Here is a 57,671-nt window from a genome sequence, read left to right as displayed (position 1 = left end):
AAGGCGTGTCGCCGATGCGGCCGACGCTGCGGCAGAAGAGCCGGCCCCGTAGTCCACAGAGGCCACGCTTGCCGTGGCCAGCCTGTGTGAGGTGCGTCAGAGCCCGACGGGCGAGCGCCCGGCCGCCGCGCAATCACGGCACCACCAGCCGGTGAAGCGTTCGAGCATCACCAGCTCGCGCGGCGCACCGCAGGTGGGACAGGGCGGGCTGGCCTCGACACCGTCGGCGTGCTCGGCTGCGCGGGGAGCGGTGTCATCCATGAGTGGAGTCTATGCAGCAATCCCGCGGTGACAGCTACAGATGCAGACAGGGGGTACCGGTGTACCGGTACCCCCTGTCTGCTGTGGTGACTAGTGCGTTCGGCGGCGACGCAACCAGAACGCCAGTCCCCCGGCGACGAGCAGCGCGAGCGCTCCGAGGCCGGCGTACAGCGCGCCCGATCCGGTGAGCGCGAGCGGTCCGCCCGACGTGCCGCCGGCATCCACCGACGAACCGGATGCCGGACCGGTCGGCTCGCCCCCGCCCGGCTGACCCGGCTGCCCGGGCTCCGTCGGCTGGCCCGGATCGACCGGCGGCGTCACCTCGTCATCGGCCACGACCACATCGAGCGTGACGGTCGGTGATGCGAGCTCCTCCTCCGGCTCCATGTCGAAGACGGGCAGCCCTTCGGCCGACCAGTGCACCCGTCGCACGAACATGTCGCGCCCGCTCAGGTTGTTGTTGTCGGTGCGGGCGTGGAAGACGTATATCATGTTGCCGTCCTCGTCCTCCGACCACATGCCGTGGCCCGTTCCCAACTGCCAGGCGCCGTCGAAGAGGCCCGACTTCTGGATCGGATAGTTCAGCTTCGACCAGGCGGCTTCGGTGAGCAGATCGGTCTCTCCAGACGCGTCCGCGGTGGCGAGCCCCGTCGTGTAGGTGTCGCCGACCGTCGAGCCCGAGTAGATCAACTGCAGCCTGCCGTCGCGGGTGATCACGTTCGGCCCCTCTGCGATCGTGTTGTCCCACGCGTACTCGGGCGCGAGGATGCGCACGGGTTCCGACGTCAGTCGCGTCGGATCCGTCGGGTCGACCGTGGCGATGAACAGCGAGCCGAGCTGCTGCCAGACGTAGTAGGCCTGGCCCTTCTCGTCTTGGAAGTACGTCATGTCGAGCGAGATGCCGGCAATCTGGTTGAGGTCCGATCCGTCGGCCCGCAGGACTTTGGATGGCTTCGTCCAGTTCGCGGGAACGGCCGGGTCGAGATCCGCACCCGAGGCGTCCTGCTCCAGCTGCATGATCGACGCGCGGCCCGACCACATGTCGGGGTTGTTGCCGTAGCAGGGCATGAACAGGATCGAGAGCCTGCCGTCGATCTCGTGATACTCGGGTGCCCAGAAGCATCCGGTCATCACATTGCCGAGCGCATCCGTGTCGCCGCGCTTCAGCAGGTCGATCTCCTCGGCGCCCGCCGCATCCGACAACCCCGAGATGGAGTCCGCGACGCGGATCGGCATCATGGCCGCGCCCTGCTGCTCGACGTTCGAGCCATAGAGGTCGTTCGTCGCGATCATCAGGTACTTCGTCGTTCCGTTGAAGTCGTACTTGTACACCGAGGGATCGGCGCGCTCGTCGGCGAACGGACGCGGGTACTCGGTCTGCTTCACGGTGCCCGTCACGGTGTAGGTGCCCGGCTTCGAGGTGTCGACGCCGCTGGTGTCCCAGGTCGCGACGGGCAACGAGCCCGTCGATCCGTCGGAGTAGGCGAGCTCGACCTCGGTCGGCAGCTCGAGCGCCGATGCATCGTCGCCCACCGAGGCCGCGATGTCGTCGAAGGGCGCGTAGCCGGTGTTCGTGATGCGTCCGAACCGCTCCTCGAGGGCCGTGATCGTGGCCCCGTCGACCGGCACGGTGCGCCCGGCCACGTAGTCGTCGATTCCGGATGCGGCCGCGACCGCGCCCCGGTCGGCGATCGTGCCGGCCACGATCTCGCCGCGCGTGCTCGCATCGGCGAGGTCGCCGATGGTGGTGTACTTCGGCGTTCCTGAGTCGTCCGTCCAGGCGATGACGTACACGTCTGTCGCCGAGTCGTACACGGCGTGCGGGCCGTTCACGCCGTTGGTCTCGCCGAGATCGAGCATGCCGACCTCCGTGTACGAGAGCAGATCGGTCGAGGTCGCGATGAGAACGCTCGTCTTCTGCGTGCCGTCGGATGCGCCCTCGCGGGCGGTGCGCGTGGAGACGACCCCGTAGCCGCCGTCCTCGAGCGCGAACACCTGCGGGTTGACCAGGCTGCGGATGATGTCGTCAGACGTTCCGCCGGCCGCCGGCGTCACCGACGTCTTGGGAAAGAAGATGCCGTAGTTCTCGTTCAGCGGCGTCCACGCGGAGCCGTCGTCAGACGGCAGGGCGAGGTGCATGCTCAGGGCGACGTCGGCGTTGTTGGCCGTGTTCGCGCTGGTCGGAGTGCGGTGGTAACTCAGCAGCTCCTGCGAGGAACCGGCGGGCAGCACCCGCACGGTGAAGGTCTTCGTCACCGTGACCGCGGGGGTGTCGGTGCGGGAGATGACCGCGTCGACCGTGCCGGTGACATCACCGGCGGCGGCCGCGCCCGCGGCATCCGGTGCCGTGATCGTGCCGTCGGCCGCAACCGCGACCCCCTGCGCGTTCTGCAGCACGACGCTCGTACCGTCGGCCGGGGCGGGCAGGATCGTTCCCGAGATGACGACCGGGGGCAGCACATAGCCGGCCGCTGCCGCATCGACGCGCTCCTGATCGCTGGTCGGCAGCACGGTGAGGGTGATGCTGTCGGATGCGCTGACGCCCCGAACCGTGCTCGTCGCCGTGGCGGTCACCGTCGCCGGGCCGTCCTCCTCCGAGGGCTGACTGACGCGACCATCGGGAGCCACGACGGTCTCGTCCGAGGTGGTCCACGTGACCGCGCCTCCGGCGGTCGGCAGGGCGACGTAACCCGAGTCGACCGTCTGATCGGCGAGGCCCAGACCGTCGAGAATCGACTGCGCCCGCGCGGCCATCTCCGCTTCGTGGATGGTCGCGTCCTGATCCGAGATCGCCGCGACCTCGCTGTCGGCGATCGCGCGGTCGTAGACGCGGAACGCCGAGACCTCGCCGGCGAAGAAACCGTCGGGCCAGGGCGAGCGACCGATCGCGTTGAGCGACTGGTCGGTGATCGAGGCGGGCGTGAGGGCGGTGTTCGCCTGTCCCGTCTTCACTCCGTCGACGTAGAACGAGATCGTTCCCGCGGTTCCGTCGATCACCGAGGTGAGGTTGTACCAGCGGTCGGCCTCGAGCGCGTTCGTCGCCCGGGCGTTGACCTCGCCGCCGTTCGACGCCGTGGTGATGGCGGTGCGCGGCACGTCTCTCACCGAGGTGAAGAAGTACGAGGTGGGTGAGTCGTTGCCGACGTTCCAGAGGAAGTTGAAGGCGGATTTCATCGAGGCGTCGATCTTGACCTCGGTGCTGATCGTCGCCGCCGTCTTGCCCGCGAGGATGTCGTTCGGAAGCCGAACCCAGTTCGCCGAGCTGTTCTTGGCGCCGCCCGTGAACTGCAGCGAGTCGCCGGTCCACCGGTCATCACTACCGTTCACGACCGTGGCGGCCGCGAGCGTGCCGGCGCCCGTGGCGGAGTTCGGCACGGATGCCCCGGCGGTCTGCGAGAAGACATATTCGCCTATGAGGCCATCGGTCGGGGCTGCCGCAGAGGCGATGCCGGCAGCGGAGAGGCCCGTGCCGATGACGGCGAGCGACACCACGGCCGCCGCGCCCCTCTTGATAATTCTGGAGATCACGTGTTCACCTTCGGTTGGAGGTCAGACAAGAGGGACTACGCGGAGCGGCGGCGCCGGCGCACGACGACCGCGATGCCGGCTGCGAGCAGCAGGGCCGCGAGCGACACGATTCCGGATGCGCCGAACCCCGTGGCGGCGAGCTTGTCGCCGGCGGCCGTCGACCCGGGGGTGGATGCCTCCGGTCCGGCCGTTCCGGGCTGGCCGGTTCCGGGATCCACGGGCACGACGACCTCGCCCGCGGCGACGCGCACGGTAGACGTGACCTCGATCGCGGTCGAGCTGAAGAGCTGCTTGTCGGCCGCGTTCCACGCGGTCGATCCGGCGGCTCCGGCCCAGTCGTTGAGATTGGAGCCGAGCGAGCGCACCACTCCGGTGACCGTGTAGTCGCCGGCGGTCGACGTGTCCACGCCGGAGAGATCCCAGTCGACGGCCAGCTCAGCCGTTCCTCGCGCATAGGCCAGGTTCACCGCGGCCGTCGCCGGCAGCGCGGCGGCGACCGCGTCAGCCGTCGCACCCTGGCTGACGCTCGCGACGCCGAGCTCCGTCGAGACCGCCGACGTCGCATCCGCTGCCCGCACCGTGTCGTACTGCGCCTTCGTCAGCGAGATGATGCCACCGTGCTTCGTGCTCGGGGCCATCTCGAAACCGGCCGCGGTCAACTGCGACCAGCCGGCATCCAGATCGTTCGTCACCATCGGCCGGTAGCCGGTCGTCGGAATGACGTCGACGTACAGGTACCACGTGTCGTCGCTGTGGCTCTTGAAGACGGCCGGACCTTCGACGCCGCCCTCGTTGCCTCCCGCCCAGACCGCGCCGATCTTCGTCTGCAGCGTCGTCCAGGTCGTTCCGGCCTCCCACCAGCGGGGCGCCTCGGTCGACTCCATGTAGATTCCGTTGCCGAACGAGTTGTCCTTCGTGATCCGGTAGGTCGTGCCGTCGTTCTGGATCATCGTGGTGTCGATCGCGTTTCCGCCGGTGTTCACGAAGTCGCCGCCGAAGGAGTAGCTGCCCTGCGTGAAGTCGGTGGTGGCACCCCAGAGCACGCGGTTGTACGACGCGGTGTCGTGGGCCGGGTCGTCGTTGGGGAACACGTTCGATGCCCAGTACACGACGAAGGCTCCGCGGCCGTCGGGGTAGTAGTCGTCGACCCAGGTCGCCTCGGGTGCCCAGGCCATTCCGAGCTGTGCCGCGGTGTTGCCCGCGGCGTCGGCCGCCATGTCGATCTGGCGCAGGTCGCCCCACGTCACGAGGTCCTTCGACTCCCAGATGTTGAGCTTCGTGCTGGCGTTCTTGGTCCAGTGGCACCAGGTGGTGCAGTTGCCCGAGCCGTTGTCGCCGCCGAAGACCCGCAGGTCGGTGGCGATGATGTAGTACGTCTGGGTCTCGGGGTTGTAGGTCAGGTACGGGTCGCGCACGCCGGTCGTTCCGAGGTCGGAGGCCAGAATAGGCACTCCGCCGTTCAGCGGATCCCACTGCTCGGGGTTGTCGCCGCGCGACACGTCGAGGTAGATCTTCTCGGCGTAGCCCTCCGAGTCCTCGATGAAGTGCACCATGAGGTAGCCGTAGTCGTCGGCCTGGGCGGCCAGCGGCGTCACGGTCACCGCGACCTCCTTCGAGGCGGTGATTCCGCGCACGGTGGCCGTGGCGGTGAGGGTCCCGCTGAGGGCGGGCTCTCCCGCCGCCGGCTGCACTGCCGTGGCGGTCACGCCGTCGGCGGCGATCGCGATGCCGGGCGTGTTCGAGGCCCAGCTCACGGCGCCACCGGATGCGGGAAGCACGAGCGAGCTGTCGTCGATCGTGACCGGCTCGATCGAGTCGACGAGAGACTGCGCGGCCGCGCCGATGCTGTCGGCGTGGGCGAGGGCATCCTCGTCGGAGACGTCGTCGACCTCCTCGGCTGTGAGGGCCCGGTCGTAGACGCGGAATGCGGCGACCTCTCCCTTGTAGAAGGGGTCGGGCCACGGCGAGCGCCCGATCGTGTTGAGCGACTGGTCGGTGATGGATGCGGGGGTCAGCGACGTGTCGGCCTGGCCGACCCGGGTTCCGTCGACGTAGTACGTGATGGTGCCGGCTGCGCCGTCGATCACCGAGGTGAGGCTGTACCAGCGGTTCGCGTCGAGCGCGCTGGTCGACCGGGCGTTCACCTCACCGCCGCCCGAGGTGGTGGTGATGGCGGTGCGGGTCGTGTCTCGCGCGGTGGCGAACCAATACGCCGCGTTCGTGTCATTACCGATGTTCCACAGAAAGTGGTTGGCGGTCTTCATCGACGGGTCGATCTTCGCCTCGGTGGTGATGGTCGCCGACGTCTTTCCGGCGAGGATGCCGTCGGGCAGCTCGACCCAGTTGGCCTGGCTGTTCTTCGCGCCACCCGTGAAGACGAGCGAGTCGCCCGTCCACTGAGCATCGGTTCCGTTCACCACGGTGGCTCCGGCGACGGCGCCCGCCCCGGTGGCGGTGTTCGCCACCGCGTTGCCCGCGATCTGCGTGAAGAGGTATTCGCCGATCAGTCCGTCACCGGGGGCGGCGGCGTTCGCCGCGCCTCCCAGCGACAGTCCTGCGCCGATCACAGCGAGCGACACCGCTGCGGCCGCTCCCCGCTTGAGAAATGTGGAGATCATCGAATGCCTTTCACTCGTCGTCGAGTCGTGCGCGAACGTTCTGTGTGGTTGTTCTGCGTGGATGTGGTTGTGGATGGCGTACCGAGATCAGACACGTCGGCGGCGCAGGAGGAACACGGCTCCGCCGGCGATCAGCAGCGCGAGCGCTCCGAGCCCCGCGAACAGTGCGCCCGATCCGGTCTGACTGAGGGAGCCGCCGGGGCCACCGGCGCCGGGAGCTCCGGCATCCGGAGCACCGGGTCCCGCAGGCACCGCCTGCACGGTCAGCGCCTTCTCCGCGAGAGCTCCCGACGTGCTTCCCGCAGCGCGCACGGTGTGCTCCCCGGCGGGTGTCGTGAGCGGGATGCGCACGGTCGCCGTGAAGCGTCCGTCGCTGTCGGCGTCGGCCGAGCCCAGGAACACCGGGTCGGAGAACAGGGTCAGCTCGACACTCTCGCCCTCTCCGAATCCGCGACCGGTCACCGTGACCGTGTCACCCGCGACGACACTCGACGCGCTCAGGGCGATCGAGGCATCCGGTGTGTCGGGGCCTGACACGACGACCGACAGCGACCCTGTCGCCGAGGTGTTGCCTGCCACATCGACCGAGCGGTACTCGAGCAACGTCGAGCCGACTGTTCCGAAGCTGAGCGGCCCGCCGTAGGCGGCCCACTCCCCCGCGTTCAGGCGGTACTCCAGTGTCGCCACGCCGCTGGTCGCGTCGGATGCCGACAGCGTCACGACGACGGGCTGCTCGACCGTGCCGACGGCAGTCGACGGCGAAGCGAGAGCGCTGACGCTCGGTGCCGTGCGGTCGACGGGCAGGGTGATCGAGCCGACAGACGACTCCACGGGAACGCCGGCGACGCTCGCCCGGTATTCGAGAGTGCGGGTGCCGTCTTCGGCGAGCGAGATCGGCGCCGTGTAGGCCGCCCACTCGCCGCCGTCGAGGCGGTACTGCAGATCTGCCGGCGCATCCGAGCCCGGTGCGAGGGTGACGGTCGGCGCCGTGCGGTACCAACCCGCGGAGCCATCCGGTGCGCCCGGCGCGGTCGTGGCGATCACGCTCGGAGCCTCGGGGTCGACGTCGTCTCCCACGACGACGCGGATCTTCACCGCGGCGTTCTCGGGAGCCAACTCCTCGTCGGCAGCCATCGCGAACACCGGCAGACCGGCGGCCGTCCAGTGCACCAGGGCGGCGCGGGCGTGCCTGCGGGGGTCGAACAGACCCGCATCCGTTGCCTCGCCCGGGTTGGACGAGTCGTTCACGGTGCGCGAGTGGTAGACGATCACGGGGTTGCCGAATTCGTCGACGGTGAACGAGTTGTGGCCGGGGCCCACCTGTCCGGGAACGTCGTCGGTCGTGAGCAGCGGGTAGGGGTTCTTCGCCCACGACGCCGGGTTCATCAGATCGGCCGCAGCATCCGCAGTGAGCACGCCCACGCAGTACTTGTCGTCGACGGTCGCCGCCGAGAAGGCGATGACGATCTTGCCGTTCTTCTTGATCACGGCCGGGCCCTCGTCGATCGAGTCGCCGTTGTTCTTCTCCCACGCCAGGGTCGGCGCGGAGAGCAGAATCGACTGCGAGATCAGCTGATTCGGGTTCGCCGGGTCGATCTCGGCCATGCGCAGCGTCGATCCGATGGCGGGCTTCTCGGCCCAGACCACGTAGTGCTTGCCGGCCTCTTCGAAGTGCGTCATGTCGAGCGAGAAGCTCGTGAATGCGGAGCCGTCTCCGGCCGCCGCCTTCACGTAACCGAGGCTCGTCCAGTTCGCCGGATCGAGCGCGGCGTCTCCGCCGAACTCGTCGCCGGTGAACTTGAGCATCGCGGGCCGGATGTCGAAGCCGCTCGTGCGTCCGGCCGTGAACAGGATGTACCAGTCGTCACCGATCTTCTCGAGCTCGGGTGCCCAGATATACCGGTTGAGAGCAGAATCGGTGTTCTCGTGCCAGATGGTGGTCTCAGGCGCGTTCTTCAACCCCTGGATCGTGTCCGCGCTGCGCAGCACGATGCGGTCGTAGCCGTTCGGGTCGTCGGCACGGGTCATCGGGTAGGAGCCGGTGAAGTAGTACTTGCCGTCGTCTCCGAGGGTGACGTCGGGGTCGGCGCGGCGCTCCACCAGCGGGTCGGGGAAGGTCGGTCGCGTGACCGTTCCGTCGACCGTGTAGGTGCCCGGCTCGGCGGTGCTGAGCGCGGCCACGTCGTCGGCGTTCCAGTCGACAGGCATCGACGAGGTGTCGCCGCTCGAGTATTCGACCGTTGCCGTCTCGGGCAGCACCGGGGCCTCCCCCACACCGATCTTCACGTCGCCGAACGACTGCACGCCCGTGTTCACGACGCGACCGTAGGCCTTCTGGATGCTCGCGTACTCCGCGGCGGTCACGCCGATGCTCGAGGCTCCGGATGCTCCGGCCGGGAAGTCTCCTGAGCTGTCGGGCGCCGCAGGCGTGAGCGCTGTGGCCCCCGCCGGCGAGCTGAACGTCACGAAGTCAGAGGTCGTCACCTCGAAGCGTGCACCGCCCTGAGCCGTGTAGCCCACGCGGTAGCCGCCGATCCCGTTGTCGTACACGGCCGAGACGTCGGTCGCCGAGACGATCGAGGGAACGAACGACACGAGACGCTCGTTCGTGAACGACGTCAGGTCTGCCGAGTCGTAGACGTAGAGACGCGACCCCTGGCCGTTCTCGATGGCGACGAGACGGAAGGTCCCGTCGGGTGCGCGAAGCAGCACGGGAGGCCCGAACTTCGTCGCGCCGAGTGTCGGATAGAGGATCCCGCGTCCCTTGTTGAGTCCCGTGTAGTCGCCGTCGGAAACCGAGGGCGAGTCGGAAGCCGCGAGGTGCAGCACGTCGGTGCGGTTCGTGTCGCCGTCGGTGATGTACGAGCCGATGCGACCGGTGTCCTGCGCCAGCACGGTGACCGCGAACTCGCGGGTTGCGGTGAGCTCGCCCAGTGTGAAGGTCGCCGTGAGGGTGACCGGCTTCTCCGCCGGCGCCCGGGTGACCGAGCCGTCGGTCGCGATCGCCGCCGCATCCAATGTGGCCCACGAGACGGCGACCTCGCCGATCGACGTGCGCAGCACGATGTCGTCCGTCACGCGGGTGATGGCCAGCTCGTAGCCGTTCGCGGCCACGGTCAGGTTGTTCTGCGGGGTGTCGGCGAGAACGATGAAGGGGAATTCGCGGGTGACCGTCTTGCCGGCGAGCGTGAGCGTGGCCGTGAGCGTCACTGGCACGTCACCGTCGACTGTCGGGCGGGTCACCGTTCCGTCGGTGGCAATCGTGTCGGGCCGGGTCGACGCCCACGTGATGGTCGAGCCGTTTGCACCCCGGGCCGCGAGGTCGCGGTCGGTCGTGATGGCTCCGGAGCCCGGGTTGAGCGCTGCGGCGTCGGCCTCGAGCGCGGCCTGCACGGTCGCCTCATCGGCCCAGGCGTAGTACTCGCTGGCGATCGAAGCGTCGTCGAGCGCACTCGTCCACACCTTCACATCGCGCACGCCGCCCTTGTAGAGGTCGTCGGGGTACGACGACTTGCCGATGTATGACACGAGGTTCGAGCCGAACTGGCTCACCGTTCGTGTGGTCGAGACCGATCCGATCTTCTTGCCGTTGAAATAGCCGGTGATGCGGTTCGGCTCGATCACGGTCGTGTACAGGCCCCAGGCGTTGGATGTCGCGGGTCCCGCGATTCCCTGGCCCGCGTTGGTGGGCGAGATGCCGGCCTCGGTGCCCCACGGGGAACCGGGCGAGCTGCCGTTGGTGATCACCGACTTGAACAGACCGCTCGGGTTCTTGGGATTCAGCAGCCAGTACTGGGCCGGAGGGTTGCTCGCGGAGCCGAAGAACATGGCCGCGTAGTTTCCGGATGCCCGATCGTTGCGCAGCCAGGTCGAGATGGTCAGGGTGTCGCGGCCGTCGAACAGGCCGGTGGGCAACTGCACGTACGCTCCGCTGCTGCCGCTCGAGCCGCCCGGAAGAGCGAGCTCGGGGCCGGTCACCTTGGCGCCCGTTCCCTTGATCACACCGTCGTTCCCGTAGGGAGACGAGTCGGGGACGGTCGTGCCGGTTGTCTTCGAGAAGTCGTAGTGCAGACGCAGATCGCCCTGTGCTGCGGCGACCTTGATCGTGGCGGTGACGGCACGGGCGACACTCGTCACCTCGCCCTTCACGGTGATGGTCTGCGCGGTGTCGGCGTAGCCGGCCGGAGTCTTCTCCCAGGTGACGGGCAGGTCCTGCTGCGAGCCATCCGCGAAGACCACCGTGGCGGTCTTCGGCAGAGCCGCCTCGGTGCCGACCTGCGTGGTGAGTGACACGGGCTTCACCTCGGTGACAGCGGGGAGCATCGCGTCGAACACCCGCTTCTGTTCCTCCGCCGTGATGGGCAGAACCGTGCCGTGTCGGGGTGCCGGATTCGGCAGCGTGTAGTTCGCAGGAATGGTCCAGTCCGCATCCGCCCCGAGCTTCTTCGAGAAGAGCGGAATGTACTTGCGACCGCTGAACTCGTCGACGAAGAGGTAGTAGCCCTTGCCGTTCACGTCACCGGGGTTGGCCTTGACGATGGTCGGGCCCTCCACGGCTCCCGTTCCCGCGTTCTTGCCGATGCAGGTCTCCTGCAGCGCCCAGGCGCCCGTCGTCGAGGTCTTCGTGGTGACGGCGAGCAGATCGGTCGACGTCTCTTCGAACACGTCGAGGCAGCCCATCGACTGCGCCTCGTCTTTCGTGAAGCGGTGATAGGTGTCGCCCTCTTTGATCACGGTGCTGTCGATGCGCGAGACACCCGTGTTCTGCCAGACCTTCGCCTCGGTGAACGTCTGGAAGTCGCGCGTCGTGGCGTACATCATGACGTTCGGCGCAGAACCGGTGTGGTTGGGGTCGTCTGCCGCGTAGATCTTCGACGCCCAGAACACGACGTAGGCGCCGAGAGATTCGTCGTAGAACGCCTCGGGCGCCCAGGTGTTTCCTGCCGTGTCGGGCGAGACCTGCACGTGGCGCTGCTCAGACCAGTTCACGAGGTCCGTCGACTCCCACACCTCGATGAACTTGCTGCCGGTGCGCTGCGAGGCGTCCCAGCTCGTGCCGCCGCCGATCGAGAGATCCGTGGCGATCATGTAGAACTTGTCGCCCTCGGGAGAGCGCACGATGAACGGGTCGCGCAGACCCGTGGTGCTCTTCGTCGAGGTGATGGCGGGCTTGCCACCGTTCAGGGCGAGCCAGTTGCGGGCGTCGTTGCCGGTGCTGGCTCCGAAGTAGATCTTCTCGCCGGCGACGCTGTCACCGGTGAAGTAGCTGAACAGGTACGACTCGTACTCCTGCTTCGCCGGCAGGGCCGGAACCGTGGCGGCGAAGGTGCGCGTCAGAGCGGCCTCGCCCTTGGTGGCCGTCGCCGTGAGAGTGACGGATGCCGCAGGGTCGCCGTGTGCGGGGCGCGAGACGACACCGTCAGTTGCGATCACCTGCGTGTTCGAGGAGCTCCAGACGACGTCGACTCCGGAGACGCTGGAGGCGGGCAGGGTGACATTGCCCCGCACGTCGTCGAGCCCGTGCACGACGATCGCGTCGAGCGCCAGCTGGGCGGCATCGCCGTCAGGCGATGCGGTGGCCGCGACCGTCACGGGAATGGTGCGGGTCACGGTGGCCGCACCGGCCGTGATCGTGGCGGTCAGGTCGACCGTTTCAGTGGATGTCGTGCGGGTCACCGCTCCTGCCGCCGAGACGACGGCGGGGTTCGACGACGCCCAGGTGATGGTCGACCTCGCGGGGCCGCTGACCGGCAGCGAGAGGTTGCCGGTGACGGCGGAGACGTCTCCGAGCGCGGTCTCTGCCCAGATGGCATCGGAGGTGGCGATGGCGGTCGCCGACTGCGTGCTCAGGTCACCGACCTCGGCCGTGGTCAACGCGCGGTTGTAGATGCGGAAGTCGCTGACGACACCCTTGAACGAGTTGTCGAGCGCGTAGGCCGAGCGGCCGATGTAGTTGCGCGTGGTCTTGCCCGCGCCGAGCTGCGCCGGCGTCACGTCGACCGCCGTGTTCTGCGCGACCTGGGTGCCGTTCTCGTAGAGCGTGCCGACCTTTCCGGTCTGTGTGTAGGTCAGACGCTTCCACATGCCCTTGGCCAGGTTCTGGTCGCGGCCCTTCGAGGTCTCCTTCTCGCCGCCCCACGCCGCTGCGGAGATAACCGAGCGGTAGGGAGTCGAGGTGGTGAACAGGTAGCCGTTGCCCGACTGCGGAGTGCCGACGGCCTCATTGCCGAGGTTGTACAGAAAGTGGTTGCCGGTGAGTGCGGGGTCGATCCAGGCATCGAACGAGACGGTGATCGAGTCGAGCCCCGCCGTCAGGTCATTGGGGAGCTTCACGGCGTTGCCGCTGCTCGAGGCGCCTCCGCCGAAGACGAAACCGTGTCCTGCATTCCACCCGGGGGCACCCTCGACGGCAGCGGTGCGTCCGTTGCCCGACGAGTCGGCCACGGAGGTGCCTTCTGTCTCGTCGAGCTTGTACCAGGCGACCAGACCGTCGTCGATCGACGCCGCCACCGCGGGTGCTGGAGGCGCGGCCAGAAGGGTACTGAAGGCGACCGCGAAGGCGGTCAACATGGCGATTCGGGATTTCAGCATGAACTCACTCCGGTGTGGGTTTTCGCGGGTCTTGCGGGGTATTTCTCGGCAATTGCGGGGCCTCGTGCCTGATTTCGAGCGCACGAAGGGCAGGGATCGCACCGCAGAAGCGGCGCGACCCTGGGTGACGGGCTTCTCAGGTCTTGCGTTTGCGCGAGACGACGAGCCTCTGCAGCAGCACGAACACCAGCAGGATCGCGCCGGTGATGATGGTGGTCGCTTCGGGCGGAATGCTGCCGTCGCGGGTGATGAGAACGTTCATCAGACCGAGTACGAGAGCACCGATGACCGAGCCGAGCACGAAACCGGCACCACCCGTGAGGAGTGTTCCGCCGATGATGACGGCGGCGATCGCGTCGAGCTCCCAGCCGACGCCGGTGATGTTCTGGGCGATGCCGAGCTTCGAGGTGTAGACCACGGCCGCGAGACCGGCGAGGGTTCCGCTGATGATGTAGATCGCCAGCTTGGTGCGCACGACGGGGAGGCCCATCAGCGTCGCCGACTGCTCGGATCCGCCGATCGCGTAGACCGTTCGACCGAAGCGCGTCTTGTGCAGAACGTAGAAGGCGACGATCACGACGACCGCTGCGATCACGACGTTCGGTGTGGTGACGAGGTCGTTGATCTTCGGCCCGTCGATCACCTTGATCTCGGTCGACAGCGCACGGATGGGCGACTCGTCGGCCAGGCGCTCCGGCGTCGTCGAGAGCATGGATGCGAGACCCCGGGCCAGGAACATCATCGCCAGTGTCGCGATGAACGGTTGCACGTTGAAGTACTGGATCAGGATTCCCGATGCCGCGCCGAAGACCGAGCCGATGAGGATCATCAGGACGATGACCACGAACGGGTTCCAGCCCGCGTTGGCGAGCATCACCCCCACGAGGCTGCTGATGGCGATGATGGCGCCGACCGAGAGGTCTACTCCACCGGTGAGGATCACGAAAGTGAGTCCGACCGCCAGGATGATCAGGTAGGCGTTGTTGATGAAGAGGTTCGACAGCGTGCTGAATTGCAGGATGCGACCGTAGGCGATCTCGCCGTAGATGATCATGCCCACGAAGATCACGATCGCGGCCAGTGTGGGCAGCGTCTCGAGGTTCGGCTTGAGGCGGTTCACGAGAGACGGGGTGTGCGGGCTCTGCGGCGCGCTCGGGCGTTCGATGACGGAGGTCATGCCGACACCGCCTCCTTTCGTGGCGTGCTGGTTCTCGCACGACGCTGGCTGAAGAGTGCGCGAACCCGCTGCGACTGCAGCAGGCAGATCGCCACGATGACGATGGCCTTGAACGCAGGTGTCGCCGACGACGGGATGGCGAGGAACACGATGGTCTTGTCGAGCGTGGCGATCAGAAGGGCGCCGATCACACTGCCGGTCAGCGAGAACTTGCCGCCGGCCAGCGAGGTGCCGCCGATGACCACGGCGAGGATGGCGTCCATCTCAGACGAGAAACCGGTCTTGGCGACCTCGACGGTCATGACGCTGGCGGTGCTGAAGATGCCTGCCACGCCGGCCAGCACGCCGCTGAGGATGTAGACGAAGATGAGCAGGCCCACCGGTCGGATGCCGGCCATGCGCGCCGCCTTGGGGTTGATGCCGATCGACTCGATCATCAGGCCGAGTGCGCTGCGGCGTACGAGCAGGGCGACGAGCGCCACGATCACCGCACCGATGATGAAGACGACGGGGAACCCGAGGACGGTGCCGTTGGCGATCCAACGGAAGAACTCGTTGCTCGCCGACGTGTTCTGGCCGGAGGTGATGACCTTCGCCAACCCTCGACCGGCCAGCATCATGATCAGCGTCGTGATGAACGGCTGGAGTCCCACGATCGAGACGAGGACACCATTGATCAGGCCGAGGAAGGCGCTGATGCCGAGGGCGAGAGCGATCGCCATGAGGGCGGACCCGAGCGATCCATCGCCCGCGTCGTGCATGAATTCCATCGACACGGCGCCCGAGACGGCCATAACCGACCCGACCGACAGGTCGATGCCACGCGTGGCGATCACCAGTGTCATGCCCACGGCGATCATCATGATCGGTGCGCTGGCACGCAGGATGTCGATGAGGTTTCCCGAGAGATCACCGGTGACACCGTTGACGGAGATGCCGAGGTACGTCGGGTCTTTGATGAGGTTGATGATCAGCAGCAGTACGAGGGCGGCGATGGCCCAGATGTAGGGCTGCTTGATGCTGGTCTTCACGAACGAAGACGCGGCCGATGGGGTGTTCGACATCAGTTGGTGCTCCCCTCGGTGGCGAGAGCGGCAGGCTCCGGCTCGAATGCGTCGACGCCCCGCGTCTCCGCCCCGTCCGATGCGATCAAGTCGACGATCGTGTCGGCGGTGATGTCTGGCCCGTTGATGATCTCTCCGATCTTGCGGTGGTCTTTCAAGACCACGATTCTCTCGCTGAGTCGCACGACCTCTTCGAGTTCTGACGAGATGAACACGACAGACATGCCCTCTTCGGCCAGGGTCGCGATCGCCTCTTGGATCTCTGCCTTGGCTCCGATGTCGATGCCGCGCGTGGGCTCGTCGAGAATCAGCAGTTGAGGCTTCGTTGCGAGCCAACGACCGAGCAGAACCTTCTGCTGGTTGCCGCCGGACAGGTTTCTGATGGGTCGCTCCGGGTCGCTCGGTCGCACATTGAGCTCGACGAGGTACTTGTCGCACAGCTCCTTCTGCTCGCGCTTCGAGAGTGGGCGGGCCCAGCCGCGCCGGGCCTGGACGGCGAGAATGAGGTTCTCGCGCACGGTGAGGTCGCCGACGATTCCCTCGTCGCGACGGTTCTCCGTCGAGAAGGCGATCTTCGTGGCGAGTCCGGCAACGGGGCTGTGCACCTCGGTGTTCTTGCCTCCGATGGTGACCTCTCCCGAATCGGGGCGGTCGGCGCCGTACATCAGACGGCCGAGTTCGGTGCGGCCGGAGCCGAGGAGTCCGGCGAGGCCCACGACCTCGCCCGGGTAGACGGCGATGTCGACGGGTTCGATCGAACCCTTTCGGCCGAGGTCTGTGGCGCTGTAGAACGGCTGCTCGCCGCTCTCTCGCGCATCCCGCCGTCTGTTCGAGCCGAGCGAAGCGAGAGTCTCGAAATCCTTGCCGATCATGAGCGAGATCAGCTGGCTGCGACCCAGATCGCGGGTGAGGTGCTCCCCCACGAACTCGCCGTTGCGCAGCACCGTGAGGCGGTCGCTGATGGCGTAGACCTGGTCGAGAAAGTGCGAGACGAAGAGAATGGCCACGCCCTGGTCACGCAGGCGGCGCATGACCGTGAAGAGGCCCTCGACCTCGTTGGCGTCAAGGCTCGAGGTGGGCTCGTCGAGGATGAGCACCTTCGACTTCGCCACCATGGCGCGGCTGATGGCGACGAGCTGCTGCAGGGCGAGTGAGATGCTCGACAGTGGCTGGCGGGGGTCGAGATCACCCAGGCCGAGGCCGACGAGTGCCTCGTGCGCGGCCTGGTGGGTCTTCTTCCAATTGATTCCGAAAGCGCCGCGGATCTCGTTGCCGAGCATCACGTTCTCGCCCACGGTGAGGTTGTCGCAGAGGTTGACCTCTTGGTACACGGTCGAGATACCGGCGCTCTGGGCGTCTGCGGTTCCCGAGAACTGGCGGGGGCCGCCAGAGACGAGGATGCTGCCGGAGTCGATCTTGTACACACCGGTGAGTGCCTTGATGAGGGTGGACTTGCCCGCACCGTTCTCACCCATGAGGGTGTGCACCTCGCCCGGGTACAGCCGCAGCTGCACGTTCTGGAGGGCTTTGACGCCAGGGAACTCGATCGAGATATCGGTCATCTCGACGATCGGCTCTGTCGCTGCCATGTCTGCCTGCTCGTTCTGCCGTCTGCCGGCCTCGTCTTTGAGTCGCGTGGATTCTCCCACGCGGGAGCCCATTCGGTTCCCCGAGCCGGGTGGCTCGGGGAACCGAATGAGCGGGGTGAATTAGAACTTGCGGTCGGGCAGCGCCGTGGTGGCGGCCTCGGGCGAGTCGAAGGTAACGCTGGGAACGACGATGTCGGACTCGACCTTGTCACCGGCGAGGGCCTTGTTCACCACGTCGATGGCCGTGTCACCGAACAGCGGGTTGTACTCGGCGACGAAGCTGAGACGACCTGCTGCGAGGGCCTCGAGAGCGGCCTTCGTTCCGTCGATCGTGATGATCTTCACGTCGGTGCCGGGCTTCAGGCCCGCCTCTTCGACGGCCAGTGCGGCGCCGAGGCCCATCTCGTCGTTTTGTGCGAACACGAGCTGGACGTTGTTGTTGTTGGCCTTGAGGATCGTCTCGAAGACGCTCTTCGCCTCTTCGGTCGACCAGTTGGCGGACTGGCTCTCGAGCTTGGTGAGCTTGGAGTCGATCGTCTCGTCCCAACCCTTGTTGCGGTCGTTCACGACCGACAGTCCGGGAGGTCCTTCGAGCACGACGTAGTTGCCGCCGTCGGGGAACTGCTCGTTGGCCCACTCGGCGGCCGAGGCGCTGATGCCCACGTTGTCGGGAGCGATGTGGCTCGTGTAGAGCTCGGTGTCGTTCGGCTCGATGCCGCGGTCGAGCAGCACGACGGGGATCTCGGCCTCCTTGGCGCGCTCGAGGATGCTCTCCCAGCCGGTGGCCTCCGTGGCCGACAGCAGGATCGCGTCGACGTCTTCATCGATGAACGAGGTGAACGCCGTGATCTGCGAGTTCTGGTCACCGTTGGTGGCCGGAGCGTACTTCAGCTCGAATCCGTTCTCCTTCGAGAACGAGTCCTGGATGTTCTTCTCGTTGGCCGTGCGCCATCCGCCCTCGGGGCCGACCGCGACGAACCCGATGGTCTTGATGTCGTTTCCGTCGCCCGAGGCGTCGTCTCCGCCGCCGCTTGCCGAGCAGGCGCTCAGGCCGAGGGCGAATGCCCCCACCAGAGCGAGGCCTGCGATGGACCTGAATCGAGGTGCCTTGAACATTGATCTCCTCCTTGAGACCCGTCGGCTAGGGAGTTGCCGACGGAGTGAATGTGAACCGTGATTGATGCAATGGGCTTTGGTTGTGAGGGCTAACAATTCGCTTGGCCGGGCGGCTCTCCAGGGGAGCTTGTCATCTCGTCCCTGAGATCCTTCGGCGTTTTGTGAAAAGTTGTTAGCGCTCACAGTTTGCTTAGCCGAGACGATATCCGCGTCCTGATCCTTGTGTCAAGCAAGTGCAGCCATGGCCTTGGTAACGAATCTGCAACGGAGCCAGGGCCGTCGAATCACCGGGCCCGGTAAGTCGTCTCGACTTGTGCATGCCAAATGTGAGCCCTAACATTCCCCGTGGGAGCACGCGTCCTCGCGTGCACGAACGAGGAGGTTCGCTGTGATGACTCCTCGCTGGAGGCGAGAGTGAACGAGGCCGAGCCCGTCGTCCGCTTCACCGACGTGTCGGTCACTTTCACCGCTACGAGAGCCCTCGACGGCGTCGACTTCCGCCTCTTCCCGGGCGAGGTCCATTCGCTCATGGGTGAGAACGGCGCCGGCAAGAGCACGCTCATCAAGGCACTCACCGGTGTGCAGCCGATCAACGGCGGAACGATCGAACTCGACGGCAGGCCGGTGTCGTTCTCGACACCGGGAGCGGCCCAACGCGCCGGGATCAGCACCGTCTACCAGGAGGTCAACCTCCTGCCCAATCTGTCGGTCGCTGAGAACGTCATGCTCGGCCGCGAGCCCCGTGGCCGCTTCGGCGGCATCGACTGGCGCACCGCCCACGAGCGAACCAGAGAGCTGCTGGCGACGATGCGGCTCGACATCGATCCCCGGTCGATGCTCGCCGACCACTCCCCCGCCGTCCAGCAGCTCATCGCCATTGCTCGAGCAATCTACGTCGAGGCTCGCGTGCTCGTGCTCGACGAGCCGACATCCAGCCTCGACAACGATGAGGTCACCGAGCTCTTCCGCATCATCGCCGGCCTCAAGGAGTCCGGCGTCGCGATCCTCTTCATCTCGCACTTCCTCGACCAGGTCTACGAAATCTCCGACCGCATCACGGTTCTGCGCGACGGTCGCCTCGTCGGCGAGTACCTCACCCCCGATCTGCTTCGCATCGATCTGGTGCAGAAGATGGTCGGCAAGGACCTGCCCGCATTGACCACCATTCGAGAACACACCAGCAACAGCGATGTCGAAGAGGGTCTCTCTGACGAAGAACCCCTGATCAGCGCCATAGGACTCGGCCGCCGAGGAGCGATCGAGGCCTTCGACCTGCGCGTCTACGAGGGCGAAGTCGTCGGCATCGCCGGTCTCCTCGGCTCGGGCCGCACCGAACTCGCTCGGCTGTTGTCCGGCATCGACCGCTCCGACAGCGGTGAACTGCTGATCGACGGCCGTGCCGAGAAGCTGACGAACCCGCGCACAGCCATGCAGCACCGCATCGCCTACGCGTCCGAGAATCGCCGCACCGAGGGGATCATCGGCGATCTGTCTGTGCGCGACAACATCGCCCTCGCCCTGCAGGCCGACATGGGGTGGTTCCGGCGCATCCCCCGCCGTCGCCAAGACGAACTCGCGGCGAGCTACATCCAGGCCATGAATATCCGGCCCGCCGACCCCGACGCGCTGATGGGCACACTGTCGGGAGGAAATCAGCAGAAGGTCCTGCTCGCACGGTGGCTGGCCATCGCGCCGCGACTGCTTGTGCTCGACGAACCGACGAGGGGAATCGACGTCGGAGCGAAGGCCGAGATCCAGACCCTCGTCTCGGATCTGGCCGACAACGGACTGTCTGTGGTCTTCATCTCGGCCGAGCTCGAAGAGGTGTTGCGCATCAGCCACCGCGTCGCGATCTTGCGTGACAAGAGAAAAGTCGCCGACCTCGAGAACCACGACCTCACGGTGGCGCGACTGCTCACGATCATCGCCGAGAACTCAGGCGACGGCGATGATGACTGATCGCGCTCTCTGGTCGACTAGTGTTCGATTCACGACACGATCACGGGCGTGTCGCTGGATAAGGTGGACTACGTGACGGAAGAGGCGCCGCGCCAAGCGACGATCTTCGACGTGGCCCGACTCGCGGGCGTGTCGCATCAGACCGTCTCCCGGGTGGTCAACGATCTGCCCAACGTGCGGTCCTCCACACGCGTGCGGGTCGAAGAGGCCATCAAGAAACTGCGTTACGTGCCCTCCCCCGCGGCCCGGGCATTGGTCACGCGACGCTCGAGAACCATCGGGCTGATCGCCACGGGCGGGCCTGAGTTCGGGCCGTCGTCGACGGTTCTGTACTTCAACGCGGCGGCGCGCGATGCTCGCTGGTCGGTCTTCACCGCAAACATGACCGACAGCGATCCCGGTTCGATCCGAGGGGCGGTCGAAGCCTTCCTCCGCCAGAACGTCGAGGGCATCGCCGTCATCTCGGGCCATGAGGGTTCGGTCGACGTAGTGGCCGGCATGGAGTTGACGATTCCCCTCGTCGCCCTCGAGGCGACCCCTCATGCTGGACTCGCCACGGTGGGAGCGGATCAGTACAACGGTGCTCGTAACGCCGTGCAGCACCTCATCCGATTGGGTCATCGCGGCATCGCGCATCTCGCCGGCCCGGCAGACTCGGTCGACGCGCGCGAGCGCGAGCGCGGATGGCGCGACGAGCTGGGCGCGAACGACCTGTCTGCTCGGGTGATCGGCGTCGGCGACTGGTCCCCGTCATCCGGTCACCGATTCGGCGAGGCCTGCGATCTCACGGGACTCACGGCGATCTTCGCCGCCAACGATCAAATGTCGATCGGCTTGATCCATGCCCTGAACGAGCGTGGATTGACCGTTCCGGGCGATATGAGCATCATCGGATTCGATGACATTCCCGAAGCGGCATATGTCTCTCCCCCGCTGACGACAGTGCGCCAGGATTTCGAGACGATCGGTCGCGACATGCTCAGCACGCTGCTGGCGCGCATCGATGGCGACCGCGCGACCGAGTTGCCCCAGTCGCTGCCTGAGCTCATCGAGCGCTCGTCGACAGGGCCGGCGTCGCCCGCGCTCAGTTCAGCAAGCTCGATACGAGGTTGATCGTCGAGGCGACCACGACCACGCCGAGCAGGAACGACAGCAGCGCATGCCTCAGAGCCTCCGCGCGCAGAACCGAGCTCGTGATGTTGGTGTCCGAAACCTGGAATGTCATGCCGAGGGTGAACGCCAGGTAGGCGAAGTCGAGATACCGCGGCGACTCCTTCTGGTTGAACTCGATGCCGGCCCCGCCGGCGCGATAGTAGAACCCCGCGTAGCGCAGGGTGTACAGGGTGTGCACCAGCCACCACGACGCCGCCAGTGTGGCCAGGGCAGTGGCGATCAGCCCGAGCGTGGCTCTCTCGCCGAGCTTTCCCGCCTCGATCAGCAGCAGTGCGATGGCGCCGAAGCTGGCGATGCTCGCGAGGATCAACAGCGTCTGCGCCAACCGCTGCGACGGATCCTCGCGACTGGCATGCGCAGCCGTATCGGCGGCATCCAATCGCAGAACCGACGACCACACCCAGACGGTGAAGGTGCCCGCGGCCGCTATCCAGCCGACGGCGGGCGCGAACACCCATGAGCCGACGAGCCCCGTCAGCGCGCAGACGACGATGAAGATGACGAGCACGACGGTCGCGCGCACACCGGCGCGATGCCAGAAGCCCGTGAAGTCCTTCGACCGGCTCTCGTCGCTCATGTCGTGGGCCTGATTCGCGACATCGCCCGATCGGCCGCGGCCTCCGGCTCGCTCGAGACCAGGATGCGCATGCCCGGTTCGAGCACGACGACCTGGTCCGCGTAACGAGCCGCTATCGACGCCCGCTCCCAGATGAGGACGCACTCGAGGGCCAACTGGGTGGTGATGGCCCACGGCTGTCTGGTCGCGAGAAGCGTGAACGAGCCCATCGTGTATCCGCCGAGCGCTGCCAGTTCGCCCTGGAGGCCGGCCATGCCGACGACCTCGAGGTCTACCCGGGGCAGGGTAGACGTCTTCTGCCCGAGGAAGGTGGCGACGAACAGGCGCGCGGCCAGGTCGAGCCTGTCGGCGAGCAGAATGCCGCGTGGCCCGTCGTACGGGGGAATCGGGGCGTCGGTCACGGGCATACGCATGACGCTACAGCCTGCGGACGCCGGTCGGGCTGAGCGTCAGATCGACGGTTGCCACGTATCCAGAGAGTCGTCGCGGAGCGGCTTGGAGTAGAAGTAGCCCTGGATGACGTCGCAGCCCATCTCAGCGAGCCGATCCAGCTGCTCGCGCGTCTCGATTCCCTCGGCGACCACGGAGAGGCCCATGGCATGGCCCACATCGATGCAACTCGCGACGATGGCCTCGTCCTCGGCGGAGTCGCCGAGCCCGGCCACGAATGAACCGTCGATCTTGAGCTCGTCGACCGGAAAGTCCTTGAGGTAGGCGAAACCGGCGTGACCCGTGCCGAAGTCGTCGATCGAGAGCCGTACTCCGTGGCCGTGCAGCAGCTCGAGGTTGCGATGAGCGCCAGGGCTGTCTGTGATGAGGCCGGTCTCGGTGATCTCGAGCGTGAGCAGGGCGGGGTCGAGACCGCTCTCGGCGAGCAATTCGCCGATCACCTCGGCTAGGCGCGGATCGCCCAGTTGGCGGGCCGACACGTTGACCGACACCGTGATGGGCGGCGCATCCGCAGACGCGTTGAGCTGCAGGCACCTCTCGATCGCGACGCGACAGGCCCACGCACCCAGCTGATTCACGAGACCGGACCTCTCGGCCACGTCGATGAATCCGGCCGGCCCGATCACGCCGCGTTCTGGGTGGTCCCACCGCATCAGTGCCTCGTAGCCGTGGAGCCGCCTCGTCTCGAGATCGAGCTGGGGCTGGTATTCGAGGCGGAACTGTCCATCGGCGAGGGCGGCTCGAATCTCACCCAAGAGGCGGATCTCGTTGATCGCCGAGTCGTCGAGAACCGAGGTGAATCGTTTCCACCGATTGCGACCCGTCGCCTTCGCCTGGTACATCGCCGACGTGGCCTGTCTCACCTGCGTCTCAGCGAGGCTTGCGGGCGCGATCCCTCCGGCGGTCGTGATGGGACTCTCCGATGCCCCGATGCTCGCGGTGACCACGATGTCGAGGTCGTCGACCAGGATCGGCGCACTCACGATGTCGAGAAGCGTGTCCGCGAAGGACACGCCGCGAGCCGATCCCGGTCCGACCACGACGAACTCGTCGTCTCCCACTCGAGCGCAGAGAGAGCCCTCGTCGGTGAGAGCCAGCAGGCGGTCTGCCACCGCCTTCAGCACTTGGTCTCCGGCCGCCTGCCCGAGGCTCTCGTTCACGACCCTGAAGTGGTCGAGTCCGAGAACGAAGGTCACGAGGTCGCAGGCGGGCGGGGCGTTCCTCACCATGTCGGCCAGCCGCGGCATCAGACCGACGCGGCTCAGCAGAGACGTCAGCGCATCGAACTGGGCTGATCGAGCGAGGTCGTATTCGGCCTCCCGCCTCAGCGCGTCGGCTTTCTCGGCGTGCCGCACCGCGCTGATGAGATGCTCCTGCTCCGCCGTGCGCTCCCGGCGGGGCGTGAAGAGAAAGACCGTCGTCCCGACCAGAGATGGGGCTTCTCCCGCCTCAGGCCGCTGATTGACTCGTGAGGCCGAGAGGTGAACGGGCCGCGCGACGCGGTCCTTGCCGAGCACATTGAACGACAGATCGGAGACGCGCCCGTCGAGAAACAGCAGCGGCATCGCGCGCGCTGAGAAAAGGATGCGGTCGGCGGCCGGAAGGAGACGAGTGAAAGAGGTCCCGACCAGCTCTTCTCGAGAGAAGCCGATCCACTCCAGCATGTGATCGTTGATCTGCACGATCGTGTTGCTCGAATCCGCGATGACGATACCGCCCGGACCCGCCCGGAACAGGGTCTCGTAGTCGACCGCGAGAGGCACGTCTGTCGCCACGGTCAGCGCTCGTCGAGAAAGTGCAGGATCGCGCGGGAGGTCTCGTCGGGTGCGCTCACCTGCGGCACGTGCCCCTCCGCCTCGAGAACGACGACCGATGCACGGGGCATGTGATTCTGCATGTACTCGCCCACGTGGAGTGGGGCGAGGGAATCGTTCGTGCACTGCACGATGAGAGTGGGCACGTCGACGCGTGGAAGCAGGGGGCGCACATCCGACAGGAACGCGACTCGGGCGAACGTGCGCATCACGCGAGGGTCGACCTGACAGAAGCTCTGCTCCAGTTGCTCGGTCAACTCCGGCACAGCCGGGTTCTTCATGATCACCGGGGCCATCATCGCGGCCCAAGCAAGATGGTTGTCATCGAGCGAGTCCATGAGGCCGTCGATGTCTTCCCGGGTGAATCCGCCCTCGTAACCCGTCTCGTCGTCGTCGATGTACGACGGAGTCGGCGCGAGGAGGACGAGATTGCGAAAGATCTCGGGAGACTTCACCGCGGCGGCGATGGCCAAAAGCGCCGAGAAGCTGTGCGCGACCAAGGTCACGTCGCTGAGCTGCAATGCGTCGCAGAGCTCCAGGAGATCGTCGACATACTGATCGAGCGTCGAGTACTTGACGGCGTCGTAGTCTGCGAGGGATGACCTGCCCGACCCCACGTGATCGAACAGAACGATGCGGAATCGCCCTTCGAAGTAGGGCAACAGATGGGAGTACATGGTCTGGTCGCAGCCGAAACCGTGCGCGAACACCAGGAGCGGTGCGTCATCGGGGCCGGAGATGTGCACATTGTTGCGAGCCATCACCTCGGCCGCGCGAGCCGAAGCGTTACGCGTGAGTGCCATAAACTCCACCTTCGCACATGCGAGGCGCCCAGAGAGGGCTTGACGGCTGCCTGTCAATGGCATTGCAGCTCGAGAAGAAGTCGCGTGTACTCGGAAACGTCCGAGTCCGATCCGTCGCCGCGACGGCTCCGAATAGACCCGAGACATATCTTTCTCACGAATTCGGATCACCGCACCATGGAAACATCCCCGCGATGGAACTGACCGCCGCCCTCGACCGTCTTCGTCGAACTCCGTTTCTCCTCGACGTCGTGCGTGCCGCCGATGATCTCGCGCTGACCGCGTCGCGCGCGGGCGGTCGCCAGGCCGTCGGCATCCTGCGTCGAGCGATCGACGACGAGCAGAACCAGCTCGTGGCGATCGCCGCGGTGCACGCCCTCGGTCGGGTCTTTGACGACGAGGCCGACGACGCCCTGTCCGAGCTGCTGTCGAGCGATCGCGCGTTTCTGAGAGAGCACGCCGCCTGGGCCTTCGGCAGCAGGCTCCCGCGACTGGATGCCGTCTCGCGTCTCGTGGGCTGCGTCGTGCAGGCGGGCTTCACCGGCATGCTCGCCCAGCGCACGCTCCAGCAGTGGGCAGTCTCGGCTCCGGATCAGATCGCACTGGCGCTCGAGGGTGCCCTCGTCGCCGAGCGCGAAGTGGGCGCGCGCACCCGGGTCGTCGAAACCCTCGGCCTGGTCTCCGGCCGGGTGGCCGGGCGCGCCCTGCGCGAACTGGCTACGGACTCTACGGAGCCCGATGACGTTCGCATCGCCGCGATCGCCGGCCTGGGCGACCGACGCGGCGACGAGCGTGGCTTGAGCCTCGTCCGCGAACTCGCCTCCATCGACAGCGATGCCGGAGCGAGCGGTTCGCGAGCGATCGCCGACGCAGCCCGACTGGCCCTGATCGATCTGGGCGACTCGCCCGCCGCCATCCGACTCGGTGACGGGCTCACCGTGGCGCAACTGTTTCTGCACGCCGACATCGACCGCGGGCTCACTCGCGCGGGCGCCGGTGACAACGGGGGAGTGGCCACACTCCTCGTGCGTCTCGGTGACGCCCTCGCGAATCTCGACGGCATCGAGCGCGTTCTGACCATGTCTCGCGGAGACGCCGGCGCCGCGGCCGACAGCCTGCTCGACCTTGCGGCGCGCACGGGTGCCGACCACGACTTCGTTCCCGTTCCCCTGCTCTCAGAGCCCAGCCCGCAGGCCCGCTCCTGGCACACCAGGGTCGCGGCCGAACGCGGCATCCGTCGCGCTCTCATCGCGCTCGGCCCCGTCGACGTGCTGCATCTTCGGATGGCCGATGTCGGCAGCATGGCCGCGTCGAGCGTGGCCCGCGAGTTGAACATCCCCGTCGTCTTTACCCTCGCGCCTGATCCGCACGGCGTCATCCGCGCACTCGACGTCGCCGGCTCGCTGACGGCCGCCAACTTCGGCGACGTCGATGAGCACGAGCACTACTGGTTCCGGCATCGCCTCGTGTCTCGGCTGGCAGCTGACGCCGAGCACACCGTGCTGTTTCCGCGGCCCGCCGTGCGCGACGAACTGCAGGAGCTGCTCGGCATCGACATCGACGAGTCGCCCGAGCAGTACACCGTGGTGCCCGAGGGAATCGACCTCGTCACCATCGACGATGCTCTCCTCGAGGTCGAAGCACGCAACGGCACCCGTGCGGCCGACGAGCACGCAGCCATCGATGAGCTCGATGCGCTGATCGTCGCGCTGCCAGAGCACCGTCGGGGTCTGCCGATCGCTCTCAGCGTGGGCCGTCTGCACCGGGTGAAGGGCATGGCCACCATTGTCGAGGCCTGGGCCACGGATCCCGCCCTGTTCGAACGCTGCAACCTCGTGATCGTCGGCGGAGACCTGCTGGCCCCCTCGGCCGACGAGCAGTCGCAGCTCGACGCCATCGACCGGGTGCTGCGTGAGAACCCGCGGGCCGCCGACGGCCTCGTTCTCGCCGGGCATCGCCCCAACGACGTCGTGTCACGCTGGCTCGCGGTGACCCGCCTTGGATCAGGGGACCTCATCGGCGCCTCCGGCATCTACGTGTGCGGCAGCCTGAAAGAGGAGTTCGGCATCGCGATTCTCGAGGCCCTCGCGGCAGGACTCGTCGTGGTGACGCCCGATGCGGGAGGACCCGCGACATATGTCGACGACGGCGTCACCGGCATCCTGGTCGACACCGGATCGGCGACGGGAGTGCGTCGGGGAATGACCGAGGCTCTGCAGATCGCCGCACGCGACGACGCTGCCCGGGTCGACGCGGCCCGAGGCATCGTTCGGGAGCGGTTCACGGTGCAGGCCATGGCCACGGCTCTGGAGCGCGTGTACATCGGCGTGGCCGAGAAGAGGCGCCTCGAGGGTATGTCTCTGTCGAGCACGGGCAACGCGTCGTGACGCTGCTGGTCATCAGCCCTGACTACGCCTCGCATCTGCTGCCGCTCGCGACGCTTGCCACGGCCTGGCGCGACAGGGGAGACGACGTGGTCGTCGCATCCGGGCCTGCCACCTCGTCGATCGTCTCGTCGTTCGGCTTTCGCGGCACGGAGTTGCGGCTCGGCCGCGGCTCCAATCCTGGAACGATCCGCGCCGAGGAGCAGCCCGAGGGCGAAGACGACTCCTTGCGAGGGTTCTTCGACGCCACCCGTCGGGGACTCGTCGACACCCTCGCCTATCAGGCGTCTCAGCGCACGACCGATCTGCTCTGGCAGCCGCTCGACACCGCGAGCGCCGTTCTGAAGATCGTCGACGACGTGAGACCGGATGCGGTGATCGTCGATCACCTCGCCTTCACGGCCCGGCTCGCACTGCAGGCCGCGGGCGTGCGTCACGCCGATGTCGTGCTCGGCCACCCGACGGCGCTACCCATAGCCGGTGAGGTATATGGGCATCCGACCTCGTGGCCTCGAGCCTTCGACCCGGATCGAGACGCGCTCGAGCGCCTGCGCGCGAGCTGCGTGCGCGTGCGCGACCGCTTCACCGAACAGTGGAACGAGGCGCTGGCCGTGTTGAATGCCAGCGCGGCTCCGTCGCAGGACGCCTTCGCCGAGCACGGCGACACTCTGCTGCTCAACTACCCCGGTCAGCTGCACGCCCCCGAACGCACGGCTCTGCTTCCCACCCATGCCTTTCTCGGCTCCGCTGTGCGCGACGAGCCCGTCGACCCCGAGGTCGATGCCTGGCTCAGCCGGGGAGGCGCACCGATCGTCTACGTGAGCTTCGGCAGCTTTCTCTCTGTTCGCGCCGATGTCTTGGCGCGGGTGGCGGATGCGCTGAAGCCGCTCGACGTGCGTGTGGCGTTGGCCGTCGGCTCGGCCGACCGCGACGAGCTGGGCGAGCTGCCCGACACCTGGCTCGTGCGAGAGTTCCTGCCGCAGGTCACCATCCTGAAGCACGCCGTGCTCGCGGTGACGCACGGCGGCAACAACAGCGTCACCGAGGCGGCCACCGCCGGGGTACCCATGCTGGTGCTGCCCTTCTCGACAGACCAGTTCGCGGGAGCCGAAGCCATCGAGACACGCGGCTACGGCCTCGCGCTCGCCCCCAACACGGCATCGGTCGACGAGCTGCGGTCTGCAGCAGCGTCGTTGCTCGCCGATACTGCGGTCGACGACCGCAGTCGCCTGCTGGGCGCCGAGTTGCGCGCTGTCCCCGGCCGAGACAGGGCGTACGAGGCGCTGTCGAGCTAGCCGGTGAACTGGAATACTGGGCGCATGCGCAGATTCCTCGTCTCTCTGGTGGCCAACGCGATCGCCCTGTGGCTGACCACGCTCATCGTCACGGGCGTGACCGTCGACCCCTTCCAAGACGACACGATCGGCACGATTCTCTCGTTTCTGTTCGTGGCGCTGATCTTCGGTGTGGTGAACGGCATCGTCGGCACGGCGATCCGCGTCGTCGCGTTCCCCCTGTACATCCTCACCCTCGGCCTGATCTCCCTGGTGGTCAACGCCCTCCTGCTGATGCTGGCCGCGTGGTTCTCGCAGCTCTTCGGCTTCGGCCTGAACGTGGAGGGCTTCGGCTGGGCGGTGCTCGGTGCCCTCGTGCTCGCCATCCTCTCGGCGATCATCGGCTCGATTCTTCGCCCCCTCGCGGGGCGCGACAAGGACTGACACCAGAGCGCGTCGCCCTGCGCCGACACGAGCGACCACGACTCGGCTCATCGGTCTACCCGGCTCATGGGTCTACCCGCTTGGCGCTGTACTCGGTCGCCGTGCCCGCCGCCGTGCCCGAGAGGAACGGCGCTGCATCGTCGATGAATTTCTGCACCCTGCGATCTCGCGACGAGTCGATCAGCCCGGCCGTCTCTCGATAGGCACCGAGGTCGTGTGACGGAAACGCATCGCCTGTGGGAATAGGCGCATCGTCGTAGAGCGTGCGGCGAACGAGTACGCGATCGTCGCCCGATGCCGTGTCGAGGCCACCGAGGGCCGGAACGAGATCTTCTGTATGCGCGACCGCGAGCGTGGGGGCCGTGGTCTCGAGTTGACCCACCGGCGACCCCAGCGTCACGACACCCTGCACGTTGTAGTCGCCGGACTGCTCGAGTTGAACGGCGAGGAGACCGCCCTGCGAGTATCCGACTTCGAAGACGGGGTCACCGGGCTGGATACCCGCATCGCGCATCGCCTCGACCGCGGCACGGTACGAAGCACCGTCACCCGCGCTCATCGACTCGATATTGCTCGTCATATCGAAGGCCTCACCGGCCGGCATCGCGTTCATGTCGACGGTTCCGCCGAGGTAGACGATGTACGACGGGTTGCCCTCGGCATCGGCATACTTCTCGATCTTGATCTGCGAACCGGTCGTGCTCGTGGCGGGCATGCGCGAGGCCAGCTCTGAGATGCTCGACGGCGCGGTGACCGACGAGGTCGCGACGCGGGTCGTTCTCACCGGCGTCTCGACGAGAGGGCTACGCCCCGCGCCGCGCGCCCCGGCCGCACCCACGGCACCGGCAGCGACGAGTACCAACCCCGCTGCCTGCCTGATGCCGAAGAGGCCGAGCCCGTCGTCGCCGATGACAGCGCCGGCACCGGGAGGAACGCCGAGGAGGCCCGCGATGATGTCGTCGCTCGACGAGAAGAGCAGTCGCACGGCGGCCGTGACGGCCGGGTTGTTGGCGAGTTCCGGATGCTCGCGCATCCACTTCGCGACGTCGGCCGGATTGGTCGAGGTGCCCGGCCTCAGGGCCAGGCCCAGGAGGACACCCGAACCCGCCCCGGCGAGAAACGGTGCACCCGCCAGGAGGAGGAAAGGCGCGATGTGCCCGAGAACGTTGCCGACGACGCCGGAGGTCATTCGCATTCCGTCGACCATCGCGTTCTCGACCATGCCATAGGCTTCGGCAGCCAGCCGCAGAGAGAATTCGAGTTCACCGGCCGAGCGCGACGCGTTCTCGAGATCGGCTGCGGCCTGCGCCGCGAGGGCAGGCACCGTCGGCGCCTGAGCCGCGACCAGCGGATCGAGGCAGAGGTGGAGCGCCCTCAGCCGTGTGGCCGCCGCGAGCGCCTCTGCCTCGATGAACCTGAGCCGAAAAGCGGTCGTCGCGATCTCGTCTGTCGACACCGCGAGGCTGCCTCCGCCCGACACGACGAGTTCTTCTGTGTCTGTGTTCATGGCGTGGCGTCGAGCCTCTCGATGGCACCCGCGAGCAGGCCCGCGACATCGTCGAGATGTGACGACACGCGACGAACGTCGGCTGCCACGTGGTCGCACCGCATATCGAACGACCGCCGAGCGAGACCCTGCCACCCCGGCGCATCGTCGCGTACGAAGGTGGGCAGCAGCTCGGTGCAAAGCTCGACGCTCAGTCTCTGCACGGCGGCCCTGTCGTGCTCGAGCGCGAGGCGCACATGGGTCGAGAGCGGGTTCGATTGATCTGTCACGCCACCAGTGTCGCCGCCGATCTCGGTCGCACCGCCGACCCGTCAGAGATCGGGGGAGTGCCGACGAGGAGACCACTGATGTGGAGGAGAGGAAACTGCACCAAGATAGAGTCATGCCCCACGACGCCACCGAGATTCCCCCTGGGGTCTTTCGGGTCTGCATGGTCTGCACGGGCAACATCTGTCGTTCTCCCATGGCCGAGATCGTGTTGCGCGACCTCGTGCAGAAGGCCGGTCTCAGCCATCGCGTCTCGGTGACCAGTGCGGGAACGGGCGACTGGCATGTAGGGGAGCAGGCCGACCCGCGCACCATTGACGCGCTGGCGGAACGCGGTTACGACGCATCCATGCACCGGGCCAAGCAATTCGACTCGTCGTCGTTCGACGCGCTCGATCTGATCATCGCCCTCGACCGCACTCACGAACGGGCGATCCGCTCTTGGGCGTCGAGCGACTCCGATAAGTCGAAGATCAGGCTGCTCACGAGCTTCGACACCGATCCGGGTCGTCAGCTCGACGTTCCAGACCCCTACTACGCCGACGCAGCGACCTTTGCGGCCGTGCTCGGCACGATCGAACGCGCCTGTTCGGCGCTGTTCGCCCAGCTCGAGCCGGCGTTCCGCGCGCCGCAGACATCCACCCACGCCTGACCGACGCGGCCGGACGGCCGCCCAGCACTGGAGTTACCCGAAACCATGAGCGCTCTTTCCCCCCAGCCCCTCAGCCCCCTCGACGGCCGCTACGCGTCTGCCGTCTCTGAACTGGGAGAGTTTCTGTCGGAGGCCGGGCTCAACCGCGCCCGTATTCAGGTCGAGGTGGAATGGCTGATCTACCTCACCGATCACTCGCTCTTCGGATCGACGCCGATCGAGCTCGAGAAGCAGCGGCAGCTGCGCCAGCTGGCCCCGAACTTCGGAGACGACGAGGTCGCAGAGCTCGGCGCCCTCGAGTCGACCACGAAGCACGACGTCAAGGCGGTCGAGTACTACGTGCGTCGCCGACTCAGCGAACTGGGCCTGAACGACATCGCCGAGCTCACTCACTTCGCGGCCACCAGCGAAGACATCAACAACCTCAGCTACGCGCTCGTCATCCGGGATGCCGTGACCGAGGTCTGGCTGCCGGCCTTCCGTGCGGTCGTCGACGAGCTGCGCGCTCAGGCGGTGCAGTACCGCCTCGACGCTATGCTCGCCCGCACCCACGGACAGCCCGCTACGCCCACCACCATGGGCAAAGAGCTTGCCGTCACGGTGTACCGCCTCGAGCGCATCCGCAAGCAGGTCGAGGCCGCCGAATACCTCGGCAAGTTCTCCGGAGCCACCGGCACGTTCGCGGCGCACCTCTCCGCCGAGGCCGACCTCGACTGGCAGGCGGTGTCGCGTGAGTTCGTGACCTCGCTCGGTCTCACCTGGAACCCCCTCACCACGCAGATCGAATCGCACGACTGGCAGGCCGAGCTCTACTCCCAGGTTGCCCACGGCAACCGCATCCTGCACAACCTGTGCACCGACGTGTGGACCTACATCTCGCTCGGCTACTTCACGCAGATCCCCGTCGCCGGCGCCACGGGCTCGTCGACCATGCCGCACAAGATCAACCCGATCAAGTTCGAGAACGCCGAGGCCAACCTCGAGCTGTCGAGCGCTCTTCTCGACTCGCTCGCGCAGACCCTCGTCACCAGCCGCCTGCAGCGCGACCTCACCGACTCGACCACGCAGCGCAACGTGGGCGTGGCCCTCGGCCACTCGCTGCTCGCCCTGTCGAACATCACCGCCGGTCTCGGCCAGATCTCGCTGAACCGAGAGCTGCTCGCCCAAGACCTCGACACCAACTGGGAGGTCCTGGCGGAGGCCATCCAGACCGTGGTGCGGGCCGAGATCACGGCGGGACGCTCGTCGATCACCGATCCGTATGCCCTGCTCAAGGACCTCACCCGCGGCAAGCGCATCGGGGCCACCGACCTGGCGACCTTCGTCGAGGGCCTCGACATCGGCGACGCCGCCAAGCAGCGCCTCCTCGCGCTCACCCCGCACACCTATGTCGGAATCTCCTCGGCGCTGGTAGAGCACATCCTCTGAGCCCTCTCGGGCGCCCGCGGTAGCCTTGGTGTCTTATGGCACACGACAGCGAGACCCCGTCCCACCACACCGCGTCGCTCGAAGAGCGCATCCAGGCCGCCGTCGACAGCGAGGGCGAGACCTCGGTCGTGCTGCGCGCGCGTTCCCTGCTCGAGGGCGGCTATGAGGGCGAGGAGTTCCTTCGCGTCGTCGGAGGTCCGCACGCCGACGGCATCCTCGCCGGTGCGCCCTCGCTCTACTGGCCCGAGCTGTGGGGCGCCCGCGCCCTGAACTACGTCTGGTCGGATGCTGCGGCGCCCGCCGTCATCGCCGGGCTCGGCAACCAGGCATGGCGCGTACGCGAGATGTGCGCCAAGGTGGCGGCCCTGCGTGCGATCGCAGCCCCCGAGGCCCTCACGACCCTCACAACGGACGACCACGCACGAGTCCGCTCCGCTGCAGCCCGAGCACTCGCATCCACAGGCGACCCCGCAACTCAAGACACCCTGGAGTCCCTTCTCCGAGACCCCGACAAAGACGTCCGCAGAACGGCCCAGCAGTCCCTAAAAACCCTGAAAGAAGCCCTCAGCTAGCCAAACACCACCACCCGGGGAGCGAAGCGAACTCGGCGCGGGGAGGGGTGTGCGTTTTCTTGCGAGTTATGGCTGTGGCTGATGACCCGAAGCAGCGCGAGGAACGAGCGCCGCGGAGCGGTTGTCAGTCACAGTCATTGTCTGAGCTGAAAACGCACACCCCGAGCCGCGCCCTACAGAAAACGCTTAGTGCCCAGAAGGCGGAAGTTCGTCATCGTCGAGCTCCGTCTGCTCCGACTTATTCGGCTTGAACGTCAACACCATCATCGCGATCACAACAAGAACCACGATGAACGCGACGCCGAAGAAGATCACCGCCAGCAGCGGATTGCGCGTGGAGAGCAGAACGGCGAGACCCACGAACAGGGCCATCACCGCCGACAGAACGATGAGTTCGACCGGCTTGAAGACGTCGCGCTTGGATGGCTGGGTCACGGGTTCTGCACCTGCGGAGTCACTGATTCCTTTGTTGTGTGGGCTTCGGCCTGCGTGCCCCAGCGGAGCGAGAGGCCCGCGATGACGAGGTAGATTCCGAGAACCGCTCCGTATGCGCCGAAGAGGCCGACGGCCACCAGGTCTGTGAGCGGAAGGAGGAGGAAGACCAGCGCGAGGACGCCGGTGAGGCCTCCCATGGCGATCCAGTCTTTGGCGGGCGCGTCACCCCGCGAGCGCAGACCGGTCACGAGTTCGAGAATGGCGGTGATCGCGGCCCAGACGCTCACGAGATAGAGCAGGAAGCCGAGCCCGAAGCCCTGCAGCGCCAGGGCGAGCACGCCGGCCACGAGGCTGGTACCGGCCTGGGTGAGAAGAAGGGTGCGGCTCGTGCCCGCGGGCACGGTGCGCAGAGTCAGGATGCCGGTGAGCAGGCCGGATGCGAGGGCGAAGGCACCGAAGACCAGCAGTCCGACGACGCTCGAATGATTCGGCGTGAAGGTCACAACGAGGGCTACGACGATCGCCGGAATCGCCCGGGCGATCGGAACACCCCAGTAGGGCGACTGCGCCTCGAGCGTGGCGTGCTGGGTGGTCACCGCGCGGCCTGCTTTCGAGTTCGAGAACCCCGCTAGTTTACCGCGGTCGATCCTGGACGTTCTCCCTCGCGGAGAATCTTACGAATCGGAGCAGATGGCTCCTCGCGCGTGATACACCACTGCCGGTCCAATGTCACTGCTATTGCAGAACTCGCCTCGCATGGTCTACTCAAAGCAGGAGGTTTGTGTCGCGTTCCCGCTCTGTTGCGGGAAGCATCAATCCGTGAAGACCTTGGGGGTCTGACAATTGCTCATTAGTACTCTACGCCATCGCTACGCGTTTGTCGGCCTCGCCAGCGTGGCTCTCGGCACCGCCATGGTCCTGGGCTTCTCTGGTAGTGCGCAGGCTCTTCCGCCCGAAGCTGGTGGCCCGATCAACCTGGGCTTGGCTTCCAGCTATGGCGTTCTCGCGGCCAGCACCGTCACCAACACGGGACCCACCACGGTGACCGGCGATGTCGGCCTCAGTGGTGACACGGGCAGCGCGGGAATCACCGGCTTCGGCGGCCCGCCCCTGGAGGGCTCCATCGTCAATGGAACCGGCACAATCCGAACAGATCCTGGTGTAGGAGACGCACAGTCCGCGCTGACGGCCGCGTACAACACCGCTGCGGGGCTCACCCCTCAGGCCACCGGGCTGTCTCAGCTCGCCGGCCAGGTCCTCACCCCAGGCGTGTACTCCGGCAACGCACTCGACCTCTCGTCGGGCGGCCTGCTCACCCTCTCCGGCGGCGCAGAGTCCGTCTGGGTGTTCCAGGCCTCGAGTTCGCTTGTGATGAACGTGGGCAGCACCGTGCAGCTGATCGGTGGCGCCAGCATCTGCAACGTGTTCTGGCAGGTCGGGACGTCGGCCACCATCGGCAGCGGAGCAACCTTCGTGGGCACCGTGATGGCGCAGGCTTCGATCACGGCCAACGCCGCCGCGAGCGTCGAAGGCCGTCTGCTCGCGAACACCGGCGCCGTCACGCTCGACACCAACGTGATCACCCGGCCGACCGGCTGCGCGCCGGACATCACCTCGCCGGCACCACCGTCGGGCACCACAGGAACCCCGTACGAGTACGACTTCACGACCTCGCCGACCACGTCGCCGACGCCTACTTACACCGTCGTCACGGGCGAGCTTCCTCCCGGCCTGACGCTGTCGCCGTCCGGCGAGATCACGGGAACGCCGACGACCCCGGGCACCTATACCTTCACGGTGACGGCGAACAACGGCCACGCCGACGATGATTCAGAGACGTACACGGTCGTGATCGAATCGCCGACGGGACCGGTGCCGACGACGCCCGGCGGCAACGGCGCGGGCGGTAACGGCGCGGGCGGTAACGGCGGCGCTCCACGTTCAGGCCTCGCTGCGACCGGATTCGACGGTGGCGGCCTGGCCGTAATCGGCGGCATCGCGTTGGCGGCGGGCCTGGCCTTGACAATGGGCATGACCAGACGACGCCTGCGTCGAAGCTGACACCCGAGGCGCTGAAGCGCTGAGAACGCGAACGCCCGCTCCCCTCAGGGAGCGGGCGTTCGCACGTTCACGAGAGGGTGGCACTGGCCTGGATCGCGCGGATCTCGGGCCAGATCTCCATCGCCTGTGCGGCCGTAGCCGTCGCCGTCACCTGCACCAGGTCGAGGGCGGGCCCGTTCGAGACGAGAGCCAGGCGAACGGCCTGGATGAGCGTGCCGGCCCGGGCATCGGGATAGCTGAACTCGATGCGGAAGCCAGCGCGGCCGAGCACCTCAGGGCGATCGCGACCCAACTCCGCGACTCCTTCGATGGAGCCGACCTTGTCGATCACGGACTGGATCGCCGTGTCGAGGGTGTAACCGGTTCCGAAGCGCGAGATCGCCACGACGACATTCGGCCGGAACTCGCCCTGCGCCACCTCTTTGGCCGTGGCGAGCAACGCTGCCGTGGTCGAGAGCACGTGCCAGTGCGGGCGGAGCCGCGCACGAAGACCAGTCTGCCGCCGAGCTCCGCGGCAGCCGAGGCGGTGGCGCGTGCGATGCGCTCGATGGTGGTGATGGCCTCGGCTGCCCCCGCGAGAGCCCCGCCTGTGTCCTGCGAATCCGTAGGCCGGATCTTCAGAAAAAGAGGTGTTACGCGTTCGAGGTGCTCTCCTGGTCGGCAGCGTTCTTTGCTGCCTTCTGCGAGGCGTCCTCGAGTGCGGCGATGACCTGCTTGAGGGCGGCGGTGTGGGTGCCGCTCCACTCGCTGCGGAAGTTCTCCGCGTCGGGACCGGTCCACTGCACGCTCTGCAGTGCGCTGGTGAGCGTCGTCAGGATCGTCTGGACCTGCTGCGACTGCTGGTTGAGCTGCTTTCCGAGGCTGCGAACCTGGTCAACGTCAAGACCCCATACGGCCATTGTTTTCTCCTTATTTTCCTGGCGATCCGGCGGATCCGGTTTCGCTACATCCTGTGAGTCGATCTCACGTGTTCAGACTAGGGCGAGGTACCAAGGGGAGTCGATGGGGAGAACTCCCCATGCCTCTGCCCGGCCCTTCTCACGCGTCGGGAAGCGCCACCTGAACCTTGGTGATCCGGCCCTGCTGAACCAGGAAACCGCGCCCCGGCGGAAGGTCTGCGCGGCGGAAGCGGCCGAGAGACGTGCCGAGCAGGGTGTCGCCGTCGAGTTCGCCCGGAACCAGCAGCAGGCCGCGCTTGGCGCCCTTGAACGAGCCGGCCAGCGTCCACGCGGCCGACCAGGTGGCCGTCTCGCTTTCGCCGACCACGAAGACGTCGTCACGCAGCGCCCGCTTGATCAGTCGGTCGATGTCGTTCTCAGCCATCGTCCCGGTGAGATCGCCGATGTTCTCCACAAAGATCGCGAGAGTCTCGGGCCGCAGCGTGCCGGCGTCGAGCTGCCCCTGCAGATCGTCGGCGAACGCGGTGATCTGAGCAGGATCAGACAGCGACATCGACCAGAACGGCAGGGGAGTGAGCGAGGTCTTGCGCGGCGAGATGTGCACGATGCGGATGCCGGGCTGCGCGCGTCGCAGAGCGGCGGCCATGGTCGCGAGCGCCGTCGATCGACCGCTCTGGCCCGAGCCCGACACCATGAACGCTCCCCGCGGCGCGATTCCGAGTGGCGCGAGATTGTCGTCGCGCACCGCGATCACGGGCAGTCCGCCCGCCGAGGCCGGAAGGCTCGAGAGCGGGATCGAGTCGGACAGCTTCTGGATGGGCGGCGCCTCGGGGATTCCCTGGCGCCGCATGGCCTCCGCCAGCTTCGAGACCTCTCGCGACTGGATGGCCACGTTGGGGTCTGCGCCCAGCACGGCGATCTGGATCTCGTTGCCGCCCATCAGGCCGCGGCCGGGGGGCGAGATCGCGGTGAGCGTGTCTTTCGGAACGCCGACCAGCTGATAATCGTCCTCGCTGGCCATGCGCAGCACCAGTCGTCGCTGCACGGTCGATCCGAGCGATGCGGGCACCGAGTTGGGGCGGTCTCCCGAGATCACGATGTGCACGCCCACCTGGCGGCCGTCGCTCGCGATCTGGGCGAACGTGGTGAACCAGGCGGAGTGCCCGCCGAACTCGTACTGCTCGCGGAACGCGCCGATACCGTCGACTAAGACGATGATGCGCGGCTCCTCGGGAACCCCGGCGATCCGCCGGTACTCCCCGATGCTTCCGGCCCGCACGGCCGAGTACCGCACCGAGCGGTCGTCGACGGTGTCGCGCAGCATCCGAAGCAGGCGGATGACCCGCTCCTCGTCGTCGCCGTCGATGATGGCGCCCACGTGGGGCAGCTCCTCGAGCATGCTGAGGCCGCTCGATCCGAAGTCGAGGCCGTAGACGTGCACCGGGCCCCCGCGCGGCGTCACGGCCGCTGCGACAGCGATCGTGCGCAGGGTGGCGCTCTTGCCCGAGCCACCGGTTCCGTAGACCGCCATGTTGCCGTCGCGGTCGGGCTCGTAGAACACCGTGGGCTGGATCTGGTTCTCGGGCTCATCGATGACGCCGAGCAGCAGCCGCTCATCGTTGCGCGGGTTGGGCAGCAGCGAGAAGTCGTAGACCGCCGCGAGTTCGTCGAGCCACGGTTTGCGCGGGTCGGGGATGTCGGCCCTGCGGGCCGCCGTGCGAATGGATGCGACGAGTCGCGCGATGTCGTTCGGCCCCGGGTCCGACGCCTCGACCGTCTCGACCTCCGGCACCTCCCACTCGGCTCCGGCGCCGAAGTTCATCTCGCTGATGTCGATGCGCGGACGCGGGGGTTCGTTCGTCGTCCAGCCTCCGGCGTATCCGGTCTGGAACGAGGCGAGGCGACCAGGACCGGTCTTGGCAGCTCCGCGCCCGGGGATCGACTGATCGAAGTATGCGGCCATCGGCGTTCCGAGGATGTCGGAGGAGTCTTCCGCGTCGGCCATGCGCAGGGCGATGCGCAGGTTCGTGTTCGCGCGCAGATTGTCCTTGATGACACCGGCAGGGCGCTGGGTCGCGAGAATCAGGTGCAGTCCGAGCGACCGGCCTCTCTGGGCGACGTCGACGACGCCGTCCACGAACTCGGGCACCTCCTGCACGAGCGCAGCGAACTCGTCGACCACGATCAGGAGGCTCGGCGGAGTCTCCGGGTCGCCCGTCTTCTCGAGCGAGACCAGGTCTTTCGCCTTCTTGCGGTTCAACAGGTGCTCGCGGTAGCGCAGTTCCGCCCGCAACGACGTGAGCGCCCGGCGCACGAGGTGCGGCGAGAGGTCGGTGACGAGTCCCACGGTGTGCGGCAGGGCGACACAGTCGGCGAAGGCGGCACCACCCTTGTAGTCGATGAAGAGGAAGGTCGCGCGGTCGGGGGAGTGCGCCGCGGCCATGCCGAGCACCCACGACTGCAGGAACTCGCTCTTTCCCGCTCCGGTCGTTCCGCCGACGAGCGCGTGCGGACCCTGGTTGCGGATGTCGAGGTAGAAGGGCTCGGTTCCGCTGTGGCCGACGAGGGCCCGCAGGGAGCCCTCCTTCTTGCGCCGCACGGGAGGCGAACCGTCGCGGAGGGCGATCGAGTTGCTCTCGCGCCAGCGCTCGACGACCGCATCAGGCTGCTCGGCGAGCTCGGGGCCGACGAGCGACAGATACGACACCGAACGCGGCAGATCCGACTCGTCGTCGATCGGCGATCCGACGTCGACGACGGGGGCGAGATGGCGGGCGTAGCGGTGGGCGGCCTCGAGCTCGACCGTCTCGCAGACCACCGGGTAGGTGTGCTCGCCCAACCGCACCTGGCCGACCGTGCCGCCCGCGACATCCGAATCGACACTGACGAAGCTGCGGCACGCGGCCGGCAGGTGGGCGATGGATGGCGCAGACCACACGATGTGCACGTTGGCGTCGGCGCCCCGCTCGGCGAGGCGGTTGAGCCGGCCCCGGTCGACGGGCACGTCGTCTTCGATGATCACGATGACGGCGGGGGTGATGGGCAGCGGAACGTCGGACTCGTCGTCTTTCTTCGGGCGCAGATCCGGGCTCTCGAGCGCGCCGCGAGCGCTCGGGGCTCCGGTCGTGCGCTGAGCGACCAGTTCCTCCAGTCGCGACAGCAGGGCGAGTCCCGAGCCGGGGTTGTCGGCGAGGTGATCACCGGCGAGCGGGCTGTGCGGAGAGCCGGTGTGCGGCATCCATTCGAGCCATTCCCAGCTCTCCCGCGATACCGGTGACACGAGGGCGCAGACCACGAGTTCGGCGGGGGAGTGCAGCGCGGTGAGCTGAGCTACGACTCCGCGCGTGACGCCGCGGCGCAGGTCGAGACTGCCGGCCACGCCCAGGGCGCCGGATTCGCGCAGGTCGGCCACGATGGGCACGTTGTCGATGAGCGAGAACTTCTCGGCCACCTCTTCGAGCTGCCCCCAGTACTCGGGAAGGGTGTCGTTGGCCTGAGGCAGGGTGACGCTGTCGCGGCTGTGCGCCGTTCCGAGGCCGAGGCGCACGGCGAGAAAGGCGCCGTGCTCGGGTCGGTGCGTCCAGAGCAGGTGGCCCAGCCGATGCGCCGACTCGAGGCTGTCGCCCACCGAGGGCGCCTCGCCCAGGCGAACGGCACGCTGCAGCCGCTGACGCTCGTGCAGCTTGTCGACGAAGGCCTTGAGCGACAGCGTGAACTGCTTGATCGCGTCTTTCATCTGGCGACGCGTCGTGAGCTTGTGATCGATGTACGTACCGATCATCAGCAGGGGGCTCAGGGCGATGAACACGACGCTCAGGATGTTGCGGGTGAAGGCGTAGAGAACGACACCCATGATCAGCGGCGCGATCAAGGCGACGATCGGAAAGCGCTGCGGCTGCGGGCGGCCGGGAGGTTCGGGCGCAGGATACTTGTCGCCCGGGTAGCGGGCGACCACGCGGGGAGACCGGTTGAACTCGATCACGGGCGTCGAGGGGGCCGCGCCGCCGAGGCGCTGCAGGGGAACGACGCACAGCGCGGTGTCGCCGAGAACCACGACGTCAGCCGAGCTCAGAGTGGTGCGCGCGACTTGCTCGCCACCCATCAGCAGGCCGTTGGCCGAGTTCATGTCGGTGATCTCGACGGTCTCGCCCACGTTGATGCGGGCGTGCCGTTTGGAGATGAGCGAGTCGGTGAGTCGCACATCCACCCCGCGCTCACGACCGATGTAGCTGGTGCCGAAGGGCAGCGCGAACTCGGAGCCGGCATCCGGGCCCGACAGCACGCGCAGGGTGGCCGCGGCCGCGCCCCGATCGGAGCCGGGCGCATTGAAGTCGTCGCTGTGCTGACGGATCTCGATGGTGGAGCCAGAGCGCACGCCCGAGTCGAGCAGATTCGATTGGGGATCGAGCACGCGGGTCTGGCCCGACGTCTCGGTGACCTGCAGTGTCAGGCGAGGAGGCGCGACCTGCACGTCGTTGTTGGGATCGGCCGTATACAGAGCCTCCGCCACATTCGAGACCGAGGTGGTCGCATCCGCCGTGACGGCGACATTCGTCGAGGTGCCGCCGCCGCGGGAGAGCGTGAGTTTGATGTGCATGGACTAGCGGGCATCCTTCGATGGGGTCGCGGCAGGAGCCTGGGGAGTGTCGGCCGTGTCGTCGTCGAGCGCGGGAAGATCGGCGGGGGTGACGAGGCGCGAGAGCACGGCGTACTCGACCAGCCGAGCGCGCCGGTTCGTCGCGAGCGCTCCGACTCCGCCGCGCAGACCGTCGACGCCCTGGCGGCTCAACTTGTCGCAGACGTTATCGAGCTTGCGGTTGAACCGGCTCAGCACCCAGCCGAGCCGCTCGGCCGCCGCCGCCGACGACGGAATCTCGCTCGTGCCCGTTCCCTCACGCTTGAGCATCGGCTCGGAGAGAGCGAGGATCAGCAGCCACTGCGAGCGGGTGAAGGTGACAGCTCCCACGGTGGTGGTGCCGTCGCTCGACGAGACGGGCTTCGAGTCGACGAAGGCCGGCGTCGAGGTGTGCACCACGAACTCGTAGGTCGTGGGGCCGGCGGTGAAGACCACCGAGGTCAGTCCGAAGACCACGGGAAGTCGGGCGCCCGGCGCGAGCCAGGCCTGCATCGACCCCGTCGCATCCGAGATCGACGCCGAGAGCCGCGAGCCGACGTTGATGAGCCACCACAGGCCGTCGATGTACGCGATCTGCAGAAAGCGGCGGTGCAGATACTGGTTGTCGTCGATGTCGAGGTCGGCGTCGCGGCCGATGTCGAAGGGCTTGTTCTTGTTGAGCGTGAACCACTCGCCGCAGTACTCGACGCTGGCATCGGTCGTGGTCGTCTCGGTTGTACTGACATCGGTCATCAGGGCGCGCATCCCGTCGCTGGTTCGGAGGCACGCCCGTCTTTGCGACGCACACTCACTTCGATACAGGTCTTCTGCCCCTCGGCGGGCACGACCGTGACCGTCGCGTCGGTGGTCGACGCGAGGGTGGGTTCGGTTCCGGGAACGAGCAGTCCCCATTGATAGACGTCGCCGGCCTCGGGCTCGGGGTTCGACCAGGTGAAGACGATGCCGCCCTCACCGGGAGCGCCCGCCACATCGACGGGCGGGGCCACGGTGCCTCCGGGGATCACGTCGATCGGGTCGACGGGGTCTTCGGTCTTGACCGCGGCCGGGCTTCCCCCGGCGGCGTTGATCGCGAAGATGGTGCCGCCCACGCCGAGCAGCACGACCAGGGAGATGGCGCCGATGAGAATGGGGAGCTTCTTCGACCGGCGGCTGGTCGGCTCCGCGGCGTACTCCGTGGGCTGCGGGGCGCGATGCTGGGTCTCATCGATCGGCGGCGACGTGAGCCCGAAACCCGAGGGCGTTGGTGCCGGTGCGTACGGCGCGACCGGAAGCTGGCCCCGGCGCTGGGTGGCTTCCACGGCATCCGGCCCGGGTGCGCGATTCGGCTGGCTAAAGGTCACAGGCGGGATGCCCACGGGTGGAACGGGCGGGGCCGCGGCCGAGGGCGTCGGCGTGGGGCGGCGGTTCGCCGTGCCCGCGACGGGCGCGGTGGGGTCGATCGTCACGATGCCCCGGATGCGCGTGTTGCCGTCGTCTTCCTCTTCTTCGGCGGCCGACGGAAGCGAGTCGTCGAGCACGTCAGCCGGTGTGACCGACAGGCTGAGTTCGAGTTGAACCTTCTGCAGGGCTCGGGCGAACTCGAGTGCCGAGCCGAAGCGGTCCTCCTCGCGCTTGGCCATGGAGGTGGCGAGGATCTGCTCGAGTGAATCGGGAACGTCGGCGCGGCCGGTGCGAGACAGGGGCGACTGCTGGATGCGCGTGATGAGGTCGAGGCCGCCGTTGCTTCCGCCGACGACTTCGAAGGGGCTCCGCCCTGCGAGAAGCGTGTACACCGTGGCGCCCAGCGCGTAGATGTCTCCGCCGGGGCCACTCGAGGAGCTCTGCCCGAACACCTCGGGAGGCGACCAGGGAATGGACATGCCGACGGCGGCGTCGTCTCCGCCACCGACCATCGTCACGGAGATTCCGAAGTCCGTCAGCGCGGGGCGGTTGTATTCCGTCGTGAGAATATTGGCCGGCTTGATGTCGCGGTGCAGGATTCCCGCGCGGTGGGCGGTCTCCACCGCACCGGCGACCTGGATGCCGATGCGCAGCGCCTCGGCGACGCTGATCTTCTCGCGTCGGTACCGCGCGGCGAGGTTCGGCCTCGAGCAGTACTCCATGACCAGATAGGGCCGGCCGTCTTGGGCGATGTCGGCCTGATAGATCGTGACGATCGACGGATGCGTCGAGAGCTGCGCCATGAGGTTCGCCTCGGCGTCGAAGTTCTCGCGCGCTCCGGGGGTGAGCGCCTCGCTGAGCAGCACCTTGATGGCGACGCGACGACGCGGCATGCGCTGTTCGTAGAGGAACACGTCGGCGAATCCGCCCGAACCGAGCAACTGCTCGTGCGTGAATCCAGGGATCTCGGGCGGAGCCGATGGTGGTCGACGCGCATTCACGGAAGCTCCTCGAAGAGCAGTGTGACGCCGTCGCCGATGTCGACGATGTCGCCGTTCAGAACGAGCACGGCCTCGCCGGGCGACAGCCGCAGTGGGGGAGTCCCGGCGCGGTGCAGCACGGAGCCGTTGGTTGTGTCGAGGTCGACCACGAGCACGTGGCGTCCCTCGACGCGTACCTCCAGATGGCTGCGCGACACGTCTTGCTCGGGGCTCGGAACAGTGACCAGGTGAGGAAGCACATCGCCCTGCACTCGCTGGGCGCGCGGGCGTCGACCGACGATCACGGGGCGGTCGAGCGAGATCACTTCACCGGTCGCGAGCACGATGCGTCCGGGTCCTTCCGTCGTCGCGGCCTCGTCGGCCGTTTCGAGGCGGCGCATCGCCTCGAGCTCGGACACCGTCACGGTGAGGCCGTCGTGGTCGCTCTCGCTCGGGGCGGGAGCTGCCGGCGCGGCAGGAGTGGACTGCTCATTCCAGTCAGTGGCCGCGGCTCCGACACCGGCGAAGCCCGGCACCCGGTCGATGAGGCCGGTCGGAGGCGGAGCGGTCCACTCTCGCGACGAGGGCTTCGGCGATTCCGGGGGAGTGAAGGACGCGACGGCGGGGGGCTCTGCGGGTGACGCAGGTGCGGCGGCAGTAGGCGTGACGGGCGCCGCGGAAGGACTCTCCTCGTCCGACGATTCATCGTCGTCGAGGCGCACGGCGGCCTGCTCGACCGACTTGACGACGGTCGCGCCCCAGAGGTGGTCGTACGCGTCGTCGGGAAGTTCCGTGACGGTGGGCCCGAAGTCCTCCGCCTCGACCGGCTCGACGTCGTCGACCGTGTCATCGGCATCGTCCGTGTCGTCGACATCGTGCGCATCGGGGGCGGCCTCGAGGTCGAGTTCCGGCGCCTCGACGGGCGCAGGCTGCGGAATGATCGTCTCTGTCGGCACGACCGGTTCAGCGGGCAACACCTGTTCTGCGGGCACGGGCACTACCGGTTCTGCCGTCGCCGCAGGCACGGCAGGCTCCGCAGGCTCCGCAGGCACTACGGGCTCCACGCGCGCAGGAGCCGCGACAGGAGCCGCCTCTACAGCGACGACCGGCGCGGCTGCCCCGGCCTGGCCGTCCATACGGAACGACACCGCGCGACACAGCACGATCCCGCTGCGGATGGCCAACCAGTCCGACGTGTCGGCGCCGTCGCTGCTCACGACGAAGCCGTCTGCACGGGCGACGACGCGCTCGTTCCACGTGGTGACCTCGTCTCCGGCCACGATGACGGGCTCGGATGCGCCCGGCTCGCTCACCTCGATGCGGAACGCACCGCGCACGGCGACTCGCAGTTCAGCGCCCGACGCGACGGCGACCGCGAAGGGCGGTATCGCCTTGAGGTTCGTGCCGAACTCGGCCGTCAGCGCTTCGAGCACACCGCTCAGACCGTGTCCGTCGTCGAGCGTGCGCCAGATGCGCTCGAGCATCTGGCCGTCGAGGGTCGAGGGGAACAGGGCCACGGCTCCGGGCGCGACCACCCCGCGCCACTGCCCGGGCTGGTAGTCGAGTCGGGTCATCGCACGGCTCCTTCGGTTGGGGCGGATCCGCGGGGAATAGTGTCATCGGGCAAGGCCGGTTCGGATGCCGCCTGGGCAAGCGATGCGTCGACCACGACCGCCGTCAGGTTGTCGTGGCCTCCCCGGGCCATGCCCTCACGCACCAGCCTGTCGGCCGCCACCTGAGGATCTTTCTCACTCGAGAGTATTCGGGCGATCGACTCCGTGTCGATTTCACCCGAGATGCCGTCGGAGCACACGAACATACGGTCGCCCGGTTCGACGGGCACGAGCCAGAAGTCCGGGCGATAGTCCCCGCCCGCGCCGAGCGCACGGGTGATCACGTTGCGGGCGGGATGCACCAGGGCTTCAGCCGCGTTGATTCCCCCGCCGTCGAGCAGTTCCTGAACGACCGAGTGGTCGATGCTGATCTGTTCGAGCACACCCGAGTTCAGTCGGTAGGTGCGGGAGTCGCCGAGGTTGAAGACCAGCCACACGGCCGTTCCCTCGCTGTCGACGATCGCCACCCCCGACACGGTGGTGCCCGCGCGGCGGCGGCCGCCCGTGCTGAGCTCGGCGATGGAGCGATACGCGCGGTCGAAGGCGGCGCGCACGTCGATGGGGTCGACCGTGGGTCGCCCCGTCAGGCCGTCGAACGACTCGACCACGATCGCGCTCGCCCGCTCGCCCGCCTCGTGTCCGCCCATGCCATCGGCCACCAGAAAGACCGGCGACGAGGCGAGATAGGCGTCTTCGTTCGTCGCCCGCTTGAGCCCGCGGTGCGTCGCGGCTCCCGAGCGCAGAACGACCGTCGAGACGCCGATTGTCGGCGGCGGACTCACGGGGCCACCGTGAGAGTGAAGACGCGCGTTCCGATGCGCACCCGGTCGCCGCTGCGCAGGGTCATGCGCTGGCCCGGCGTGATCGGAGACTCGACGCCGTCGGCTCGAAGGATGGCGGAGCCGTTGGTCGATCGTCGGTCCGTCACCCAGATGCTCCCGGGCTGCACCTCGAATTCGAGATGGGTCTTCGAGATCGACCGCGTGTCGCCGGCGACCTGCACCAGCTGATCCTCGGGTGCCCCGTAGGGAGACACGGGATCGCGCCCGAGCACGCCGTGTCCGGCGATCACGTAGCTCTCACCCGTGTCGAACAGCAGGGTCACCGTTCCGGCCGGCAGAGCCTGCGCGGGCACGGAGTTGCTGAGCTTCGTGCCGTCGAGGTCTTCGCCTCCGAACGGAGGCAGGGGGTCGAAGCTCGGAATCGCCTCGATAGGCGCGGCCGGCGCGGCCGGTTCGGCGGGTGCGACAGGCGCAGCGGATGCCGGCGGGAACGGATACGACGGAACGTCGGGGTTCGTCGGCGCGGCGGGCGGCACCCCGAAAACGGGGGCAGAGGGAGCCGGGGTGGGTGCTTGCGGAGCGGGCGCCGGAGCCGCCGGAGCGCTCGGGGGCGCGTACGAATACGCATCCGGCGTGATGGCAATGGGCTCGACGACCGGAGCCTGTGGCACGGGAGCCGGGGAAACGGTTGCGGCGGGCGCAGCGACAGGTCGCCGGGTCTTCACGACAGCGGGAACGTCGTCGACGACCTCTCCGGCGTTCTTGGCGAGCGGGTTGGGGCCCTTGGTGACGTCGATCACCCAGGTGCCCGACATGCGGTCGTGCCAGCCGCGCAGTCGCTTGCTCGGATCCCACAGCGGCGACAGGTAGACCAGCAGCGGCCCGATGCCGATCACGATGTTGGAGGCTCCGACGATCACGCCGCGCAGCAGCATCCGACCCAGCCCAGGGCGAATCAGCGTCTCGACCTTGACGATGCGCAGTCCCATGATGCGCTTGCCGAGAGAGAACCCGGTGAAGGCCTGCAGCACGAGCATGGCGAGCGGGTAGATCCCGCCCGCGAGTGTGATCAGGGCCGACGGCAGGCCGGACAGCTCGAACGTGCTGCCGGGAGCGACAGAGGCGGCCACGATCCACAGGATGGGCAGGGCGATGATCGAGGTGAGCACCCCGCCGAACGCGCCATCGATGAGAAAGGCCACGACGCGACGACCGTAGTTGGCGGGCACGATCGTGCTGAGCAGGATCGGAGCGTTCACCGGCGTGGGCTGCCACGCCGCCTGCACGGGCACCTCGGGGCCGCCGAAGGCCGCGGCCTGGCTGCGCGTCGAGGTCGGGGTTCCGCAGGCGAGGCAGAACTGAGAGCTGCGGGGAACGGGCGAACCGCACCGCACGCACGGCGTCGACTGCCCTGCGGCCTGCTGTTGCACGGGGTTCGTCACGACCGTGCCCTCCTTCGTCTGCTCCGACTTTCCAGGCGCCTGCCGATGTACGCACGCAGCGATAGTCGCGCCTGCAGGCGTTTCCACCACCCGCGCGAATCGTGCATTCCCTTGACGATATCGTCGACTTCGGCCCAGAAGGCGTCGACTTCATCGGGCGACGGCTCGCCGGGGCCGAAGACGCCGTGATCCGCTCGCACCGCGACCGCTCCCACGGGCAGGTCCGGCCACGATTCGGCGATCACCGCGGCGTCGGCGCGACGCGTGACGCCGCGACCGACAGCCGTACCCAGGTCGTCGGCACGGTCGACGATCTCGTCCCACCCGCCGCTCAGCCTGTCGGCCGGACGATCTGCGTTCTGGCGCGTTTTGCGACGCCGGGTCTTCAGCGCGCCGATCACCACGACGGGTGTCAGCAGCACGATGATCAGTCCCAGAAGGCTTCCGGATGCGATCAGCACGGTCACGAGGATCGGGTTCGCGTCGGCCTCGTCGTCTTGATCGGTGTCGTCCGTGCGCAGATCCGGCGGAAGGTCCGCCGGCTCCTGCGGCGGGGGCGGGGGCTGAAGCACCTGGGCCTTGGGGTCGGACTTGGGCTTCGGCGCCTCTTCCTGAGGAACCTGGTCTTTCGGGGGCGTCGGATCGAAGGCGACCCAGCCGGCGTCGTCGAAGGCGACCTCGACCCAGGCGTGCAACTGATCTCCTGTGATCTGCTGCTCGGCACTCGCTCCGGCGTACTTGTCGGGGTAGAAGCCCATCACGACGCGCGCGGGCATTCCTGCCGAGCGTGCCATCAGCGCCATGGCCACGGCATACTGCTCGTCGTCGCCGATCATCTGGTCCGCATCCAGCAGAGCCGAGATGCGTTCCGCTCCGTGGCCGGCCCGCGAGGTGGCCTCGCCCTCGAGTCCGTGGCTGAAGAAACCTTCCTGGCTCAACGAGGTCGCCAGATTGCGCACCTGGGTGAGCGGACGATCCGCGTCGCCGATGTACTGGGTCGCGAGCGTCGGCACCTCTTCGGGAACACCCGCGGCCTTCGGCATCGAGAGCGACTGCAGCGCATGACTCTCGAGCTGCTCTTCGGTGAGCACCTTCGGGATCACGACATCCATCGAGTAGCTGTCGCCCTTGGCCAACCCGAGGGTCGAGATCGCCACCCCGGTGGTGCGGTTGTAGTGCAGGCTGTTCGCGAGTTCGTCGGCGCGGTCGCCGGTGAAGCGGAACGAGTCGAGATAGCCGGCATCGGGGATCCACACTCCGGTCAGATCGCCGATGGTGACATCGAGGGTCGCCTTGTCGCCCTTCACGTCGTTCGGAATGTCGCCGCTCACGCGCGTGAATGTGCCGGAGCCGGCCGTTCCGTCGCCCGCCACGTTGTAGACGACGCCGTCGTAGGCGTCGAGCGTCGCGAGTCGCACCCGTGCTCCGTCGGGGAGGCCTTTGACCGTGAACAGGACGTCCTCTTTTTCGTCGCGCACGTACTTGCGGAAGCCCACGAGCGGGCTGGGATAGTCATGAAGGTCGAGCGGCGGAACGATGGCGTCGCGCAGCACCTCGCGGGCGCTGACCGGGGCCAGGAGTCCGCCGGTCGCGAGCCCCACTCCCAGGGCGACGACGAGCAGCCCGGCGCCGAGCGCCAGCCGCGTGCGGGCGAGGCCCGCATCCGGAGCCTGCGCGCCCGCGGAACTGTCGAGCGTGGTCGCGGCGATGCGGCGAGCGCGATCCTGGCTGCGGCGCCAGGCCCACCAGGCCAGGGCGATGCCGGCGAAGACGAGCCCCTGCACGATCGGCGCGGCCGTATCGCGTGTGCCGAAGGCGATGGCGACCACGAACAGCACGCCGGCCGGCAGCAGCGCCCAGGCGGCGCGGCGCAGACGCAGCGCGAAGCTGAACGCGAGAACGGATGCCACGAGCGTGGCCAGGTAGGGAACGATCAGCACCGAGGCGAACGCACCCACGGGCGTCTCGAGGGTCAGCACGTCCTTCCACGAGAAGACCACGCCGAGAACCAGCGCCCGGATCGTCTCGAGGCTGGGAACGACGCCGAACAGCGTCGTCGTCGGCACAGCGAGCGGGCCGCCGAAGATCATGTAGACCAGCAGGGTCGCGGCCGAGAGCATCAGGATGTTGGCGCGCAGACGGGCGCCGAGCAGAGCGATCGCGAGACCCAGCACGAGGCCGCCGAGGCCCGCGACGAGGTAGCCGGTTCCGCCGAACGCGGGGCCGAATCCGACGACGGCGACCACGAGGAGCGCCGCGATGGCGGCGCAGTCGATGACCGTGTCGAGAGCCGAACGGCGGCCGATCTGCTGGGCGGTACGACCGCGTCGGGCGGGGGCGGGGGTCTGTGCGCTCATCAGTTGTTCACCCGTCTGAGGGCGGCCGGCAGCTGGCCGAGGTCGCCGATCGTGAGCAGAGTCATGTCGCCGATCTGCCTTCTCATCGGCTCGTGTCCGGGCTGGCAGCTCACGCCGACGACGCGCACGCCGAGCGGCAGGTGCACCGACGCCGCCTGAAGCTGGGTGGGGGTGACCGGGCCGCCGAACAGCAGAACCGCCACCGAGGCATCCGGAACCGTCTGCCCCGCCACCTTCGACAGCTGCACGATGCTGTCGCGCTTCTCTGACTCCTCGATGGCCGAGAGGTCGTCGAGCAGTCGCCGCCCTGTCTCGGAGTGCAGGGTCGCTCCCTGCACCATCACGGTCACGTCGCGCTCTTCCATGAGCGCCTGGATGCCGAGGGATCCGCACGCAGACACGGCCAGTTCGAACTCGTCGTCGCTGCCGTAGTCGGCCGTGTTGGTCGAGAGCGCGAGGGCGAGGTGGGAGCGCCGCGTCTCCTCGAACTGGCGCACCATGAGGGTTCCCGTGCGTGCCGTCGTCTTCCAGTGGATGTAGCGCCGGTCGTCTCCCGGAACGTATTCACGCAGGGCGTGGAACGACACGTCGTTGTTCGACAGGTCTCGGCTGGCGAGCCCCTCGAGGTCTTTGATGAAGCCCGAAGCCGAGCCCTCGAGGCGCACTGTTCGAGGGTGCACGAAGAGGTCCACGGCGTCGGTCCAGCGCAACTCACGACGCATGAGGCCCAGGGGGTCTCCGCGCACGGAACGCACGGGCCCGACGGTGATGACCTGGCGACGTTGGGTGGGGATTCCGAACAGGTCGTCATGCTCCTGACCCGGGGCGAGGCGAGGAAGCGGGAAGCCGGCGAGCGACGCGCCGACGGGGAGTTCGATGCGCGCTGGCAACAGAGTGCGCTGCGAGGTGTTCGACACCGTGATGCGGCCCACCGCGCGTTCGCCGACGACGACGCGCTCGCTGGCGAGGTCGAGACGCACTGCGTAGGCCGAGCGGCCCAGGGCGAAACCGATCGCGATCACGACCGCGGCCAGTCCGACGCAGCCGACGACCAGGAACTCGCGCCACCCGAACTCGAGCCCGACGAAGAGAAACACAAGCGAGAACGCGAGGACGGCCCAGCCGAAGCCCGACACCGTGGTGAGCACGGGGGAGATGACCCCCCAGGCCGCACGCCCGCCGTTGACCGTTCGCGGCCATCCGGTGCCCGTGACCCAGCGCGCGGGCGCGCTCGTGCGCACCGCACCCGATGCGCTCGCCAGCCGAGGGCCGATCGATGCCATCGGGGAGGCCTTCTTCTCCCCGGTCACGGTCATGCGGCGGGTTGCCTCGCCTGCGGGGCCGCGACGTCGCTGAGCACGCGCGCGAGGACCTTCTCGGCCGTGGTTCCCTGGAACTCGGCCTCGGGGTCGAGCACGAAACGGTGGGTCCAGACGGGGCCGGCGAGCTCGCGGATGTCGTCGGGCAGCACGAAGTGCCGGCCCTGGGCCGCGGCCCACACCTTGGCCGCGCGGACGAGGGCCATGGCTCCGCGAACCGAGACGCCGACGCGGCTCTCGGGCGCATTACGCGTCTCTTCTGCCAGCTGGGCGGTGTAACGCAGGATCGCGCTGTCGACGTGCACGGTCGCCGCGAGGTCGGCCATGTCGGCGACCGCCGAGGTCGTGATCACGGCACTGAGTGCCGACGAGGGATTGCGGTTGGCCGAGCCGGCGAGGATCTTCTCCGCGCTGGCGAGGTCGGGGTAGCCGATCGACGTCTTGATCAAGAAGCGGTCGAGCTGGGCCTCGGGCAGTTTGTACGTTCCCGCCTGCTCGATGGGGTTCTGTGTGGCGATCACGAGGAAGGGGCGGCCCACCTCGTGTACCTGACCGTCGACGGTCACCCGCGACTCCTCCATGACCTCGAGCAGAGCCGACTGCGTCTTCGGGCTGGCGCGGTTGATCTCGTCGGCGAGCACGATGCTCGCGAAGACTGGTCCGCGGTGGAACTCGAACGCGCCGGTCTTCTGGTCGTAGATCGTGACACCGGTGACGTCGGAGGGCAGCAGATCGGGCGTGAACTGGATGCGCTGATGCGATCCCTGCACGGTGGCCGCGATGGCCTTGGCCAGGGAGGTCTTACCTGTTCCCGGGGCGTCCTCGAGCAGCACGTGGCCCTCGGCGATCATCGCCATGATCGAGAGCCTGATGACGTGGGGCTTGCCCAACACGGCCAGCCCCACGTTGGCGACGAGGCGGTCGAAGGTGCCGGCGAACCAGGTCGCCTGCTCGGGTGTCATTGTCATTGAGCGATTCTCTCTCTGGTTACCAGCTGGCGCTTGGTTTGTATGGACCACCGGGACCGTTGACGACTGCATTCACGTTTCTCCCCGGGTAGCCGTAGTAGAACGTGGTCTCCGCGTTGCCGTTGCCGCTGCCGTTGGTGTTGATTGTTATCGTCCCGCGGAAAACACCTTCCGCATACACATCAGCCGTATAGCTCGAGTTCGCGGCGCCGTCTTCGATCGTGACACGGATGTATGCACACGACGGGTCGCCACAGTTCGGCTTGCCGACGGCGGAATTTCCATGCCCGATCGCGACCTTCGTCTTCGGGGGCTCGTCACCGCTCCGCGCCGCCTGCTCGCCAGCAGACGACGTTCCGCCAACCGAGTCCTGAATACGTGCGCTGATGGTGTGTCTCTGCGAGTAGCCGTCGATGCGCTGGCTTCCGCTGTCGTTGACCTGACGTTCCGCGCCGTCGACAGTGATCCACATCGTGAACGGTCTTCCGTTCTCAGCCGGGCGGCTCCAACTCAGCGTCACGCCCGTCGCGTCGCCGGTCGCGGAGACCGAGGGTGCGTTCGGTGCGCCATACGGTTTCAGATTGTCGATGGAGTTGCTGGCGGGACTCGTGTACGACGAGCCGTCAGCCGATGTAGCGGCTCGAAGGGCGACCGAGTACGTTCCGTTGTTCTGAACGCCCGACCGAATGACGTTGTCTCCGGGAAGAGCATTCCAGTTGCCGTTGCCGTTGATCTCGTACTGATACGAGACTTCACTGCTCCGAGCACCATTTGCGGCGCCCGGCGAATATGACACCGTCACTGAGTTGTCGCCCTCAGACGCACTGTTGAGCGTTGGCGCGGTCGGCGGAGTGACCGCACGACGCGGTGCAGAAGCGGGCGAGGTGGCTCCCTGACCGGCCTTGTTGAAGGCGGCCACAGCGAAGGTGTAGTCGTTCTCGGACACATCGACGGTCACCGTCTGACTGGTCGCTCCGCCGCCCACGGGAACCTCACGAGCGCCCGTTCCACCATTGATATAGAGAACGTACGACGAGATCGGGTCGCCATTGGCGTTCGGCGCGTTCCAACTCACGTTCATCTGGGCCTGGCTGCCGACCGAATCGACACGCACCGACGTGGGTGCCGCTGCCGCCGCGGGAACGCCGGCCGGAATCTCCGAAGCCGAGTACGTGCTCCAGTCGCTCGGATCGGGCGCGCGGTTCACAGCCTGCACCCGCACCTGGTACGCCGTTCCGTTCTCCAGGCCTTCCCAGACCACGGAGTTGCCCGTCACGCCGGTCTTCTGCACCGCACCGCGTGCCGGGGCCGGCGAGATCTCGAGGTTGTAGGACGTGACAGCCGAACCCGGGGTGGATGGCGTGACCCAATTGACCGTCATGCTCTTGTCGCCGAAGACCAGCGTCGGGGCGGCCGGGCGGTCGGGGCGGGCATCCGGTCGGGCGACGGCCGACGAGGGCGACGGGTCGGACTCGCCGACGCTGTTCGTCGCCGTGACGGTGAAGGTGTACTCGACATCGTTGGTGAGGCCGTCGAGCGTGCAGGTGGTCGAGGCGCACTGCTTCGAGTACCCCTGCGGGCTCGTGACGGTGTACGACGTGATGGGTGCGCCGTTGTTCACGGGCGGTGTCCACGACAGCACCACGGTGCGGTCCTGGATGCTCGTGACGCTCGGCGTGGCCGGCGCGTCTGGCTTGCCCTGAACGGTCAGGCGGATGCGACCGTCTGCCTCGCGGTCGGGGTCGCCGGTCGAGTCGGCGATGCGGTAGCGCACCACCATCGTTCCGACGAAGTCGGGCCCGGGGGTCACATCGACGCCACTGCCCGCCGGGGTCGCCCGGCCGCCCTCGCCGGTCTCGACGACCGCGTCGAGGATCTTGAGCGGGTTCTCGGGGTAGGGATTGAAGTCGTTCGACAGCACGTCGACCTGGCGGGTCTCGCCCTGGTTGGCCTGGGGCACCACGTCGTCGGTCGCGCTCGGCTTCGGCCTCGTCGAGGTGACGACCGTCACGACGACGGTTCCCGTGCCCGGCTTGCTCTGCCCGTCGGTGACCTCGATCTGAATAGGCGAGTCGCCCTTGGGCGCGTTGCCCGCGGCCTTCACCTTCAGCGTCTGCTTGTCGGGAACGACCGAGAGGCCCTGCGGGAGTTCTCCGACGACCTTGTACGACAGCTTCTCGAGATCGCCCTCATCGGGGTCACGCGACAGCGTGCGCAGGTTGAGCTGTACCTCGTCGCCGCCCGGCTCCACGTTGACGGCGCCGTTGTTCATGGTCGGCGACACGTTGGTTGTCGAGACGACGGTGATGGGAATGACGAGGGTCGACTTCTTGCCATTCGGGTCGTCGGGCCCCGTGCCGTCGGTGACCTCGAAGCTCAGCGCATCGGGGCCGTAGTAGCCGTCGGCCGAGGTGTAGCTGAGGGTGGTCGCGTCGGTCACGAGGTTCGCCCCGTTGCCGTGCGACACAGCGACCTTGTCGGCCTGCGTGATGCGGGCGGCCTCACCGTTGCCGGTGACGACGTAGTCGGAGAGCGGGATGCTGATGGTCTCGCCGCTGTTCACGACGATCGGCTTGGTGCCCGCCTTGAGCGCGGGATGCGCACTCTCGAGCCCGGGAACGAACACGAACGCCGAGGCCTTCTGTCCGTCGACGTCGGTGACGGTGTACGTGATGATCTGCGATTCGGGGGTGAGCGGAATGCGCAACTCGCCATTGCCGCGAACAGTTGCCGTGCCGCTCGTGACCGAGACGTCGAGGGCATCGATCGTGCCGTCGGGATCGTCGTCGTTCTTCTTCACGTCGACGTCGGTGGTCGTTCGACCCACCACGTCGGCGACCTGCACCAGGTCGTCACGGGCGATGGGCGCCTGGAGCGTCGCATCCGGGCTCACCGAGACGAGGAGCTGACCGACGGCAGTCGCACCGTACTGATCGACGATCGTGTACTGCACCGGGTAGTCGCCCGGCGTCTTCGGCGCGGTCACGGTGACCCGACCGCGGTCGATCTTGCCCGTCATGCCGTCGGGCACCTCGAGGCCGTTCTTCTGGATGGCGATCGGGTCGCCGTCGGGGTCGGAATCATTCGCGAGAACGTCGACCGCCACCGTTCGACCGGGCCGCACCGAGACGGTGTCTTTCACTGCGTACGGGCGCTGGTTCGCGCTCGACGAGGGAACGATGCCCACGAGGATCGTGGCCGACGCCTCGGCGCCCTTGCGATCGCGCACGGTATAGGTGAACACATCTGTTCCGACGGAGGTCGGGTACGCCTCGTACACCAGCCATGACTGTCCGACCTCGCTGATGCGGCCCTTGGCGGGCGCGTCGTCTTGGCCCACGAGCTCGACGGAGTCGCCGTCGGGGTCGATGCCGTCGAGGGGGATCGGGATGCGCACGGTCGTGCCCTCGAGAGCGCGCACCGTGACGTCGCGCGGCCGGGGCGGCGAGTTGGCGCCGTCGTCGTTGCCGACGATCTGGATGGTCACGTAGCCCGCGTCGCGCTGGCCCTGGCTGTCGACGACCTCGTAGGTGGCGTAGACGGTCTTGGCCACGGGGCCCGCCTTGAATCGCAGCGTGTTCTGCGCCACGAACATGTCTCCGTCGGCGGGGCCGATCAGGGGAGCGATGAGCGCCGGCGCCAAGGTGATCGTGTCGCCGTTGGGCGAGTAGTCGTTGTCGAGCACGGGAATCGTCGCGACGTCGCCGGCCCTCACGGTGACCGTGTCGTCGGTGGCCACCGGCGGCAGCAGTCTCTCGGGGGCAGGGATCGGAACGATGAAGACCTCGCCCTTGGCCGACTTGACGCCGTTGGTCACGGTGTAGCTGATGCTGGTGGGCTCTGAGATGCCGGTGTCGGTGATGCGCAGCACCTGGTGCTCGAGCACCTCGACGCTCACACCGAGCCCCTCGGGAACCTGCACCGATTGCACGGCGAGAATGCCGCCGGCGGGGTCGAAGTCGTTGGCGAGCACGTCGGTCAGCACCGAGCGACCTTTGGTGAGCAGCGCGACGTCGCGAACGGCGATCGGGGGCTGGTCAGCCGAGGTGTCGCCCACGACCGTCACACGCACGATCCCTGGGGCCGACTTCGGGCCGTCCGTCACGAGGTACTGCACGTAGTAGTCGCCGGGAGCCGCGGCCGTGAAATCGAAGGTCCCCGTCGTGTAGTCGGGCGTGATCGTTGCGCCGGGAGCCGGGTTGACCTTCGCCAGGCGCAGCGGAGCCCCGCTGGGGGCATAGTCGTTCGCCATCGGCGACACGGTGACCTGCTGGCCGGCACGGGTCACCACGTGGTCGCCGTTGGTGACGGGAACGAGGGTGCCGGACTCGCGCACCTCGAAGGCCACCGTGCCCTCTGTGTCGGTGACGCCGTCGGAGACGACGATGGTCACGATCTTGCGACCGGGGTCGGGGTCGAGGGCGGTGAACGTGAGCTCGCCGTCGGCCCGGAACTGCACCTGATTGGCGCCGTCCGCCGTGGCGGAGCGCACGAACATGTCGTCACCGTCAGGGTCGATCCAGTCGGGCAGCACGTTGTAGGAGCAGGTCGATGCCACCTCGCAGAGCACCTTCGGCACGCGCTTCTGAACCGGCGCCTCGTTGGTGCCGGGAGCCTTGACCGTGAGGGTCACGGTTGCGTCGTCTGTGCCACCGCGACCGTCATCGGCCGTGTAGGTGAACGTGCCGGTGCCGGATGCGTCGGGGTCGACGATGATCTGCATCGCGACGCCCCCGAGGATGGGCTGAACCTCGCCGATCGACGGTTGTGGGCCCTTGAGCGTGGCGGTGAGCACGTCGCCGTCGGGGTCGGAGTCGTTGTCGAGCACCGGGAGCACGATGGTGCGGCCGGCCCGCACGCCGAGCTGATCGTCTTCGGCGATGGGCGGATTGTTGATCTCGCTGCGCTCGGGCAGGATGACCTGCAGCTCCTCCTCGGTGCTGTCGTCCTCCTCGTCGGTCTTCGTCTCGTCCGGCGGAGGAACGATGTCGTCCCAGTTCTCGACCTTCTTCATGTCCTGGTTGACGAGCCAGACGGCACCCGACGTGAGGTCATTGAGCACGACCACGTTGCGGTTGACGCGGAAGACGAGCTGGGCCTGCGAAGTGAGGCCGTCGATGGTGGTCTCGACGTCTTTGTCGTCGCCGGCGCAATCGCGCAGATAGGCGTTCGAGACGGCCCACGCCGCATAGGCGCAACCGGCGAGGTACACGGGTGCCGCCGGTTTTCCGGGCTTTCCGGCCGAGGTGGCGGTGGCCGTACCCCCGTCGAGGGGCTGGCGGATCAGGGCGGTGTCGGTGGCGATGAGCACGGCGTCGGATGCCGGCCCCGTCTCCTGCAGCACGCCTCCGGTCGAGTCGGCGACGTCGACCTTCTTGCCGCCCGGCAGATAGGCGATGCCGTTCGCCGAGTCGAACACGACGGCGTCGTCGCCCACGGTCGTCATGGCGAGGGCAGCGTCGTCTTCGGTCTCGGGGAATCCGTTCTTCACGGGCTCGAGCGGCACGCCGTCTTCATCGAGCGGGATGGTGACCATCTCGCCCGAGCTCGG

General features: G+C 67.5%; 38 protein-coding genes (2 of these 38 running past the window's edge). 10 read left to right on the top strand and 28 right to left on the bottom strand.

Annotation, left to right across the window (positions count from 1 at the left end):
- Positions 1-52 carry the final stretch of a hypothetical protein gene (locus ASF79_RS15205; RefSeq protein WP_055782751.1) on the top strand. 182 nt of this gene lie to the left of the window's left edge, so 52 of the gene's 234 nt are visible here — the last part of the coding sequence; the start codon falls outside the window, past its left edge; its stop codon occupies positions 50-52.
- Between the two features lie 44 nt (positions 53-96).
- Here ASF79_RS15205 and ASF79_RS17435 read toward each other — a convergent pair whose 3' ends face one another.
- The 8 genes from ASF79_RS17435 to ASF79_RS15170 all read right to left on the bottom strand — a co-directional run bounded on the left by ASF79_RS17435 (position 97) and on the right by ASF79_RS15170 (position 17,944).
- Positions 97-261 (bottom strand): hypothetical protein, encoded by a 165-nt coding sequence (locus ASF79_RS17435; RefSeq protein ID WP_156352013.1) that lies wholly within the window; start codon positions 259-261, stop codon positions 97-99.
- Positions 262-351: 90 nt separating this feature from the next.
- Entirely contained in the window at positions 352-3,789 is a 3,438-nt protein-coding gene (locus ASF79_RS15200) for a family 43 glycosylhydrolase (RefSeq protein ID WP_055856491.1), read from the bottom strand.
- Between the two features lie 35 nt (positions 3,790-3,824).
- Positions 3,825-6,407, bottom strand: a complete 2,583-nt coding sequence (locus ASF79_RS17215) for a LamG-like jellyroll fold domain-containing protein (protein ID WP_082495963.1) — start codon at positions 6,405-6,407, stop codon at positions 3,825-3,827.
- A gap of 87 nt (positions 6,408-6,494) precedes the next feature.
- Positions 6,495-12,998, bottom strand: a complete 6,504-nt coding sequence (locus ASF79_RS15190) for an immunoglobulin-like domain-containing protein (protein ID WP_082495962.1) — start codon at positions 12,996-12,998, stop codon at positions 6,495-6,497.
- Positions 12,999-13,134: 136 nt separating this feature from the next.
- Positions 13,135-14,175, bottom strand: coding sequence for an ABC transporter permease subunit (locus ASF79_RS15185; RefSeq protein ID WP_082466434.1), 1,041 nt, complete (start codon positions 14,173-14,175; stop codon positions 13,135-13,137).
- On the bottom strand, positions 14,172-15,239 hold the full coding sequence (locus ASF79_RS15180; protein WP_055782759.1) for an ABC transporter permease: 1,068 nt from the start codon (positions 15,237-15,239) through the stop codon (positions 14,172-14,174). Before ASF79_RS15180 ends, ASF79_RS15185 begins: the two co-directional genes overlap by 4 nt.
- On the bottom strand, positions 15,239-16,828 hold the full coding sequence (locus tag ASF79_RS15175; RefSeq protein WP_055857244.1) for a sugar ABC transporter ATP-binding protein: 1,590 nt from the start codon (positions 16,826-16,828) through the stop codon (positions 15,239-15,241). The genes ASF79_RS15180 and ASF79_RS15175 overlap by 1 nt, the downstream gene beginning before the upstream one ends.
- Before the next feature lie 120 nt (positions 16,829-16,948).
- On the bottom strand, positions 16,949-17,944 hold the full coding sequence (locus ASF79_RS15170) for an ABC transporter substrate-binding protein (RefSeq protein WP_055782762.1): 996 nt from the start codon (positions 17,942-17,944) through the stop codon (positions 16,949-16,951).
- A gap of 414 nt (positions 17,945-18,358) precedes the next feature.
- On the opposite strand from ASF79_RS15170, the gene ASF79_RS15165 reads away from it, so the two are divergent.
- Positions 18,359-19,903 carry a sugar ABC transporter ATP-binding protein gene (locus tag ASF79_RS15165; RefSeq protein WP_055857241.1) on the top strand — a complete coding sequence of 515 codons (1,545 nt, stop codon included), beginning with the start codon at positions 18,359-18,361 and terminating at the stop codon, positions 19,901-19,903.
- A gap of 48 nt (positions 19,904-19,951) precedes the next feature.
- Complete coding sequence (locus ASF79_RS15160) at positions 19,952-21,016, top strand: LacI family DNA-binding transcriptional regulator (RefSeq protein WP_200933589.1); 1,065 nt, start codon at positions 19,952-19,954, stop codon at positions 21,014-21,016.
- Here ASF79_RS15160 and ASF79_RS15155 read toward each other — a convergent pair.
- From ASF79_RS15155 to ASF79_RS15140, 4 genes are read right to left on the bottom strand one after another with little or no spacing between them, the layout of a single operon-like run.
- Complete coding sequence (locus tag ASF79_RS15155) at positions 20,988-21,653, bottom strand: DUF1345 domain-containing protein (protein ID WP_082495961.1); 666 nt, start codon at positions 21,651-21,653, stop codon at positions 20,988-20,990. The two genes, ASF79_RS15160 and ASF79_RS15155, sit on opposite strands and share 29 nt — an antisense overlap.
- Complete coding sequence (locus ASF79_RS15150; protein WP_055856477.1) at positions 21,650-22,060, bottom strand: hypothetical protein; 411 nt, start codon at positions 22,058-22,060, stop codon at positions 21,650-21,652. Before ASF79_RS15150 ends, ASF79_RS15155 begins: the two co-directional genes overlap by 4 nt.
- A gap of 42 nt (positions 22,061-22,102) precedes the next feature.
- On the bottom strand, positions 22,103-23,878 hold the full coding sequence (locus tag ASF79_RS15145; RefSeq protein WP_055856474.1) for a putative bifunctional diguanylate cyclase/phosphodiesterase: 1,776 nt from the start codon (positions 23,876-23,878) through the stop codon (positions 22,103-22,105).
- Between the two features lie 2 nt (positions 23,879-23,880).
- The gene (locus ASF79_RS15140) at positions 23,881-24,720 is read right to left on the bottom strand and encodes an alpha/beta fold hydrolase (protein ID WP_055856471.1); all 840 of its coding nucleotides are present in this window, start codon (positions 24,718-24,720) and stop codon (positions 23,881-23,883) included.
- 194 nt (positions 24,721-24,914) lie between these two features.
- On the opposite strand from ASF79_RS15140, the gene ASF79_RS15135 reads away from it, so the two are divergent.
- Genes ASF79_RS15135 through ASF79_RS15125 form a run of 3 tightly spaced genes read left to right on the top strand, consistent with a single transcriptional unit; the run spans position 24,915 to position 28,822 of the window.
- Positions 24,915-27,107, top strand: coding sequence for a glycosyltransferase (locus ASF79_RS15135; protein WP_055856468.1), 2,193 nt, complete (start codon positions 24,915-24,917; stop codon positions 27,105-27,107).
- Positions 27,104-28,399 (top strand): glycosyltransferase, encoded by a 1,296-nt coding sequence (locus ASF79_RS15130; RefSeq protein WP_055856465.1) that lies wholly within the window; start codon positions 27,104-27,106, stop codon positions 28,397-28,399. The genes ASF79_RS15135 and ASF79_RS15130 overlap by 4 nt, the downstream gene beginning before the upstream one ends.
- 24 nt (positions 28,400-28,423) lie before the next feature.
- On the top strand, positions 28,424-28,822 hold the full coding sequence (locus ASF79_RS15125) for a phage holin family protein (RefSeq protein WP_055782779.1): 399 nt from the start codon (positions 28,424-28,426) through the stop codon (positions 28,820-28,822).
- A 64-nt stretch (positions 28,823-28,886) separates the two neighbouring features.
- Here ASF79_RS15125 and ASF79_RS15120 read toward each other — a convergent pair whose 3' ends face one another.
- Complete coding sequence (locus tag ASF79_RS15120) at positions 28,887-30,329, bottom strand: hypothetical protein (RefSeq protein WP_055856462.1); 1,443 nt, start codon at positions 30,327-30,329, stop codon at positions 28,887-28,889.
- Complete coding sequence (locus tag ASF79_RS15115) at positions 30,326-30,598, bottom strand: hypothetical protein (RefSeq protein WP_156366287.1); 273 nt, start codon at positions 30,596-30,598, stop codon at positions 30,326-30,328. The genes ASF79_RS15120 and ASF79_RS15115 overlap by 4 nt, the downstream gene beginning before the upstream one ends.
- A gap of 113 nt (positions 30,599-30,711) precedes the next feature.
- On the opposite strand from ASF79_RS15115, the gene ASF79_RS15110 reads away from it, so the two are divergent.
- Genes ASF79_RS15110 through ASF79_RS15100 form a run of 3 tightly spaced genes read left to right on the top strand, consistent with a single transcriptional unit; the run spans position 30,712 to position 33,248 of the window.
- Complete coding sequence (locus ASF79_RS15110) at positions 30,712-31,248, top strand: low molecular weight protein-tyrosine-phosphatase (protein ID WP_055856456.1); 537 nt, start codon at positions 30,712-30,714, stop codon at positions 31,246-31,248.
- 45 nt (positions 31,249-31,293) lie between these two features.
- Positions 31,294-32,676: an adenylosuccinate lyase gene (gene purB / locus ASF79_RS15105; RefSeq protein ID WP_055856451.1), complete on the top strand. Its 1,383-nt coding sequence runs from the start codon at positions 31,294-31,296 to the stop codon at positions 32,674-32,676.
- Between the two features lie 35 nt (positions 32,677-32,711).
- Positions 32,712-33,248 carry a HEAT repeat domain-containing protein gene (locus ASF79_RS15100; RefSeq protein ID WP_055856447.1) on the top strand — a complete coding sequence of 179 codons (537 nt, stop codon included), beginning with the start codon at positions 32,712-32,714 and terminating at the stop codon, positions 33,246-33,248.
- A 186-nt stretch (positions 33,249-33,434) separates the two neighbouring features.
- Here the strand turns inward: ASF79_RS15100 and ASF79_RS15095 are convergent, their stop codons facing one another.
- The gene (locus ASF79_RS15095) at positions 33,435-33,683 is read right to left on the bottom strand and encodes a hypothetical protein (protein WP_235480662.1); all 249 of its coding nucleotides are present in this window, start codon (positions 33,681-33,683) and stop codon (positions 33,435-33,437) included.
- Positions 33,680-34,279, bottom strand: coding sequence for an HdeD family acid-resistance protein (locus ASF79_RS15090; RefSeq protein WP_055856443.1), 600 nt, complete (start codon positions 34,277-34,279; stop codon positions 33,680-33,682). Before ASF79_RS15090 ends, ASF79_RS15095 begins: the two co-directional genes overlap by 4 nt.
- 298 nt (positions 34,280-34,577) lie before the next feature.
- On the opposite strand from ASF79_RS15090, the gene ASF79_RS15085 reads away from it, so the two are divergent.
- The gene (locus ASF79_RS15085) at positions 34,578-35,744 is read left to right on the top strand and encodes an ice-binding family protein (RefSeq protein ID WP_055856440.1); all 1,167 of its coding nucleotides are present in this window, start codon (positions 34,578-34,580) and stop codon (positions 35,742-35,744) included.
- Between the two features lie 67 nt (positions 35,745-35,811).
- On the opposite strand, the gene ASF79_RS15080 is transcribed toward ASF79_RS15085, so the two are convergent.
- The 12 genes from ASF79_RS15080 to ASF79_RS15025 all read right to left on the bottom strand — a co-directional run.
- Positions 35,812-36,204, bottom strand: a complete 393-nt coding sequence (locus tag ASF79_RS15080) for a hypothetical protein (RefSeq protein WP_055856438.1) — start codon at positions 36,202-36,204, stop codon at positions 35,812-35,814.
- A 172-nt stretch (positions 36,205-36,376) separates the two neighbouring features.
- Entirely contained in the window at positions 36,377-36,643 is a 267-nt protein-coding gene (locus tag ASF79_RS15075; protein ID WP_044441009.1) for a WXG100 family type VII secretion target, read from the bottom strand.
- A gap of 139 nt (positions 36,644-36,782) precedes the next feature.
- Positions 36,783-41,240 carry an FtsK/SpoIIIE domain-containing protein gene (locus ASF79_RS15070; protein WP_055856433.1) on the bottom strand — a complete coding sequence of 1,486 codons (4,458 nt, stop codon included), beginning with the start codon at positions 41,238-41,240 and terminating at the stop codon, positions 36,783-36,785.
- Between the two features lie 3 nt (positions 41,241-41,243).
- The gene (locus tag ASF79_RS15065; protein ID WP_055783210.1) at positions 41,244-42,011 is read right to left on the bottom strand and encodes a hypothetical protein; all 768 of its coding nucleotides are present in this window, start codon (positions 42,009-42,011) and stop codon (positions 41,244-41,246) included.
- Complete coding sequence (locus tag ASF79_RS15060) at positions 42,011-43,660, bottom strand: serine/threonine-protein kinase (RefSeq protein WP_055856428.1); 1,650 nt, start codon at positions 43,658-43,660, stop codon at positions 42,011-42,013. Before ASF79_RS15060 ends, ASF79_RS15065 begins: the two co-directional genes overlap by 1 nt.
- Entirely contained in the window at positions 43,657-45,213 is a 1,557-nt protein-coding gene (locus ASF79_RS15055) for an FHA domain-containing protein (RefSeq protein ID WP_055856425.1), read from the bottom strand. The genes ASF79_RS15060 and ASF79_RS15055 overlap by 4 nt, the downstream gene beginning before the upstream one ends.
- Positions 45,210-46,034: a PP2C family protein-serine/threonine phosphatase gene (locus ASF79_RS15050; RefSeq protein WP_055856422.1), complete on the bottom strand. Its 825-nt coding sequence runs from the start codon at positions 46,032-46,034 to the stop codon at positions 45,210-45,212. The genes ASF79_RS15055 and ASF79_RS15050 overlap by 4 nt, the downstream gene beginning before the upstream one ends.
- Positions 46,031-47,476: an RDD family protein gene (locus tag ASF79_RS17805; RefSeq protein ID WP_055856419.1), complete on the bottom strand. Its 1,446-nt coding sequence runs from the start codon at positions 47,474-47,476 to the stop codon at positions 46,031-46,033. Before ASF79_RS17805 ends, ASF79_RS15050 begins: the two co-directional genes overlap by 4 nt.
- Positions 47,473-49,833, bottom strand: a complete 2,361-nt coding sequence (locus tag ASF79_RS15040; protein WP_055856416.1) for a transglutaminase family protein — start codon at positions 49,831-49,833, stop codon at positions 47,473-47,475. The genes ASF79_RS17805 and ASF79_RS15040 overlap by 4 nt, the downstream gene beginning before the upstream one ends.
- Positions 49,833-51,149, bottom strand: a complete 1,317-nt coding sequence (locus ASF79_RS15035; RefSeq protein ID WP_055856413.1) for a DUF58 domain-containing protein — start codon at positions 51,147-51,149, stop codon at positions 49,833-49,835. The genes ASF79_RS15040 and ASF79_RS15035 overlap by 1 nt, the downstream gene beginning before the upstream one ends.
- The gene (locus ASF79_RS15030; RefSeq protein WP_055783213.1) at positions 51,146-52,120 is read right to left on the bottom strand and encodes an AAA family ATPase; all 975 of its coding nucleotides are present in this window, start codon (positions 52,118-52,120) and stop codon (positions 51,146-51,148) included. The genes ASF79_RS15035 and ASF79_RS15030 overlap by 4 nt, the downstream gene beginning before the upstream one ends.
- A gap of 19 nt (positions 52,121-52,139) precedes the next feature.
- On the bottom strand, positions 52,140-57,671 hold the 3' portion of the coding sequence (locus tag ASF79_RS15025) for an Ig-like domain-containing protein (RefSeq protein ID WP_055856410.1). 531 nt of this gene lie beyond the right edge of the window; 5,532 of the gene's 6,063 nt are visible here — the last part of the coding sequence; its start codon lies off the right edge, out of view — the gene reads right to left on this strand; its stop codon occupies positions 52,140-52,142.

Source organism: Agreia sp. Leaf335, from assembly GCF_001423605.1.
Classification (GTDB): Bacteria; Actinomycetota; Actinomycetes; order Actinomycetales; family Microbacteriaceae; genus Agreia.
Note: the sequence above shows the minus strand (reverse complement) of the source record. Positions and strands in the feature narration are given on the sequence as shown.

Coding starts and splice junctions, on each gene's coding strand:
- ASF79_RS17435 (WP_156352013.1), bottom strand. CDS start 261: ATGGATGACACCGCTCCCCGCGCAGCCGAGCACGCCGACGGTGTCGAG.
- ASF79_RS17215 (WP_082495963.1), bottom strand. CDS start 6,407: ATGATCTCCACATTTCTCAAGCGGGGAGCGGCCGCAGCGGTGTCGCTC.
- ASF79_RS15190 (WP_082495962.1), bottom strand. CDS start 12,998: ATGCTGAAATCCCGAATCGCCATGTTGACCGCCTTCGCGGTCGCCTTC.
- ASF79_RS15185 (WP_082466434.1), bottom strand. CDS start 14,175: ATGACCTCCGTCATCGAACGCCCGAGCGCGCCGCAGAGCCCGCACACC.
- ASF79_RS15180 (WP_055782759.1), bottom strand. CDS start 15,239: ATGTCGAACACCCCATCGGCCGCGTCTTCGTTCGTGAAGACCAGCATC.
- ASF79_RS15175 (WP_055857244.1), bottom strand. CDS start 16,828: ATGGCAGCGACAGAGCCGATCGTCGAGATGACCGATATCTCGATCGAG.
- ASF79_RS15170 (WP_055782762.1), bottom strand. CDS start 17,944: ATGTTCAAGGCACCTCGATTCAGGTCCATCGCAGGCCTCGCTCTGGTG.
- ASF79_RS15155 (WP_082495961.1), bottom strand. CDS start 21,653: ATGAGCGACGAGAGCCGGTCGAAGGACTTCACGGGCTTCTGGCATCGC.
- ASF79_RS15150 (WP_055856477.1), bottom strand. CDS start 22,060: ATGCCCGTGACCGACGCCCCGATTCCCCCGTACGACGGGCCACGCGGC.
- ASF79_RS15140 (WP_055856471.1), bottom strand. CDS start 24,720: ATGGCACTCACGCGTAACGCTTCGGCTCGCGCGGCCGAGGTGATGGCT.
- ASF79_RS15135 (WP_055856468.1), top strand. CDS start 24,915: ATGGAACTGACCGCCGCCCTCGACCGTCTTCGTCGAACTCCGTTTCTC.
- ASF79_RS15125 (WP_055782779.1), top strand. CDS start 28,424: ATGCGCAGATTCCTCGTCTCTCTGGTGGCCAACGCGATCGCCCTGTGG.
- ASF79_RS15120 (WP_055856462.1), bottom strand. CDS start 30,329: ATGAACACAGACACAGAAGAACTCGTCGTGTCGGGCGGAGGCAGCCTC.
- ASF79_RS15110 (WP_055856456.1), top strand. CDS start 30,712: ATGCCCCACGACGCCACCGAGATTCCCCCTGGGGTCTTTCGGGTCTGC.
- purB (WP_055856451.1), top strand. CDS start 31,294: ATGAGCGCTCTTTCCCCCCAGCCCCTCAGCCCCCTCGACGGCCGCTAC.
- ASF79_RS15100 (WP_055856447.1), top strand. CDS start 32,712: ATGGCACACGACAGCGAGACCCCGTCCCACCACACCGCGTCGCTCGAA.
- ASF79_RS15075 (WP_044441009.1), bottom strand. CDS start 36,643: ATGGCCGTATGGGGTCTTGACGTTGACCAGGTTCGCAGCCTCGGAAAG.
- ASF79_RS15070 (WP_055856433.1), bottom strand. CDS start 41,240: ATGCACATCAAACTCACGCTCTCCCGCGGCGGCGGCACCTCGACGAAT.
- ASF79_RS15065 (WP_055783210.1), bottom strand. CDS start 42,011: ATGACCGATGTCAGTACAACCGAGACGACCACGACCGATGCCAGCGTC.
- ASF79_RS15055 (WP_055856425.1), bottom strand. CDS start 45,213: ATGACCCGACTCGACTACCAGCCCGGGCAGTGGCGCGGGGTGGTCGCG.
- ASF79_RS15040 (WP_055856416.1), bottom strand. CDS start 49,833: ATGAGCGCACAGACCCCCGCCCCCGCCCGACGCGGTCGTACCGCCCAG.
- ASF79_RS15035 (WP_055856413.1), bottom strand. CDS start 51,149: ATGACCGTGACCGGGGAGAAGAAGGCCTCCCCGATGGCATCGATCGGC.
- ASF79_RS15030 (WP_055783213.1), bottom strand. CDS start 52,120: ATGACAATGACACCCGAGCAGGCGACCTGGTTCGCCGGCACCTTCGAC.